The sequence below is a fragment of the Streptomyces sp. NPDC093109 genome (genome assembly GCF_040701725.1).
Lineage (GTDB): Bacteria > Actinomycetota > Actinomycetes > Streptomycetales > Streptomycetaceae > Streptomyces.
This window is the reverse complement of sequence record NZ_JBFBEZ010000018.1, coordinates 112,249-160,709: the sequence shown is the minus strand read 5'-3', so window position 1 is coordinate 160,709 and position 48,461 is coordinate 112,249. Positions and strand designations below refer to the sequence as shown.

At 71.0% G+C, this 48,461-nt stretch carries 37 protein-coding genes, 1 pseudogene and 2 CRISPR repeat arrays; of the genes and pseudogenes, 24 read left to right on the top strand and 14 right to left on the bottom strand.

From position 1 onward, the window contains the following. From AB0389_RS19475 to AB0389_RS19465, 3 genes are all read right to left on the bottom strand, one after another. Positions 1-272: hypothetical protein (locus AB0389_RS19475; protein ID WP_366396655.1), on the bottom strand; the 272-nt coding region annotated here is incomplete at its 3' end. A 180-nt stretch (positions 273-452) separates the two neighbouring features. Further along, positions 453-1,124, bottom strand: a complete 672-nt coding sequence (locus tag AB0389_RS19470; RefSeq protein ID WP_366396654.1) for a response regulator transcription factor — start codon at positions 1,122-1,124, stop codon at positions 453-455. After that, entirely contained in the window at positions 1,121-2,590 is a 1,470-nt protein-coding gene (locus AB0389_RS19465) for a histidine kinase (protein WP_366396653.1), read from the bottom strand. The genes AB0389_RS19470 and AB0389_RS19465 overlap by 4 nt, the downstream gene beginning before the upstream one ends. Positions 2,591-2,750: 160 nt before the next feature. Here AB0389_RS19465 and AB0389_RS19460 point away from each other — a divergent pair, with 160 nt between their 5' ends. Together AB0389_RS19460 and AB0389_RS19455 are read left to right on the top strand one after the other, a co-directional pair. Then, on the top strand, positions 2,751-3,536 hold the full coding sequence (locus AB0389_RS19460) for an ABC transporter ATP-binding protein (protein WP_366396652.1): 786 nt from the start codon (positions 2,751-2,753) through the stop codon (positions 3,534-3,536). Then, the gene (locus AB0389_RS19455; RefSeq protein ID WP_366396651.1) at positions 3,533-5,905 is read left to right on the top strand and encodes an FtsX-like permease family protein; all 2,373 of its coding nucleotides are present in this window, start codon (positions 3,533-3,535) and stop codon (positions 5,903-5,905) included. Before AB0389_RS19460 ends, AB0389_RS19455 begins: the two co-directional genes overlap by 4 nt. Before the next feature lie 121 nt (positions 5,906-6,026). Here AB0389_RS19455 and AB0389_RS19450 read toward each other — a convergent pair whose 3' ends face one another. From AB0389_RS19450 to AB0389_RS19410, 9 genes are all read right to left on the bottom strand, one after another. Continuing rightward, complete coding sequence (locus AB0389_RS19450; RefSeq protein WP_366396650.1) at positions 6,027-7,070, bottom strand: alpha/beta hydrolase; 1,044 nt, start codon at positions 7,068-7,070, stop codon at positions 6,027-6,029. Positions 7,071-7,163: 93 nt separating this feature from the next. After that, positions 7,164-7,514, bottom strand: a complete 351-nt coding sequence (locus AB0389_RS19445) for a hypothetical protein (protein WP_366396649.1) — start codon at positions 7,512-7,514, stop codon at positions 7,164-7,166. Between the two features lie 14 nt (positions 7,515-7,528). Continuing rightward, positions 7,529-8,074: a helix-turn-helix domain-containing protein gene (locus tag AB0389_RS19440; RefSeq protein ID WP_366396648.1), complete on the bottom strand. Its 546-nt coding sequence runs from the start codon at positions 8,072-8,074 to the stop codon at positions 7,529-7,531. A gap of 399 nt (positions 8,075-8,473) precedes the next feature. Then, positions 8,474-8,641 carry a hypothetical protein gene (locus AB0389_RS19435; protein ID WP_366396647.1) on the bottom strand — a complete coding sequence of 56 codons (168 nt, stop codon included), beginning with the start codon at positions 8,639-8,641 and terminating at the stop codon, positions 8,474-8,476. A gap of 56 nt (positions 8,642-8,697) precedes the next feature. Next, positions 8,698-9,744: an NAD-dependent epimerase/dehydratase family protein gene (locus tag AB0389_RS19430; RefSeq protein WP_366396646.1), complete on the bottom strand. Its 1,047-nt coding sequence runs from the start codon at positions 9,742-9,744 to the stop codon at positions 8,698-8,700. Positions 9,745-9,914: 170 nt separating this feature from the next. Further along, a complete protein-coding gene (locus AB0389_RS19425; RefSeq protein ID WP_366396645.1) occupies positions 9,915-13,679 on the bottom strand; it encodes an Ig-like domain-containing protein in 3,765 nt (1,254 codons plus the stop codon). 406 nt (positions 13,680-14,085) lie between these two features. Further along, positions 14,086-14,424 (bottom strand): hypothetical protein, encoded by a 339-nt coding sequence (locus AB0389_RS19420; RefSeq protein ID WP_366396644.1) that lies wholly within the window; start codon positions 14,422-14,424, stop codon positions 14,086-14,088. A gap of 406 nt (positions 14,425-14,830) precedes the next feature. Beyond that, positions 14,831-15,568 (bottom strand): dienelactone hydrolase family protein, encoded by a 738-nt coding sequence (locus tag AB0389_RS19415; RefSeq protein WP_366396643.1) that lies wholly within the window; start codon positions 15,566-15,568, stop codon positions 14,831-14,833. Between the two features lie 217 nt (positions 15,569-15,785). Further along, complete coding sequence (locus AB0389_RS19410) at positions 15,786-16,196, bottom strand: Rid family hydrolase (RefSeq protein WP_366396642.1); 411 nt, start codon at positions 16,194-16,196, stop codon at positions 15,786-15,788. A gap of 56 nt (positions 16,197-16,252) precedes the next feature. Between AB0389_RS19410 and AB0389_RS19405 the strand changes: the two genes are divergently transcribed. From AB0389_RS19405 to cas2e, 11 genes and pseudogenes are all read left to right on the top strand, one after another. After that, entirely contained in the window at positions 16,253-16,501 is a 249-nt protein-coding gene (locus AB0389_RS19405; RefSeq protein WP_366396641.1) for a hypothetical protein, read from the top strand. A 14-nt stretch (positions 16,502-16,515) separates the two neighbouring features. Continuing rightward, positions 16,516-16,929, top strand: coding sequence for a hypothetical protein (locus AB0389_RS19400; protein WP_366396640.1), 414 nt, complete (start codon positions 16,516-16,518; stop codon positions 16,927-16,929). A gap of 85 nt (positions 16,930-17,014) precedes the next feature. Beyond that, entirely contained in the window at positions 17,015-17,209 is a 195-nt protein-coding gene (locus AB0389_RS19395; RefSeq protein ID WP_366396639.1) for a hypothetical protein, read from the top strand. Positions 17,210-17,839: 630 nt separating this feature from the next. Then, positions 17,840-23,052: direct repeats of the CRISPR family, unit length 28 nt; unit sequence GGAACACCCCCGCGGGCGCGGGGCCGAC. A gap of 187 nt (positions 23,053-23,239) precedes the next feature. Next, entirely contained in the window at positions 23,240-26,245 is a 3,006-nt protein-coding gene (gene cas3, locus AB0389_RS19390) for a CRISPR-associated helicase Cas3' (RefSeq protein WP_366396638.1), read from the top strand. 174 nt (positions 26,246-26,419) lie between these two features. Beyond that, the gene (casA, locus tag AB0389_RS19385; RefSeq protein WP_366396637.1) at positions 26,420-28,189 is read left to right on the top strand and encodes a type I-E CRISPR-associated protein Cse1/CasA; all 1,770 of its coding nucleotides are present in this window, start codon (positions 26,420-26,422) and stop codon (positions 28,187-28,189) included. Positions 28,190-28,256: 67 nt separating this feature from the next. After that, the gene (gene casB, locus AB0389_RS19380; protein ID WP_366396636.1) at positions 28,257-28,877 is read left to right on the top strand and encodes a type I-E CRISPR-associated protein Cse2/CasB; all 621 of its coding nucleotides are present in this window, start codon (positions 28,257-28,259) and stop codon (positions 28,875-28,877) included. Positions 28,878-29,028: 151 nt separating this feature from the next. Beyond that, on the top strand, positions 29,029-30,183 hold the full coding sequence (cas7e, locus tag AB0389_RS19375; protein ID WP_366396635.1) for a type I-E CRISPR-associated protein Cas7/Cse4/CasC: 1,155 nt from the start codon (positions 29,029-29,031) through the stop codon (positions 30,181-30,183). Beyond that, positions 30,180-31,064, top strand: a complete 885-nt coding sequence (gene cas5e, locus AB0389_RS19370; RefSeq protein WP_366396634.1) for a type I-E CRISPR-associated protein Cas5/CasD — start codon at positions 30,180-30,182, stop codon at positions 31,062-31,064. The genes cas7e and cas5e overlap by 4 nt, the downstream gene beginning before the upstream one ends. Before the next feature lie 5 nt (positions 31,065-31,069). Further along, complete coding sequence (cas6e, locus tag AB0389_RS19365; protein WP_366396633.1) at positions 31,070-31,903, top strand: type I-E CRISPR-associated protein Cas6/Cse3/CasE; 834 nt, start codon at positions 31,070-31,072, stop codon at positions 31,901-31,903. 3 nt (positions 31,904-31,906) lie between these two features. After that, positions 31,907-32,821: pseudogene (gene cas1e / locus AB0389_RS19360) on the top strand (type I-E CRISPR-associated endonuclease Cas1e); the annotation flags it as partial. A gap of 272 nt (positions 32,822-33,093) precedes the next feature. Continuing rightward, positions 33,094-33,372: a type I-E CRISPR-associated endoribonuclease Cas2e gene (cas2e, locus tag AB0389_RS19355; RefSeq protein ID WP_366396632.1), complete on the top strand. Its 279-nt coding sequence runs from the start codon at positions 33,094-33,096 to the stop codon at positions 33,370-33,372. 597 nt (positions 33,373-33,969) lie between these two features. Next, a CRISPR array of direct repeats spans positions 33,970-37,227; the repeat unit is 28 nt; unit sequence GGAACACCCCCGCGGGCGCGGGGCCGAC. A gap of 325 nt (positions 37,228-37,552) precedes the next feature. Here cas2e and AB0389_RS19350 read toward each other — a convergent pair. Both AB0389_RS19350 and AB0389_RS19345 read right to left on the bottom strand, forming a co-directional pair. Next, positions 37,553-38,188: a hypothetical protein gene (locus tag AB0389_RS19350; protein ID WP_366396631.1), complete on the bottom strand. Its 636-nt coding sequence runs from the start codon at positions 38,186-38,188 to the stop codon at positions 37,553-37,555. Continuing rightward, positions 38,178-38,663 carry a hypothetical protein gene (locus AB0389_RS19345; RefSeq protein WP_366396630.1) on the bottom strand — a complete coding sequence of 162 codons (486 nt, stop codon included), beginning with the start codon at positions 38,661-38,663 and terminating at the stop codon, positions 38,178-38,180. The genes AB0389_RS19350 and AB0389_RS19345 overlap by 11 nt, the downstream gene beginning before the upstream one ends. Positions 38,664-39,176: 513 nt before the next feature. Between AB0389_RS19345 and AB0389_RS19340 the strand changes: the two genes are divergently transcribed. The 11 genes from AB0389_RS19340 (at position 39,177) to AB0389_RS19290 (ending at position 48,247) form a co-directional block, all read left to right on the top strand. Further along, positions 39,177-39,908, top strand: a complete 732-nt coding sequence (locus AB0389_RS19340) for a DUF2786 domain-containing protein (RefSeq protein ID WP_366396666.1) — start codon at positions 39,177-39,179, stop codon at positions 39,906-39,908. A gap of 74 nt (positions 39,909-39,982) precedes the next feature. Beyond that, positions 39,983-40,435, top strand: a complete 453-nt coding sequence (locus tag AB0389_RS19335; protein ID WP_366396629.1) for a DUF6197 family protein — start codon at positions 39,983-39,985, stop codon at positions 40,433-40,435. 83 nt (positions 40,436-40,518) lie between these two features. Continuing rightward, the gene (locus AB0389_RS19330) at positions 40,519-42,291 is read left to right on the top strand and encodes a ParB N-terminal domain-containing protein (protein WP_366396628.1); all 1,773 of its coding nucleotides are present in this window, start codon (positions 40,519-40,521) and stop codon (positions 42,289-42,291) included. A 73-nt stretch (positions 42,292-42,364) separates the two neighbouring features. Beyond that, on the top strand, positions 42,365-42,778 hold the full coding sequence (locus AB0389_RS19325; protein ID WP_366396627.1) for a hypothetical protein: 414 nt from the start codon (positions 42,365-42,367) through the stop codon (positions 42,776-42,778). Positions 42,779-42,914: 136 nt separating this feature from the next. Next, positions 42,915-44,138 (top strand): hypothetical protein, encoded by a 1,224-nt coding sequence (locus AB0389_RS19320; RefSeq protein ID WP_366396626.1) that lies wholly within the window; start codon positions 42,915-42,917, stop codon positions 44,136-44,138. 74 nt (positions 44,139-44,212) lie between these two features. After that, positions 44,213-44,410 carry a hypothetical protein gene (locus AB0389_RS19315; RefSeq protein WP_366396625.1) on the top strand — a complete coding sequence of 66 codons (198 nt, stop codon included), beginning with the start codon at positions 44,213-44,215 and terminating at the stop codon, positions 44,408-44,410. Positions 44,411-44,557: 147 nt separating this feature from the next. Further along, positions 44,558-45,442, top strand: a complete 885-nt coding sequence (locus AB0389_RS19310) for a hypothetical protein (RefSeq protein WP_366396624.1) — start codon at positions 44,558-44,560, stop codon at positions 45,440-45,442. 120 nt (positions 45,443-45,562) lie between these two features. After that, the gene (locus AB0389_RS19305; protein ID WP_366396623.1) at positions 45,563-45,943 is read left to right on the top strand and encodes a DUF6409 family protein; all 381 of its coding nucleotides are present in this window, start codon (positions 45,563-45,565) and stop codon (positions 45,941-45,943) included. Between the two features lie 246 nt (positions 45,944-46,189). Continuing rightward, the gene (locus AB0389_RS19300; RefSeq protein ID WP_366396622.1) at positions 46,190-47,200 is read left to right on the top strand and encodes a DUF3560 domain-containing protein; all 1,011 of its coding nucleotides are present in this window, start codon (positions 46,190-46,192) and stop codon (positions 47,198-47,200) included. A gap of 93 nt (positions 47,201-47,293) precedes the next feature. Then, positions 47,294-47,611: a TipAS antibiotic-recognition domain-containing protein gene (locus tag AB0389_RS19295; RefSeq protein ID WP_366396665.1), complete on the top strand. Its 318-nt coding sequence runs from the start codon at positions 47,294-47,296 to the stop codon at positions 47,609-47,611. Positions 47,612-47,719: 108 nt separating this feature from the next. After that, positions 47,720-48,247 (top strand): GNAT family protein, encoded by a 528-nt coding sequence (locus AB0389_RS19290; protein WP_366396621.1) that lies wholly within the window; start codon positions 47,720-47,722, stop codon positions 48,245-48,247. The last annotated feature ends 214 nt before the right edge of the window (positions 48,248-48,461 follow it).

Sequence of the window (48,461 nt, the reverse complement as noted above, 5' to 3'; positions counted from 1 at the left end):
TTGACCTTCATCCGGACGCCCTCGCGGCCCTTGCCGGGCTGCACACGCGTCACCCGCCCCTGGGCATCCACATGCACCCGGTCACCCGTGATGAGGGTGACCACCGACGCGGCGGACTGCGCCTGCCGCGCCTTCGCCGCGAACGCCCGGGCGGCTTCCGCACTGTCGGCGCCGACGGCCGAAGCCGCACCCGCGGTGGCACCTGACGTCAGCCCGGCCGTGAGCAGAGCGGCCACCATGACAGCGCCGGCCCTCTTCTTGTACGTACGCAAAACTCCCCCAACGTTGAGGCGTTCGATCAAACGAGTGATCGAAAACAGTGCATACCGAGTATGTCCGAGCGGCTGCATACTGAGTATGAACAGAAGGACGTGGATCACCGTCGATGGGTTGCCCTCGCACAGCGACCGATTTTTCCGTGACCGGCCGGTGACGCGAGCGGGTCGAGCGGGTCAGGTACGGTCGCCGGCGCTGACCAGCCCTGTCTCGTACGCGACGATGACCGCCTGGACCCGGTCGCGGAGGCCGAGTTTGGCGAGGATGCGGGCGACATGGGTCTTGACGGTCGCCTCGGCCAGGTGGAGGCGCGCGGCGAGTTCGGCGTTGCTCAGTCCTCGGGCCAGCAGGCCGAGCACCTCCAGTTCGCGCGGGGTGAGCGAGGCGAGGTCGCGGTGGTGGGCGGCGGTGTCGCCGCCGCGCTGCGCGAAGCGCCGGACGAGGCGGCGGGTGATGGCGGGCGCCAGGAGGGCGTCGCCGGTACGGACCGTGCGGACGGCCGCGGCCAGATACTCCGGGGTGACGTCCTTGAGGAGGAAGCCGCTGGCCCCGGCGGAGAGCGCCGCGTAGACGTACTGGTCCAGGTCGAAGGTGGTCAGGATGAGGACGCGGGGCTCGCCCGGGGCGCCGGTGAGGATGCGGCGGGTGGCCTCCAGACCGTCCGTCCCGGGCATGCGGATGTCCATCAGGACCACATCGGGCCGGGTGCGGCGGGCCGCTTCGACGGCTTCGTCCCCGTTGGTCGCCTCGGCGACGACGTCGATGCCGTCGGCGCCGAGGATCATCCGGAATCCGGTACGGACCAGGGTCTGGTCGTCGGCGAGCAGCACCCGCAGCGGCTCGGTCACGGTGCCTCCAGGGGGATCAGCGCTTCCACCCGGTAGCCGCCGGTGAGGCGCCGTCCGGTGGTCAGGGTTCCGTCGAGGACGGCGAGGCGTTCGCGCAGCCCGATCAGGCCCCGGCCGCTTCCCGCGCCGGCGCCCGCGCCCGGGCGGCCACCGGTGTCGGTGACATCCACCCGCAGCTGGTCGGGGCCGTACGCGACGGTCACGGTGGCGGTGGCGCCGGACGCGTGCTTCACGGTGTTGGTCAGGGCTTCCTGGACCACGCGGTAGGCGGCGAGTTCGAGGCCGGGCGGCAGCGGCCGGGGCGGTCCTGTCACGGTCAGGGAGACCGGCAGCCCGGCCTCCCTGACCCGCCCGACGAGCGTCTCCAGCTGGTCCAGGCCGGGTTGCGGGGCCAGCGCCGCCGGCACACCGGCCGGGTCCACCGCCGTACCGGCAGGGTCCGTGCCTCTGCCCGCGCCGCCGCCCGTGCCTCCGTCCGCGCCTCTGTCCGTGCCTCCGCCCGTCGCCTCGCTCTCGTCCGCCATGGTGAGCAGCCCCATGACGTGCCGCAGTTCGGTCATGGCCGCCCGGCCGCTCGCCTCGACGGTGAGCAGCGCCTCGCCGGCCTGTGCGGGGGAGGTCTTCATGACCTTGCGGGCGGCGCCCGCCTGGATGATCATCACGCTGACGTTGTGCGTGACGACATCGTGCAGTTCGCGGGCGATCCTGGCCCGCTCGCTCGCGACGGCCCGCCGCAGCGCCTCGGACTGTTCGCGCTCCAGGGCGGAGAGCCGGGTGCGGCCCTCGTCGGTGCGGAGCTTCCAGGTGCGCAGCCCGACGGCGGCCACGGCCATCGGGACCAGGATCAGCAGGGCGATGTACTCGTTGGGGACGATCGGCGTCACCGAGTTCCCCGCCGTACCGACCAGCAGGACCGCCACCGGCAGCGCCCCCAGGGCCGCCACCCGGTACGGGCTGTACACGGCCGCGCTGTAGACGGCGATGACGAACGCGTAGAAGGTCAGCCGCATGACGCTGTGCGGTGTCGCCAGGGTCGCGGCCGTCACGACGCACAGCACGGCGAGCGGGTAGCGGCGGCGCAGCGCGAGGGCGGCCGAGGCGATGAACGCGAGGGCCACCATGAAGGCCATGCCGCCGGGTCCCGCCGGGCGCGGCACGACGTGCTCCACACCGGGCGCGATCTCCCGGATGACGACGTTATTGGCGTTGTCGATGCCGTAGTAGACGGTGGCGACGCCGAGTGCCAGCGCCACCAGCGCGTCGAACCGCCGGGCGCGCGGGGTGGGCCGCGGCGGCGGACCGCTCGGCAGCCGGACATCGCGGACCGCACGGCGTGCGGCTTCCGGCAACGGCAACGGCAGCGGCAGCCGCGTCCGCGTCCGTAGCCGCTCCAGCGTCGTACGTACGTCCCTCACCGGTTCATTGTCGCCGCCGCGCCGATCCGTGGAGTCCGCCCCGGTGGCCATTCCCGCCGCACCGGATACATCACCCGCCTACATCGCAGGGATGACGATTCCGGGGATCATCCCGGCGCGGTACGGCAAGGGGTCCCGGCGGGCGACGCGGGCGGGCGGGTGCCGCTTCTAGCGTTCGGGCAGCCAACCGCCTTACCCGAGGAGCCACTTCATGACCACGCCGGTGATCGAACTGAGCGAGGTGAGCCGCCGGTACGACGACGGCCCGCCCGCACTGCACGAGGTGTCGCTGACCGTGCGGCCCGGCGAGGCCGTCGCGATCCTCGGCCCCTCCGGCAGCGGCAAGTCCACCCTGCTCAACCTGATCGCGGGCCTGGACAGGCCCGATACGGGGACCGTCACCGTGGACGGGGTACGGGTGGACCGGCTGGGCGAGGCCGGCTCCGCGCTCTACCGGCGGTCGAGGATCGGCATGGTCTTCCAGTTCTTCAACATGCTCGACGATCTGACCGTCTCCGACAACGTCGCCCTGCCCGCGCGCCTCGCGGGTATGGCACGCGGCGCGGCGGACCGCAGGGCGGCGGAGCTCCTGGAACTGCTCGGCATCGACCGGCACGCCCGTGCCCACCCGGGGCGGCTCTCCGGCGGCGAGCGCCAACGCGTCGCGGTGGCAAGGGCGTTGATGAACCGGCCGGCGCTGCTCCTGGCCGACGAGCCGACCGGCGCCCTCGACACGGCCGCAGGACAGGACGTCAGCGGGCTGCTCACCGACCTCAACGCCGAGGGCCAGACCATCGTGGTGGTCACCCACGATCTGGCGCTGGCCCGGTCCTGCACGAACCGTACGGTCAGGATCGCCGACGGCCGGATCGCGGAGGACGTCGTACGGTCGCGGGCCGTTGAGCAGGAGCCGGTGGCCCCGAAGCCGGTGGCTCCGAAGCCCATGGCCCCGGAGGCCGTCGCCCCGCAGGCCGCCGCCCCGGACGTCGTCCGATGAGCGCGCTCGGCAAGGTGGTGCGCTCGGGGGTCGGGCGGCGCCGGGTGCAGACGCTGGTGATCGGGCTCGCCACGATGATGGCGGTGGCCGCCTCCGTCCTCGGCGGCACGCTGCTGGTGGTCTCCGGCGCGCCCTTCGACGACGCCTTCGCCCAGCAGCGCGGCGCGCATCTGTCCGTACGGTTCGACGCGGGCCGGGTGAGCGCCGGGGAGCTGGCGAAGTCCAAGGACGCCGACGGGGTGAGCGGTGCGGCGGGGCCGTTCCGTACGGCGACGGTCACCCCGCGCGCGGACGGCGCCGGCCCCGGGTGGCCGATCACCGTGGTCGGCCGGGGCGGTCCCGGCCGGGACGTGGACGAGGTGGCGCTGCTCGACGGGCGGTGGCCCGCGCGCCCCGGCGAGGTCGTGCTGTCCGCCGACTCCGCGCTCTTCCCGACCATGGGCATGCGGATGTCCTTTCCCGGTCTCTCCGGCGCTCCGGCGCTGACGGTGGTCGGGGTGGCCCGCTCGGTCACGCGGACCGCCGATGCCTGGGTGGTGCCGTCGCAGATGCCGGCGCTCACCGCGCCAGGCAGCGACGGCTACCAGATGCTCTACCGCTTCACCGACGCGGGCACCGCCGCCCGGATCGCCGAGGGCCGCGCGGCCGTGACGGACTCCCTGCCGTCGGGAGCGGCCGTCGGCGAACAGTCCTGGCTCACCGTCAAGAGGAGCGCCGAGCGCGACACCGCCCTCTACGTCCCGTTCCTCGTCGCGTTCGGCGCACTCGGCCTGGTGATGTCGGTGCTGATCGTCGGCAACGTCGTCGCGTCGGCCGTCGGTACGGGAACGCGCCGTATCGGCATCCTCAAGGCCCTCGGTTTCACTCCGGCGCAGGTCGTACGGGCGTACGTCGGCCAGGCGTTGATCCCGGCTGCGGTCGGCACGGCCGCCGGTGTCCTCGCCGGACATCTGCTCGCCGTCCCCGTACTGGCCGAGACGGAGGAGGTGTACGGCGCCTCGTCCCTGGCGGTCGCCCCCTGGGTCGACGCGGCGGTGATAGCCGGGGTGCTCGGGCTGGTGGCGGCGACCGCGTGGGCGAGCGCCTGGCGGGCCGGCCGGCTGCGTACGGTCGACGCGCTCGCCGTCGGGCGGACCGCCGCGACGGGGCGCGGCAGGTGGGCGGCCCGGCTGGCCGGCCGGCTGCCGCTGCCGAGGCCGGTCGCGCTGGGCCTGGCCCGGCCCTTCGCGCGGCCAGCCCGCGCGCTGGCCATGGGCACGGCGGTCCTGTTCGGCGCCGCCGCCGTCACGTTCACCGTGGGGATGGGCGCGTCGCTGGGCCAGGTGATGAAGGCCAGGGCGCACGACGCCGCCGATGTCACGGTGCCCGCGCCCCTGCCGGACTTCGGACCGGGGGGACCTGGGGGACCGCAGAGCCCCGGCGATCGCCCCGATCCCGCAGCGGTCGCCGCGGCCATCAAGTCCGCCACCGGAACCGGGAAGTACTACAGCGCCGCGACCGTACGGGCGACCGTGTCCGGCCTGACCGGCACCGTCGACGTGATCGCCTTCACCGGCGACGCCTCCTGGGGCGGCTACACGATGGTCGCGGGACGCTGGATCGACAAGCCCGGCGAGGCCGTCGTCCCGACGCCCTTCCTGGCCGCCACCGGCACCCGTATCGGCGACACCGTCACCCTGAACGGTCTGAACGGCCTGAACGGCCCGGCCGCGCCGGTCACGGTCCGGATCGTCGGAGAGGTCCTCGACCCCCGCAACGACGGCATGCAGGTCTTCACCGACGCCGCGGCCCTCACGGCCGCACACCCCGACCTGACGGAGACGAGCCATCACATCGCGGTCGCGCCGGGCACCGACGTGACCGGCTACGTCAACGCGCTGAACAAGGACCTGGCGCCGCTGGGGGCGACCGCCCGGGTCGGCGGGCTCCGGACCGGCGGTGACATGGTCGTCACCCTCAACGCGCTCTCCGGCATGCTCACCCTGATGCTCGTCGCCGTCGCCGCGCTCGGTGTGCTCAACGGCGTACTGCTCGACACCCGCGAACGCGTCCGGGAGATCGGTGTCCACAAGGCGCTCGGCATGACGCCCCGGGGGACCCTCGCCATGGTCCTCACCTCGGTCGCCGTGACCGGACTGGTCGCCGGAGCCCTGGGACTGCCGCTCGGCGTACTGCTGCACGGGCTGGTCATCCCCGCGATGGGCGACAGCGTGGGGCTCCGCCTCCCCGACTCCGTCGTCGCCGTCTACCACGCGGCCCAGCTGCTCCCGCTCGCACTCGGCGGCCCGCTCATCGCGGCCCTGGGCGCGCTGCTCCCGGCGGGGTGGGCCGCCAAGTCCCGTACGGCCACGGCCCTGCGCACCGAATAGGCCGCGCGCACTGAATCGGCCGCGCGTACCGAATAGGCCCTGCGCACCGAATCGGCCACGCGTACCGAATGCCGAATGAGGTCGGGGCGGGTCCGAGCGCCCGGTGGGGTCCTGACCGGACCTATGCCGGGGCGCCGCCTCGGAGAACGAGTCGCCGCAAGGCGTCGAGCGCGGCCGGGGCGAGGGTGTCCGGGTGGTCGGCGTCGTGCAGCAGGTGGTCCACCCCGGGCAGTGGCACCCGGCCGGGACCGGCGACGTGTGCGCGGCGCAGGGCGGCGGTCAGGGCGTCCGTGGTGGCACAGGAGACCTGGGCGTCGTTCGTACCGCACGTCAGCAGCACCTCGGTCCCCGGCCGGAGTGCCGCGACGGCATCCGGCGGGTAGATGGCGTCGTCGCTCTCGACGAACCGGGCGTTCGGCCCTTGGAAGGCTTCGAAGAGCCGGGCGACCCCGGACGGCAGGTCGGTGGTGTCGACCGGTCGGTGTGCGCGCAGGGCGGTGACGGCGGCATCGATCGCCGCGTCGATGGTGCGCTGCTGCTCCGGGGTGAGATGGCCCTGTCGGGCCGCCTCGGCGGTCTGGTCCTTCAGTTGCAGCGCGACCAGGTCCAGCATGCGGATCGCCTGCGGTTGCAGCAGCGCCAGACCGGCCGGGCGCGGGTGGACGGTGCCGCCGAGCAGCAGCCCGGTCATCGCGCCCTCGCTGTGCCCGACGACCATCAGCGCGCGCGGATCGGTCTCCGGCTGATCGCGCAACGACGCGTAGGCGGCCGTGGCCTGGCGGACGTACGCCGGGTAGTCGAGTTCTTCGGGCCGGTCGCGGTAGGCGCCGAGCCCGGTGCGGCCGGTGCCGTACTTGTCGAACCGCAGTGTGGCGACCCGGTCGGTGCCGAGCGCGTCGGACATGTGCGCCAGGGTGTTCGGGGTGAGCGCGGGCGGCTGGTTGCCGTCGCGGTCGGTGGGTCCGCTGCCTGGCAGCAGCAGCGCGGCGCGCAGCCGCTGTCCGGGGCGGTGCGCGGGGATGTGCAGGGTGCCGTACGTCGTCGTTCCTTCGACGGTGAAGACGACCTCGCGGTCGGCGGCGGGCACGAGGGCGGGCGCCGCCTCGGCCGGGGTGGCGGTCAGGACGGTCAACGCCGTCAGGACCGCGGCGAAGTGGAGAAACACAGGTCTGCCTCTTTCGGCTCGGAGTGTTCTTGGCTTGGGGCGTTCTCGGCTTGGGGCGTTCTCGGCTCGGAGTGTTCTCGGATCGGGGTGCGATCAGCTCAGGGCGCTCTCGATCAGCGCGACGGTCGCGCGCGGGTCGTCGACCTGGAGGACCAGGCGGGCGTAGCGTTCGTCGGCGAGTTCGACGACGACGGTCTTCGACGGATCCTTGACGTTCCAGAAGACTCTCTCGCCGTCGAGATGGAACGTGCCCGCCGTGATCACACCGGGCAGGTGGGTGCCGGGCGCGCGGATCCCCTTGGGATCGGCGGCGATGCCGGGGTCGGCGGTCGCGCCACGGACGTTGACCAGCGGAATGGTCAGACTGCTCTTCTGGGCCCAGAGTCTGTCGAGCCCCTCCATCACGACGACGAGGTCGTCGCCGTCGATGCGGACCAGTGCCATGTCGGTCTTCCTTGTCAGCCGGAATGATCGAGGAGTCGGGCCAGGGCGCTGCCGACGCCACCGGGACTGCCGGGACCGTCGGTACTGCCGGGGCCATCGGTACTGCCGGGATTGCCGCGCAGGAGGATGCCCAGCGCGGCGGCCGTGAGGGCGGCGGCCAGATCGGCGGGAATGCCGAGCGCATCGGCGATCGCCCGGTCGACGGCGGCCAGCGCGTCCGCCACCTCGGCGGCGACCTCCTCGTCGACCGGTGCCCGTTCGACCACCGCGAGCAGCAGCAGACCGAGGTCGGCCGACGTGACGAGCCGCAGCGCGGTCGCGGCGTCCGGCGCGGCGGCGAGCGCGTCGGCCAAGGGGCGTACGTCGTCGGCGAGATGGCGGCGCAGGGCGATCAGGTAGAGGCCGCGCTTGCTGCCGAACGTCTTGTACAGGCTGTTGCGGTGCACACCGAGATGGGTGACGAGATCGTCAACGGACACCCCGTCGTACGCACGCCCGCCGAAGAGACCAACGGCGGCGCGCACCGCCTCGTCCTCGTCGAACGCCCTTGGTCTGCCCATGACTTGACAGTAGACAGTTGAGGAACGATCGGTCAAGAACGATCGTTCCTCAACTGTCGGCGGCTACAGCTACAGCTACAGCTACGACGTACGGCTGCGGCTGCGCCGGCTCCGCAGATCCTTGAGCACATGTTCGACCTTCCGGTGCGTGATCTCCAGATGACCGCACGGAAGGCATCGGCCCACGCGAGTGCTGCGGCCTCGCAGGCCGTCCCCGACATATCCATCGACCAGCTCGAAGAGGACGTGGTCGCGCTCGCGCAGAGCCTCGGCCGCACACCGCCGCTGGACATCTACGTACGGGCGAAGGAGCTGCTCGCCCTGGCACAGGAGATGCTGGACCGTACGCAGGTGCCGCGCCAGAGCCAGCGGATGTATCTGGCTGCGGGGCAGTGTGCGTCACTGCCGGCGGCGGCGTGCTTCGACCTCGGCGCGGTCAGGCCGTCCGTACAGCTCGTGCGTACGGCGGCGCTGTACGGGCAGGTCATCGAGCACGGCCCGTTGCAGGCGTTCGCGTACGGGGGCGGCGCTGGGGGAACGGATCGAGGAGTTCTGCCGGGGCGCCATGCCGCACCAGTTGGGCGGCGGCGCGCAGCTGTCGATAGGGGAGTAGGCGCGGGGCCTCAGCTGCCGAGGGCGGCGAGGATCTCGGCTTCCCGTGCGGCGGGGATGCCGTGCTTGGCCCACCGGGGATGGTCCACCGGCTGCCCGCCGCCGCTCAGCCTCTGCCAGGTGTCCTTGACCGTCTCGGCCAGCGGGCGGCAGGTCAGCCCGGCGGCGTACGCGCCCCTGGAGTCGATCTGCCAGGCTCCCGGATGGGTGCGCCAGAGCGGCAGCTCGGTCCACTGGCGCACGCGGTGCCGGACCAGCACCTCGTCCGGCGCCCACACCAGCTCTCCGTCGGACCGGGTCACTTCGAGGCAGGACGCGAGGAAGCCACCCATGGTCTCCCGCCCGATCGGCGCGGTCACATTGAAGACCCCACCAGCACCACTACTGGCCGTGGAGGCCGGGGCCCGGTCGAGCGCGAAACCGGCCACATCCCGTACGTCCACGGGCTGGATCGTCTTGTCGGCCCGCCCCGGCGCCAGCAGCCGCCCACCGCGCGCGGCCCGCCCCAGCCACCACGGCAAGCGCCCCACGTACTCTCCCGGTCCGAGGATGACCCCCGGTCGCAGCACCGTCGTCCGCGCGTCCCCGAAGGTGGTGAGCACGGCCCGCTCGGCGCCGGCCTTCTGCCGCCCGTAATGCAGATCGGGCCCTTCCGCGCCCTCCGGCATCCGCCCGTACGAACCGTCCGCGTCCGGCGGCCCGTCCAGCACCTCGGACACCTCGGTCAACGGCTTGTCCGGCCACCCCCGATACGCCGACACGGTCGATACGTAGACGTACCCCCCGGCCGACGCCTCCAGCGCCCGCGCCCCGGCCAGCACATCCCGGGGGGCCAGTTCGGAGGCGGAGGTATCGACGACGGCGTCCCAGGGGCCTTTCCCCGCCAGCCGCAGAAGATCAGCCGCAACGGTACGGTCACCATGCACCGCCCGCGCCCCGGCCACCGCTTCCCCGGAGAGTCCCCGGCTGAACGTCGTGACCTCCCACCCGCGCCCGAGAGCCTCCTCGACAACCGCCTTACCGAGGAACCAGGTTCCCCCCAGCACAAGAATCTTCATGCGGCGATCCTGCCCGCCGGGGTGGCCTCGGTGCCACCGGCAAGGCCGGGAGGACACGCGAGGACGCGGGCAGATACGGAAAAGCACGGAAAAGCACGGGAAAACGCGGGGAGGGGCGGGCGGAGCCTCGCGGCCCCGTCCACCCCTCCCCGTCGTCAAGTGGCCCGGTGTCAGGTGAGTTTCACCTTCTTCGGCGCCGACGTGCTGGTGAGGAAGTTGGTGTCACCTCCGTAAACGGCGGTGACGGTCGCCGTGCCCTTCTGGTTGGGGAGGGTGAAGGTGAAGGTGATCGCGCCCTTCTTCGACGCGGTCAGGGTGACCTCCTTGGAGGTCGACTTGCCGCCGACCTTCGCCGTCACCTTGATCTTGCCGGTCGGGTACGCGGCCCCGCTGTGGCCGCCGACCGTGACCTTGACGGTCTGGGACTTCCCCTTGGCCTGTGTGGTCTTGGTGAGGGTGAGCGTGGTCTTCGTCTTCGCCTTGGCGACCGTGAGGTTCTGCGTGGCGGTCCCGCTCGGGTCCACGAAGTCGGTGCCCGTGAACCGTACGGACACGGTGTGCTTGCCGACCTTGAGCGAGGCGGGCAGGGTGAACGAACCCGTCCCCTTGCTCCCGACCTTCGCCGTGAGCGAGCCGGTCCCGTAGTCGACGGCGACCGTACCGTTCGTGGCGCCGGCCACCGCGAAGGCGCCCGAGACCGCGTGGCCGTAGGCGGTCGACTTGGTCGCCAGGACCATGGCGATGGTGCTCTTCCCCTTCACCAGCACCAGTTGCACCGGGGCCGAGGCCGAGGTGTCGGCGGACGGCGTGCCGCCGAAGCCGGCGGTGAAGCTGTACGTCCCCGCCTTGAAGCCGGCCGGGAGCGTTAGCGACGCGGTGCCGTCGGCGACCGGGGCCGTACCGAGCACGGTGGTGCCGTTCCGGAAGGTGACGGTTCCGCCGTCGGTCCCCGGTCCTGTGACCGCCGCCTTGAGGGTGACCGCCTCGTTGATCCGCGGCGCCGCCGGGGTGAGCGTGAGCGAGGTCGTGGTGGTGGCCAGGACATCGATCTCGGCGGTGCCGGTGAAGCCGGAGCCGGCCCCGGCCGCGCGCAGCGTCGTCGTCCCGTACGGCTGGTCCGCGGGGACGGTGGCCTGGAAGGTGACGGAGCCGTCGGCCGCGGCGAGAGCGCTGCCGAGGGCCGTTTCGCCGATGCCGAACGCCACGCTCTCACGGGCGCGGTAGCCGGAGCCGCCGACCGTGAGGGCCGCGCCGGGCTCCGGGTCTGTGTCGCTCACCGTCAGCGTGCCCGGCCGGGTGAGCGCCGTGTACTCGTCGCAGGGGTCGCCCTGGACACCGACCGGCGGTGCGGGCGTCGCCGTACCGGTCAGGCCGTCGTCCTCGCGCACCGTGATGGTGCCGAAGGCCTGACTGCCCAGGACCGCGTCGGTGGAGTTGGAGACCCCCAGCTTGTACGCGGTGGTGGGGGCGGCGCCCGGGAGGGTGTCGCCCGTCGTGGGTACGTCGACCACGCGGCAGGTCGTACCCGGGTCGAACGTGACCTTCTGCATGGCGAGCCCGACCTTGCCGGTCGCCGAACCGATCACCGAGAGGTACGCGGAGACGGGCGACGTGCTCGCCTGCGACAGGTGGACGGCCACCTGGGCCGCGCTGGGACCGTTGCCCTCCTCGACCAGGGTGGAGGCGACGTTGACGGTCGGCCGTGACTGCGCACCGGGCTTGCCCAGCGCCTTGTTGCCGAAGCCGAGATCGGAGAGGTAGACACCGCCGGTATTGACACCGTCGGCGCCGACGGCCGCGGTGAAGGCGACCCTCGTGACACGGGTGAGGTCGAGCCCGGCGGCGGCGAGTGTCGCGGTGGGGACGTTCACTTGCTGGAGCACTATCTTGCCGAGGATCGTCGATCCGCTGGCGGGCATCCTCGTGACGCCCCACGCGTTGAGTTCGGAGACCCGGCTGCTCCAGGTGCGGCCGGCCGAGTCACTGACGCTCAGCGTCATGTCGGTACCGGTGGTGACGCTCTCGTCGGGCGACATGGCGACGGTCATCGTGTCGTAGCCCGAGACGTTCTGCTGGGCGGCCGGAAGCGTCACGGCGAGCGCGCCGGTCGTCGCCGTCCAGGTCAGATGGGTCATGACATTCAGCGGTACGTTCGGGGCGAACGCCGCCGGGGTCCAGTACGGCAGCTGCTGGTTGGTGAGGACGCTGCCCGGGTTGGTGCAGAGCGGATACGGCTCAGGCACCGTCCGCCCGGACTTGTTGGCGCAGACCGTGGCGGTGGCGGCGGTCGTCGTGCCGATGAGCGGGCTGGTCTTCTTGAACGTGGCGATGTCGCGGCGCGCCGAGGACGGCTGCTGGACGACCGTACGGACGTCGGTGAAGCCGGACACGGAGGGCGGCAGCAGTTGCGACCCGTCGAACATGCCCTGGAACTCGGTGCGTCCGCGCAGGGTCGCCTCGAAGAAGCCGGATATGTACGCGGCGCCGACCTGGTACTGCTGCGGGGCGGTGAGCCGGATGTTCTTGCCGGAGGCCAGCGCGGTGGCGTTGGTCCCGCACACGGCGTCGGAGGCGCTCGACCAGTCGTCGGAGCCGCCCGGAACCGGCGGGGTCCACTGGGAGTTGAAGTAGTTGTGGTCGGCGCCCATCACCCAGAGGGCCGAGCGGTGCACGTCGTCGGAGAACGTGTCCCGCGAGTCGGCGTAGAAGTGCTGCCCCTGGAGGTCCGACACGTCACCGTCGCAGTACGGGAGCATCGTGGTGGTGATCACGTCGGGCAGCGTCGTACGGGTGAAGTCGACCGGGGCCAGCGGCAGTACGGACTTGATGCCCCACGGCTGCGGCAGGGCCGCGTTGAGCGTCGTCGCGGCCACCACGCCCTCGCCGCCGCGCGAGTGGCCCATGAGCCCGATCGAGCCGAAGTCCATGGAACCGACGAGCTGGGCCGGGGTGAGGGTGCCGCCGGGGCGGGTGTCCCTGCCGGCCGCCAGCGCCTGCTCCAGGGTGACGTCCCGGTCGGTCGCCGCGTCGCGCAGTACGACGGGCTCGCCGCTGTCGGCCTTCTTCAGCAGGCTCAGCGTGTCGAGGACGAGCTGACCGCGGGCGCGCGCGCCGTAGTCGGGGGCGAGCTGGTTGTCGTTGGCGTTGATCGCGTTCGCGGAGATCGACACGACGGTCACCCCGTCGGCCGCGAGCGCCTCGGCGGCGCCGTCGTAACCGGCGTAACTGAGGATCGGTGCCGTGCCCGCCGGACAGGGCCAGCCGCTCTGGGCCCGCAGGGTCGTGGTGTTGTAGCAGGAGCTGTGGCGGCCGTGCTGGAAGATCACCACCGGGTGCGGCTTGCCGTCGGTCGGGACGTAGACACGTCCCTGGACCTCACCGCGGATACCGCCGATCCCCGCGAGCGCGATGGACTGGGCGCCGAAGTTGTAGTCCGCGACGGTGTACGAGCCGGTGCCGACGGCCGTCGGGTCGTCAGCGGTCGTCCCCGCGCCACCGATGTCCCCGGCGACCGCGTTCGCGGCGAGCCGCGGGTTGGCCTCGGCCTTGGCCTCTGAGGCGGCCTCGGTCAGCTTCCGCGCCTTGGACTGGGCCGCCGCCGACAGCAGGGTGGTCGGCCCGGTGGCCGTGCTGTTGCCGCCGGTGGACCACTGCCAGGTGACCTTCTTGGCCGTGGCCACCGAGTCGTCGGTCGTACTGACCGTCAGCGTCCGGCCATCGGCGGACTCCACGGCGGGACCGAGATCGATTCCGTCGGCGACCAGTTCGGGAAGGTCGCTCTTGACGGGGAGCGCGTCGTCCAGGTCCAGCGCGACGACGTACCCGCCGGCCGCCCTGGTCACGGTCCACCCGTCTCCCGAACGGACCACGGCGGACGGCGAGTCCGCCGCCGTGGCGAGGGGAGCCGTCACAACAGACAGCGCGCTGAGCGCCACCAGCGCCGCGGCTCCTGCGGCAAGCGGACGCAGCCGCGTCCGCTGGGGTCTTGATATGTGCACCTGTGCCTGACCTCTCACTTTCGAGTGCGCGAGCGTGACGCCCGTGCGCGGCGCATCCGAAGACGCGTCCGCTTCAACTGATCGACAGCCGCACGAACATTCACATCTCGATCACATCTTCGGGGGGTCGAAACACAGATGTTCGCTACTTTTGATCTAGACATCATGTAAATCACCCTGAATGGCGACTTCACCGATAAATCGCCCGACGCCTGTGACCTGCGCTTACGCGAAACGCGTTACATGGGGCATAGATGACGGCCCGTCACGAATTTGAGCCGAACCGGCGCGCCGACGCACCGGCAGAGCACGCCACGCTCGCCGTCCCGGCGGGGTGGTGCCCTCAGCCGAATCCGATGGCCAGGAAGAACGGAGCAAGGCTCAGCGTCACCGAGATCAGCCAGTACGGGTACGGCGGCGCCTCGGCGATCAGCGTGCGTCGTATCCACAGATTGACCAGTGTCCAGAACCCTGCGAAGCAGGCCACCACCGGCGCGATGATGACGAGCCACAGCAGCATCCCGTCGTCCTCGTTCGGGTCCTGCCGCGTCCATCCCAGCTCTGCCATTGGGCCGTTGGACAGGAAGTACCAGGTCAGGAAGATCGGTACGAGGGCCGGGATCCCGAGCAGCAGATTCACCACCACGGGAACGAAGGACTTCCACAGCGGCGCTTTCTTCACAGTCGCTCCGGGTTCGGTCGGCACGGTCGAGCTTGCTGTAGTTCTCCAGCACGGTGTACAGGCCGGTCAGTTCCGATCGACCTCGGAAAGGAGTGGACCGATCGTCTTGACCGAATCGAAGCCCTCGCCGTCAGCAAGAGGATCTCGGCTGAGGACCACAGTCACCTCGCGGCGTTCTCCGATGACTACGGGGAGCGTCTGGATGCAGCACGGCGCCGCCTGAGGGAGACCATGGGCAGCTTCGCTGAAGAGCAAGACGGCTGAGCCAACCGTCCTATCCGTCAGAACGATTCCGTGAAAGCCATGCCCGTAGAGAATGCCGAGGGCCGGCGTTTTCCATCGATGTGACAGCCCACCAGGCCGGCGGCTCGCCGTCTGACAGATGCACTTCGACGGGACAGCTGGGTCATGCCCCCAGATCCTCCGTGACGGGCAGGCACTCGGCGAGCAGGTCGACGACGTCGCGCCAGGCTCGCTGCGCGTGTCGTGGGTGGTAGCCGACGCCGGGGACCGTGGGGTGGTCGACCGGCGGGTGGTGGAAGGCGTGCAAGGCCCCTCCGTAGACCGTGAGGCGCCAGTCGACGCCCGCGGCCTGCATCTCGGCGGTGAACGCGTTCCGTTGCGCGGGCGGCATGATTGGGTCCTCCGACCCGACCCCGGCCCACACCGGGCAGCGGATGCGCGCCGCCTCGCCCGGCCGGCCGGTGGTAGTCGCGTTGACTGTCCCGATCGCGCGCAGGCTGACGCCGTCGCGCCCGAGTTCCAGCGCGATGGCGCCCCCGGTGCCGTAGCCGACGGCGGCGATCCGGTCGGGGTCGGTCCGCGGTTCGGCGCGCAATACGTCGAGCGCCGCGTGGCCGATGCCCCGCATCCGGTCGGGGTCGGCGAGCAGCGGCAGGCAACGGGCCAGCATCTCCTCGGGGTCGCCCAAATAGCGTCCGCCGTGGAGGTCGAAGGCCAGCGCTACGTATCCCAGCTCGGCGAGAGCGTCGGCCCGGCGGCGCTCGACGTCGCTGAGCCCCATGCCCTCCGGTCCGAGCAGCACCGCGGGCCGGCGGTCGACACCGGCCGGGAGCGCGAGGTGCCCGATCATCGTCAGACCGTCGGCCGGGTACTCGACCGTACGCGTCGTCATCGTCGTCATGAGGCTGGACTGTAGTGATCGTCGAGCCCGGTCCGGCCGGTGTTCCGCCGCTGGCAGAAAGGCGCGAGTGTCCCTCTGACCCGTCACAAACGAGGAGCCCGCCAAGGCCGGCCGACCCCTACGTTCCTCGACGTCCAGCCGTCCAGCCGTCCAGCCGTCCAGCCGTCCTGGCGGACTGCTGGACGTCCCGGCGTTTGCGGTGTCCCTGGAAGGGGCCTCAGGAATCGAGCACGGCGGCGACGGCCTCGATCTCGACCAGTTGGTCCTTGTAGCCGAGCACGGTGACGCCCATCAAGGTGCTGGGGACGTCATGGTCAGCGAATGAGTCCCGGACTACCTGCCAGGCGGCCACCAGGTCCTCCTGCCCGGCCGTAGCGACGAGAACCCGTGTGCTGATGACGTCCTGGAGTGACGCGCCTGAGGCGGTAAGAGCGGCCTCCATGTTCTCGATGGCTTTCGCTGCCTGGCCCGCGTAGTCCCCGATCGCCGCTGTGGAGCCGTCTTCGTTCAGCGGACACGCCCCAGCGAGGAAGATCAGGCGTGACTCGGCGGGCGCCGTGGCCGCGTAGGCGTACTCGGCGACGTCGGACAGGGAAGCGGATCGGATCAAAGTGATGGCACGAGCCACGGTCGTGGGGTCCTTTCCCATCGGATGTCGAGCGCGGACATCCTGCCAACGGCCGGTTGGCGCCGCTCAAGGTGGACCTGGATACGGACAAGCTCATCAGCCAGGGCGCGCACTTCTTGGGACTGACCAAGAAGGATCTTGTCGCTGAGGCGGTACGTGCCTATCTGGAGCAGCGTCGTGAGGATCTGCGGGTCGGCATGGTCGAAGCGCTTCAGGTGCTGGACGGTTCGCTGAAGTCGGATGTGATGCTGCTGACTGGGCTGACCGCGGAGGAGATCGATGCGGTCGGCGGGATCGACGAGTAACGGGAGTCCCCCTGATGCGTCCTGCTCGGCCCACGCTGCGCTGTCTGCGTGACGACTTGGATCTGCCGGTGCCCGCGGTCACGGTGCCGCTGGCGGAGATCGGTCATCCGCTGTTGGCCAAGGCGGCGGAGCAGTTCTCGGGGGAGGATTCCAAGCACGAGCGGATCCGTTCCGTCGATGACCAGGTTCTGTTCAAGGTGAAGGTGCAACGGTGGCGCGGCGCGGTCTGGATCGATGCGGATCTTCCGTGGCTGGTTGCCGCGGGCGGCGCGAGGACGGCTCGGGTGGCGATTTCTATGCCGCGCTGGAATCGGACGGGAAGGCGGCTCGGCCCGTCACAACGCCAGCCATGCCGACGGGCTGAAGACGTCCACGTACACCGGCCATCTGCTGCCGGCGAGGGAAGACCACGTCAGGTATCAGGCTGAGGCCGGAGTGCGGTTCGTCCGGCACCTTCGGGCCGCGATCCTGGATCTGTCCAGGTCCACTCCGAGGGACGGCCGTGAGCACGCGGTGGACTTCGATACCTTCACCCTCGGCCTGCAAGTCCGCGCGGACGACGGGCACGAGACCTATGTCGCGGTACGTATCACCGGTTCGGTCCCCGCGAACCTGGCCACCGTGATCCTGGGCAACGTTCCCGGATGTGAGGCGGGCGGCTGGTATCCCGAGTACGCCCTGCCGGGAGCGCGACCTGCTCCCGGCTGAGCAGGCCTGGTCGAATCTGATGGACCCGCTCGCGGCGGCCAGGCTGTTCGGCGAAGACGTCTGACGGGACCGCGGGTTGGCCCGATCGTATTCCTCGGTGCTGTGTGAGGCCGGAGCGCAAGAACCGGCCGAGGGATCTGTGGGGCGGATCCCTCCGTGGGCAGACACAACGCGCCTGCCGTCCGGGCCAGTTGCGTGGATGCCGGCTCCTGTGCCGCACGGCCGTGTGGACACGTCCACACGCAAAACACCCCCCTGATCGCGTTTCCGCAGTTCAGGAGGGTGTGAGAGCGGTAGCGGAGGGATTTGAACCCGCTTGCGTGACCCGTCTCACCTGCGGTTTTTCCCGAGAGTGGGACATACCACCCCGTTTCCATCCCGCTGGACCCTGCTCGATCGGCCTCTGACGGGTCCGGTGTGGACGTGTCCACACCGCAAGCAGGGCCTCCGGCGGTCCGTTTCGCCTGCCTTCTCTCGGTGGTCGATCCGGGGTGTGCGGTGGCTGTTGGTTCCGTGCCCATCCTGCCGGAGGCTGCTCAGAACGGTCGTGCAAGGGCCTGAATCCATCTTGGCGAATGGTCGCAGAGTGTAATCGGTATGTGGTGTGGCACGGACGGCGGTGAGGCACCGGGAACATCTCCGTAGGCGCGGGGCCGACAGTGGTCGGCGTCGACCATGACCACGGTCACCGGAACACCCCCGCGGGCGCGGGGCCGACTGAGAGGCGGCCCAGATCGGCACCGTCTCACAAGGAACACCCCCGCGGGCGCGGGGCCGACAACGTGCCGAACCCGATCCCGATCCCACCCGCCGGAACACCCCCGCGGGCGCGGGGCCGACTGACCGGCGGGCAGATCCGTGGGGCGGATAAGGGGAACACCCCCGCGGGCGCGGGGCCGACTTGATCAGGACCGCACGGTTCGCGTCCAACGTCGGAACACCCCCGCGGGCGCGGGGCCGACCGCCGAGGGCGATGTCGAGGGTGGCGCCGGAGAGGAACACCCCCGCGGGCGCGGGGCCGACGGTGAGCGGGGGCAGGGAGCGCACCCGTGGTACGGAACACCCCCGCGGGCGCGGGGCCGACCTACGCGCCCGCGCCGACCAGGTCGCCGGAGTCGGAACACCCCCGCGGGCGCGGGGCCGACCCGTACGGCTCCTCGTCGAAGCCGACGCGACCGGGAACACCCCCGCGGGCGCGGGGCCGACACGCGCCCCGCGCTCGGGAAGTCGAGCCCGATCGGAACACCCCCGCGGGCGCGGGGCCGACGCCCGGCGTCCCTCGACGGTGCCGTTGACCGTCGGAACACCCCCGCGGGCGCGGGGCCGACGGCACCAGCGCGGGCAGCAGCGCGACCACCAGAGGAACACCCCCGCGGGCGCGGGGCCGACATGTGGATGCAGGACAGGGCGACAACGGTCGGCGGAACACCCCCGCGGGCGCGGGGCCGACGTGCGCGACGGTCTCGGCGGTGCCGCGTGAGCAGGAACACCCCCGCGGGCGCGGGGCCGACCCCATCGGAGATGGGGGTGGGTGACAGCCTCGCGGAACACCCCCGCGGGCGCGGGGCCGACATCCGGCGGCGCGGGTCGCTGCGGGCGATCATCGGAACACCCCCGCGGGCGCGGGGCCGACGCACGCCGGGCATGCGACAGCGAGGGCGGGGAGGGAACACCCCCGCGGGCGCGGGGCCGACGCGCTGTGACGCGAGAGACTGACCCCATGGCCAGGAACACCCCCGCGGGCGCGGGGCCGACGTGCCATCCTGCCCACCCCGCTGCCCGACCGGCGGAACACCCCCGCGGGCGCGGGGCCGACGTCCGAGCCTCCCGCTGACGCACCGCGCATCGTGGAACACCCCCGCGGGCGCGGGGCCGACCAGCGGCTGAGCTGGCTCCGGACGCTGTCCTCCGGAACACCCCCGCGGGCGCGGGGCCGACAGTTTTCGGGACTCGGGAGTAAATGATATGGGAGGAACACCCCCGCGGGCGCGGGGCCGACTCGCCGGTTGTCAGTGCGCCGGTGACGTCGCCTGGAACACCCCCGCGGGCGCGGGGCCGACGGTCGCTGCGCGGCAACCGCCGCTGCTGCTCCCGGAACACCCCCGCGGGCGCGGGGCCGACGCTACCGTCGTATGTGTCAACACCAGACGGGAGGGAACACCCCCGCGGGCGCGGGGCCGACCTCGGGCGGCAAGACCACGCCCGGCACGACCAGGGAACACCCCCGCGGGCGCGGGGCCGACACGTCGGCGAGGTCCCCGAGCGTCGCGCGCACCGGAACACCCCCGCGGGCGCGGGGCCGACCAGCTCGGCGACCTGGTGGGCGTTGAGCCGACGGGAACACCCCCGCGGGCGCGGGGCCGACCGGCCCAGCTGCGCCATCACCCGGCTCGGGCTCGGAACACCCCCGCGGGCGCGGGGCCGACGCGATCAGGTGCAGCCGGTCCGGGCCCGTCACAGGAACACCCCCGCGGGCGCGGGGCCGACAGAGCCCGCCGACCAAAAGGCCGGCGGGCTCGGGGAACACCCCCGCGGGCGCGGGGCCGACGGGGCGCACGCGGGGGACAGGACATCGACCACGGGAACACCCCCGCGGGCGCGGGGCCGACCACCCCGAGCACCGGGCCGAGTGGGCCGACGGCGGAACACCCCCGCGGGCGCGGGGCCGACACGAATACCAGCCCGCAACTCCGTTTCGACAACGGAACACCCCCGCGGGCGCGGGGCCGACAGGCGGCGACGCGCGCGGTCGACGGCGCCCTGCGGAACACCCCCGCGGGCGCGGGGCCGACGATCAGCGCCGGAAGGGGTGGAACCGATGGCCGGGAACACCCCCGCGGGCGCGGGGCCGACACTCCCGGGCCCGCCGGCAATGGCTCGCTAAGGGGAACACCCCCGCGGGCGCGGGGCCGACCACGCATGCGGGTGGAGCGAATCGCGGAAGCACGGAACACCCCCGCGGGCGCGGGGCCGACTCGCCAGATGAACTTTGACCAGCGACCGGAGGGGGAACACCCCCGCGGGCGCGGGGCCGACGCTCGCTGGGGGGCAGTAACCGACGACAGCCAGGGAACACCCCCGCGGGCGCGGGGCCGACCCACCGGCCGACGAGTCGGAGTGCTGGCGGGAGGGAACACCCCCGCGGGCGCGGGGCCGACTTCGACGTCGACTTCAACGACTACCGCGGCACCGGAACACCCCCGCGGGCGCGGGGCCGACAGGCCGGAGAGCGGCCTCGGCGGTGGCCCTGAGGGAACACCCCCGCGGGCGCGGGGCCGACTGGGTGGGCGAGCGCGGCCCCGAGCTGGTCCGGGGAACACCCCCGCGGGCGCGGGGCCGACCGCTGGGCTGTTCTGCGACGACGGTCCCGAGGCGGAACACCCCCGCGGGCGCGGGGCCGACTCGGACGTCGCGGTGATCTGGATCAGCGGTGTGGGAACACCCCCGCGGGCGCGGGGCCGACCGTCCGTACCAGCGGTGGGCGGGCCCGTCTGTGGGAACACCCCCGCGGGCGCGGGGCCGACCGTCCGTACCAGCGGTGGGCGGGCCCGTCTGTGGGAACACCCCCGCGGGCGCGGGGCCGACGCGAGGTAGTTGAGGGTGAGGGCGGGGAGCTGGGGAACACCCCCGCGGGCGCGGGGCCGACGGCCAGGCCGTGTCCGCCGTGCCGTAGCAGTATGGAACACCCCCGCGGGCGCGGGGCCGACAAGCTCCGCGCCCAGATGGATACCCGTCCGCCGGGAACACCCCCGCGGGCGCGGGGCCGACCCCCGCGTCGCCGCCGACATCGCGGACGCGGTCGGAACACCCCCGCGGGCGCGGGGCCGACCGCGCTCCCTCAGAACATGCCCCGGATCCTGGCGGAACACCCCCGCGGGCGCGGGGCCGACGGCTGTCGGCATTGGAGAGAGAGCATGAAGGCAGGAACACCCCCGCGGGCGCGGGGCCGACCGCGCGGGAAGCCGCCGCGCCCCTGCTCCGAGAGGAACACCCCCGCGGGCGCGGGGCCGACTCGATGTCGTCGGGCGAGTGCGCGCCGAACAGCGGAACACCCCCGCGGGCGCGGGGCCGACTGACGGCATCCCTCACAAGGGCACGAGCAGCAGGGAACACCCCCGCGGGCGCGGGGCCGACCTGCCGATCCACCGGCTCAGCGCGTGACGGCTCGGAACACCCCCGCGGGCGCGGGGCCGACCTCCGCGAGAGCGTGGCGGGCGCGCGCGGCGGCGGAACACCCCCGCGGGCGCGGGGCCGACGCCATCAAGAACGGGTTGTCGGGGTGGGTCCAGGGAACACCCCCGCGGGCGCGGGGCCGACTGACTCGGGTCTGAGCTGCCTGAAGGGAGACGCGGAACACCCCCGCGGGCGCGGGGCCGACCGCTTTAAATTCAGTCGCGCGAATCACAGCAGAGGAACACCCCCGCGGGCGCGGGGCCGACTCGCACATCCCGTCGTCGCCGGTGCAGCAGGGGGGAACACCCCCGCGGGCGCGGGGCCGACCGGACGGCAACCGCGCGCCCGGTGTTGTTCACCGGAACACCCCCGCGGGCGCGGGGCCGACTCCCAGAAGATCTTGTCGATCTGGGCGATGCGCGGAACACCCCCGCGGGCGCGGGGCCGACCCGCGCCACGGTGCGACTGTCCAGCCGAGCGCCGGAACACCCCCGCGGGCGCGGGGCCGACTCCGACGAAATGGGCGACGCTATCGCCGATACAGGAACACCCCCGCGGGCGCGGGGCCGACAAGGAAGCGATCGAAGAGGAGCTGCGGCGCCAAGGAACACCCCCGCGGGCGCGGGGCCGACCCCCGGCTGCGGCGATGGTCGGGATGGCCTCGGGGAACACCCCCGCGGGCGCGGGGCCGACCGTGGCGTCCTCGGTGTGCTGGTCGGTCATGACGGAACACCCCCGCGGGCGCGGGGCCGACCGTTAGACGGATGATGGCCCCGTCGTCGGCGCGGGAACACCCCCGCGGGCGCGGGGCCGACTACCACCCCACCGCATCCGGCGGGACGTCATCCGGAACACCCCCGCGGGCGCGGGGCCGACTTGATGATGTTCCCGGCGTGGTTGGTGCGGCGCGGAACACCCCCGCGGGCGCGGGGCCGACTCGCGGTTCGCGTCAGCGACAGACCGGAGGTTCGGAACACCCCCGCGGGCGCGGGGCCGACGCGTCAGCGGGCGGCACGACGAAGAGCGTGTGGGGAACACCCCCGCGGGCGCGGGGCCGACCACAGGATGAAGTTTGGCGGGGGGGCCGTCGGCAGGAACACCCCCGCGGGCGCGGGGCCGACGCGGAAATCCTGGTGATATCGCGACGCTATCAGGGAACACCCCCGCGGGCGCGGGGCCGACTGCACCTTTGCCTATGCCGGTCTGACCTGGGGTGGAACACCCCCGCGGGCGCGGGGCCGACTCATACCGAGAGGTGCAGCCGGTACCGCAAGGCGGAACACCCCCGCGGGCGCGGGGCCGACTTCGACACGCCACCGAAAAGGGCTCCGAGCACCGGAACACCCCCGCGGGCGCGGGGCCGACATCCGGTCAGCAGAGCGGTAGTACCACCCGCGCGGAACACCCCCGCGGGCGCGGGGCCGACCGGGCTTCCCGCGCACCGGAACCCCAGCAGCCGGGAACACCCCCGCGGGCGCGGGGCCGACCGCGTGAGCGCGGAGGGCTTCAGCGGGGCGGTAGGAACACCCCCGCGGGCGCGGGGCCGACTGTGGCGTAACTCTGTACTGTCATGGATGCCGAGGAACACCCCCGCGGGCGCGGGGCCGACCCACCGTCTGCCACTCCGCCGCCGCGCCCACCCGGAACACCCCCGCGGGCGCGGGGCCGACACTTGCTGACCTGGTCCTTTATCTGGAGAAGGCTTCGTTTTCATTCAGTGGGATCGACCTGAAGCGTTCAACGAGGAGCAGTCGACAAGCGTCAGAAATGAACAATTGCGCTCGATTCCCCACTCGTTGTCAGTGCCGCCACTTACGCTGCCCAATCACCTTACTGAACTGAGTGGACGGGGGCGGGGTGTCCCGCAGCGGCGTTGAATCCGGTAGCGGTTGCGATGATCTTCTCGGCGTGCTGTGGGGGAAGTCCGAAGAGAAGGCCGGCGGGACGATGAACCTGCTGTTGTCGCATCTCCTGGACACAGCTGCGGTTGCGGAACGTATGTGGGACGACTTCCTGGCGCCGTCCACCAAGCGAATGCTGGATGAGAGCGCAGGAGGCGCGGGCAAGGGGCGGCGTCTGCTCTCCTGGTTGTGCGGGGTGCATGACTGTGGGAAGGCGACGCCGGCTTTCCAGCGGATGTGGGTGAAGGGCGCTGAGGCGGTGCGTGCTGCCGGGCTCGGTTGGTCCGAGGCGGCTATCGCTAACTGTAAGTGGCGGCATGACCGAGCTGGTGGGTATCTGCTGCAGAAACTGCTGCCGAGCGGTGGCTGGTGCGAGGAACAGGTCTCCTGGGTCTGGCCGTTGGTGGCGGGGCACCACGGTGCGTTCCCCAGCCGTGCCATCACCCAGCCGGCGCGTAAGGCGCGGGGGCAGTTGGCCGGTAGCGGGCGTTGGCCCGAAGTCCAGCTGGCGTTGGTAGAGCGTTTCACCGAGGAGTTGGGTTTTGGCGACCTGGCTGAGGTGGAGCCGTGCCGGGTTCCGTCGCGGGCGGCGCAGTTACATCTGAGCGGGCTCATTGTGATGGCGGACTGGATCGCCAGCGACGAGAGGCACTTCAAGGGCGTCGATGTCCTGGCGAAGGTGACCCTGGACAACGCACGGGTGCGCGCCGGACTGGCGTGGGAGGCGCTTGGCCTGCGTGGTGGGTGGGGTCGTCTGGCCGAGCCGGGGCCGGAGGCGTTCGGTGATCGGTTCGGGCAGAGTCCTCGTCCGTCGCAGCGGATGGTGATGGAGGCGGCGCGGAGGATGGAGGCCCCCGGGCTGCTGGTGGTCGAGGCGCCGATGGGTGAAGGGAAGACGAAGGCCGCGCTGTTGGCGGCGGAGATCCTGGCGGCGAAGTTCGGGGCAGATGGTGTGTTCGTGGGGATGCCGACACAGTCCACCAGCGACCCGATGTTCAGCCAGGTAAGAACGTGGGTCGCCATGGTCGACGAGGGCTTGGACTCTCAGGTTGCCCTGCTTCATGGCAAGCGGATGTTCAACAAGGAATGGCGGCAACTGCTCGATCCAGGTGCCGACTCGGCTTCCGAGGCCAGGTTCGGAGGGATCGACGCGTACGGCGAGTGTGAGGGCGACGACCTCTACGGCGACGACCTCTACGGGGACGGCGATCCGTACTGCGGGAGCGGCGCCAACGCGCGAGCGGGTCTGCCGGATCAGCCGTCGTCGCGTGGACCAGCGGAGTGGTTCCTGGGCGCGAAGCGGGGGCTGCTGTGTCCGTTCGTGGTGGGGACCATCGACCAGTTGCTGTTCGCCGCGACCCGGACCAGGCATGTGATGCTCCGTATGGCGGGGCTGGCCGGCAAAGTCGTGGTGCTCGACGAGATCCACGCCGCGGATGTCTACATGTCCCAGTTCCTCAAGGAGGGCTTGCGTTGGCTGGGGCAGGCGGGTGTTCCGGTGGTTCTGCTGTCCGCGACGCTTCCGCCGCGGCAGCGCCGTGAGCTGATCGACGCCTATCTCGCCGGTGCCGTGTCCCGAGAGGAGTTCACGGCCGAGGGCCTGCCCGATCCGCTGGGGTATCCGTCGGTCAGCGCAGCGTGGCTGGCGCCCGACGGCTCCGGTCCGCGGTTCGCTGTCGAGGACTGTGCCGGCTGGCGCAACGATCTTTCCGTCGCGGTTGGGTTCATGCCGGAGACGATTCCCGGCCGGCAGACGCCGTACGAAAAGAGGGAAGCGATCAAGGCCGAGACGAACGCGTCGGTTGCCGCGTACCTCGGCCGCGAGCTTGCCGACGGCGGGTGCGCGCTGGTGATCCGGAACACCGTGGACCGCGCGCAGTCCCTGTATACCGAACTCCGCAAGAGTTTCGGTGACGAGGTGCTTCTGCTGCACGGACGCATCGCCGTCGGACCGCGAGCTGACCGTACGGAAAAGTGCCTGAGCCTGCTCGGCGCGGCGAAGAAGGGCCTGCCGCCCAGCAGACCGGCGCGGTTGATCGTGGTCGCTACTCAAATCGCGGAGCAGTCCTTCGACGTCGACGCGGATCTCCTCATCACCGACCTTGCCCCGATCGACCTGGTGCTTCAGCGGGTCGGCCGTCTGCACCGGCACGAGGCGACTCGGCGTTGCGGGCGGCTGGCCAGACCTCGTGTGGTGATCACTGGATTCGCCGGCGCGGACGGTGCGTGCGAGGTCACGGGCTTTGAAGACGGTACGACGGCACTGGAGCGGCCCGCACCGCGGTTTCTCGGCGGGTCCGAGTTCATCTACGGGCGGCACCTACTTCTCAGGGCGGCGGCGCTGCTGTTCACGGCTGGGGACGGCTGGCGTATTCCGGCGCAGGTTCCGGAACTGGTCGCGGCCGGCTACGGGGAGGGCGAGGACGGGATGCCGCAGGCGTGGCGCGAGGACGCGGCGTCAGCTCGGTTGCGGTGGGAGGACGAGCAGCGGCGGCGGGCTGATAACGCGGCCGACTGTCTCCTGACCCGACGGGGTGACAGAGAGGGCACGACCCTGTCCGGACTGCACTACTCCTCGGTTCCGGGTGCGGGCCGTGACACGGACCTGGACGCGGTGGTCCGTGACGGCGAGGCCAGTACGGAGGTCATCGTCGTGGTTCACGACGGTGAGACGTACCGGACCCTGGCGGGGCGTTCCCTGACGGTGAACGGGGACGTTCCGGACGAACTGCTGGAGGAGGTCCTCGGTGGGACGGTGAGACTTCCGCCGCGCTATACGGCGGCTGCGGCTCAGGAGCTCGTTCCACTGCCAGGATGGCTCGGTCACCCGCGGCTCGGATACAGCCCGGCACTCGTCCTCGACTCCGGATACGGGACGGTTCTCGCCGATCGAGCAGTGCGTTACGAGCAGGACCTGGGGCTGGTGGAGGAGAGGGCTCCCGCCGGGCGGCCCGGGAGATAGCGGGAGACGGAACGGGTTCTCAGCGTTCCGCGTTCCGCGGAGCGAGCGGGGAGAGAACGGGGGGAGAGGACCGCCCGGAATACTGGTCGGTAGGAATCATTGGCGAACCTTTGGCCAATGATTCGGGCTTATCGCTTTTCCTCTCAAGTTGCTTGCTGATGTGTAGGGTTGCTTATGCGTCCTAAGACGGGAAAGGTGCTTGGGGGAACCGAGTTGTTCAATTTGCTGGATGAACCATGGCTGCCCGCGAGGGTCCTGGACGGTTCCGCGGAGCCAAGCTCTCAGAATCTCGGTGTGCTTGAGGAGATCGGGCTGCGTCGTCTTCTTCTGAAGGCGGATCGATTACAGGACCTCGTGGTCGATCTACCGACTCAGAAGCCCGCAATTTTCCGCCAGTTGTTGCTGCCCATCGTGGTGCACGCTCTCGGCCGGCCGACGGATGCCGCCCAGTGGGCGGAAATGTTCCAGGCCGGTGCCTTCACCCCGGAGCAGAGTCAGAAGCTCACCGACTATCTGGACGATCACCGTCATCTCTTTGACCTGTTCGACGCCGCTGACCCTTTCGGGCAGGTCGCCGGACTCCACACGGCCAAGGGGGAGACGAAGGGATCGGCCCTCCTCGTCGCGACGGCCGCGACCGGGAACAACGTGCCGCTGTTCTCCTCCCGCACGGAGGGAGATCCGCTGGAGCTGACCCCCGCGCAGGCCGCCCGCTGGCTCGTGCACACACACTGCTGGGACACGGCTGCCATCAAGACCGGCGTCGTCGGAGACCCACAGGCGAAAGCAGGGAAGACGACGGGCAACCCGACTGGTCCACTGGGCCAGTTGGGCGTCGTCATGCCGGTGGGTAGCACGGTGTACGAGACCCTTCTGCTGAACATCCCTTTCGGGCAAGCGCCTCTGTCGGACGACCTGCCGCAGTGGCTCCGGCGCGCAAAGGAAGGCAGGGTCGAAGACACCCTGTCGTGTGCCACCCCCGCATGGCAGACACGGCCGGCTCGCGGACTGCTGGATCTGTGGACCTGGCAGTCACGGCGTATCCGACTGATCCCCGAGGAGACCCCGGCCGGGACACGGGTCACCCGAGTCGTCGTGGCAGCCGGCGACCGGCTCACCTCGACGCCCGCCGACGAGCCCCACACCACCTGGATCAGAGACCGCCCCGCATCTCGCGCCAAGAAGACCGGCAAGGCCGGCAAGACCGCGGCGCCGACGGCCGAGCGGCCCCGCAGGCATCAACCGGGGCGGGCAGCCTGGCGTGGACTTGAAGCCCTGCTGGCGGTCGAGAGCGCCACCATGGACTACGAGGCGACCGCCACCCGCGCTGGTTTCCGCTCCAGTGTCCTGCTCAGCTCCCTCAGCGACACGGTCGACCGGATGCCGGAGACGTACCCGCTCCAGGTGGAGCTGACCGGCATCGCCTACGGCAACCAGTCCGCCGTCATCGAAGACGTCTTCTTCGACCGGATCCCGCTGCCGCTGGCCGCACTGGACCCGGACGGCATCATCTACGGCTCGCTCCTGGCTGCTGTGGAGCAGGCAGAGAAGTTGGCCGCGGCCGTCAACAACCTCTCCGGGGATCTTCGGCGGGCCGCAGGCAGCGAACCGATCCCCTGGGACAAGGGACAGCGCCCCGGCGACACCCTGTTGCACGCCCTCGACCCGATTGTGCGGCGCCTGCTGGCCGGGCTGCGCAAGGCAGGAGAGGACTTCGACCAGTCCGAGCGCGGGCTTGAGGCATGGGAGGAGAAAGCCGGACGCGCAACGTGGAAGGTGGCCGAGCAGGTTTTCTCCACCGCCGCGCCCACTCTGTTCACCGGCCGCTCGGTCACCAGGGACGGCAAGGAGTACGTGTACCGGCTCAGTACCGCGGAGCAGAACTTCCGGGACCGTCTCGACGCGGTCCTCACACGCCGCTCGGCACCGCGCAAGGGCCGGTGAACCATGACGCCGCGCGTTCCCGGCACCACTTCACACCTGCTGGCCTTCTGACCGAAGGGGGACCGCTGTGTCCGCCACCCCACAGACCGACACTACCCGTGTCACCACCCCCAACATCCGCCGCTACTGGGCGCAACGCGTGGACAGCGACGGCGCTTGGCACAAGCAGCCGGTGGTCAAGACGCCCATGCGCCCGCCCGGCGAGGACCTGGCGGCACTGCGCTCCGGCCTGGGGCGACCAGCCGGCACCGTACCGGCACTCTGGCGTTTCTACACCAGCCCCGTCGACGGGAAGGTAACGCCAGAACTGGAAGCCGAACACGCGGCCCTGTCGCTCTACGGCCTGCACCAGCAGAGTCAGAGCCGCCCCATGCACAAGCCCGGTATTCACGTGGGGACCGCACTGCGAACGCTGCACCGCAGTGAACGCTTCGGTGAGGAGGCCGTCGACCGCCGAGTCGCCGCGGCGGTTCACACCTCGTCCGTCACCGCTCTGGTCTACCGGTTGCGTGGACTGATCACACAACTCCGTTCCGTGGAACAGCCGCTCGACTACGACCGCCTGCTCCAGGACATCAAGCGCTGGCACTACGCCGAGTCCCGGCAGAGCGTCCGCCGGGACTGGGGCCTCGCCTATCACGCGTGGAGCGCCCGCAGCGACAAGGAATCCCCGGCGAAAGCACGCTGATCGCGCCGCGGCCTTCGGCGAGCGGACACGCTGACACCCGGCTCCGGCGACCGACTTCGGCGCCTATATCGCCTCACCCACAGCGGTCCGCCAGGGCCGCCCGTTTCCCGTACCTACTGACACCGACGCTGACCGAACCGCTGGAGGACCCATGGCGCTGCCCGCGTCCCGCACCTACATCGACGTTCACATCCTGCAGACCGTGCCCCCGGCCAACCTCAACCGGGACGACCAGGGCAACCCCAAGGAGGCGTACTTCGGCGGGGTGCGCCGCTCACGCGTCTCCTCCCAGGCGTGGAAGCGCGCCACCCGGACCCACTTCACCGAGCGCCTTCCCCAGCAGGACCTCGCCACCCGTACCCGGCGGATTGGCGGCGCGCTCGCCAAACGGATCGTCTCCGTAACCGACCTGGAAACCGAGGACGCGACCCGTCTGGCGGGCGCCCTCCTGGAGCCCTTGAAGATCAGCGCCGGCAAGAAGGAGGGCGACACCGCCTATCTGTTCTTCTACGGCCGCCGCCAGCTCGATTCCGTCGCGGGCCTGGTCAAGGACAGGGCCGCCGAACTCATTGCCCTGGACGACGAGGAACTGGCCTCTGAGATCAAGCAGTTGCCTGTCCAGAAGCAGTTCAGCACTGGACACCCCGTGGATGTCGCCCTCTTCGGGCGCATGGTCGCCGACATGCCGGCGCTCAATGTCGACGCGGCCACCCAGGTCGCCCACGCGCTCTCCACCCACGCGGTCGAGCTGGAATTCGACTACTTCACCGCGGTGGACGACGAACAGAAGAAGGGAGAGGAGACCGGTGCCGGAATGATCGGCACCATCGGTTTCAACTCCGCGACCCTCTACCGCTACGCGTCCGTCGGCCTTCACCAGCTCGTGGAGAACCTCACCGACGAGGAAGCCGCTGTGACCGCGGTCGAGGAGTTCATGACCTCCTTCGCACGCTCCATGCCCTCGGGATACGGAAACTCCTTCGCGAACCGAACCCTGCCCAGCCTCGTCGCCGTCACCGTACGGTCCGACCAGCCCGTCAACCTCGTCTCCGCCTTCGAGGAACCGGTCACCGGATCCTCGGGACTCGCGGCGGCCTCCGCGACCGAGTTGGCCCGCGAGCACGCCAGGGCAGTCAAGGCCTGGGGTGACACCCCCGCCTTCACGGCCCTGTGCCACTCCTTTCCCGCCACGGGCGACACCGCCAAAGTGCTGGAGCACACCTTTGGCGAAGCACTCCCCTTTCCTCAGCTCCTCAGCGGCCTGCGCACCCACCTGACCGACACCCTCAAGCAGGCCGCCCGATGATGCCACCCCCCACCTCCACGCCACCGCCGTCCTTGGTATCGCCGCCCGTCCCACTGGACCAGGACCACGCGGTGCTGCTGCTCCGCCTCGCCGGTCCGCTCCAGTCATGGGGTTCACGCAGCGCCTTCAACCGGCGGGAGACCAACCCGGAACCCACCAAGTCCGGTGTGATCGGCCTGCTTGCCGCGGCCTCCGGACTCGCCCGCGAGGACGGTCTCGACGAACTCCTCCCCCTGCGCCTGGGAATCCGTGTCGACCAGCCCGGAACCCTGCTGCGCGATTACCACACCGTCAGTGACTACCGGGGCCGCCCGTTACCCCAGGCCGGTGTGAACGCGAAGGGCATCCAGAAGCCGACCTCCCCCGCCAAGAACACCCATGTGACCATTCGCTACTACCTCCAGGACGCGGTGTTCCTCGCCGCGGTGGCAGGCCCACGCCCTCTGCTCACCACACTCGACCTGGCGGTCCGCGCACCCGCGTTCCCCCTCGCCCTGGGCCGCCGCTCGTGCCCGCCCACCCAGCCGGTCTCCTGCGGTGTGCGTGACGGAAGCATCGAGGACGTGCTGCGGGAGGAGCCCTGGCAGGCGTCCCGACGGGCCCGCGAACAGTACGCCGCCCAGCGGGGGCGCGAGCGCAATCTGGGCCGCTCCCTCTACCCGGCCCGGGTGGACCGCGCCGTCACCGTAGAAGATCCGGACGGGGACGACATCCTCCACGACGCCCCCGTCTCCTTCCACCCGCACGCCCGCACCTTCACCAGCCGACGCGTACGGCACGACTGGCTGAGCATTCCCACCGGCTTTCCAGGAAACCACGACGACCCCAACGGTTCGGACGACGAAGCCGGACACGACCCTTTCGCCCTGCTGGGCTGGTGATGGCCATGACCTATCTCTCCCGTATCCGCGTCAACCCGCTCCGGGCACAGAGCCGTCTACTGCTCGCCAACCCCCGGGCCATGCACGGTGCCGTCATGGGGGGTGTGCCGGGCGCCGCGGGCAGTGAGCGCGTCCTGTGGCGGCTGGACGCCGACAACCCCCACCGCCCCCATCTGTTCGTCCTCACCAGCTCCAAGCCCGACTGGACACACGTGGTCGAGCAGGCCGGCTGGCCCGACGCCGACGGGGAACACGCGGCCGTCCGCGACTACGCTCCCCTCCTCCGGCAGATCGCCGCCGGACGCGAGTTCGCCTTCCGCCTGACGGCCAGCCCCGTACAGAACACCCAGGCACCCCATACCCCCACCCCCGCCCAGGCCGCCCGCCTGGCCGCCCGTACCGACAGCAAGCGCGAACGCGGCTTCCGCCTCGGGCACCGCACCGTCGCCGCCCAACTCGGCTGGTTCCTCGACCGCACCGACCGCTGGGGCTTCGACATCCCGGCCTCCCGCACCGACACCCCGGCCTCCGGCCTCGATTCCCCGGCTCCCGGCCTTGACATCCCGAATCCGGACACCGCGCTCGATGTGCAGGAGGCACCCCGGGCCCGGGACATCAACCCACTCCGCGAAGTCCGTATTACCGACCGTCAGCGCCACTCCTTCACCAAGGGCGGCAATGGCCCCCGCGTCACCTTCCACAGTGCCACTTTCGAGGGACGTCTCCGCATCACCGATCCCACGGCGTTCACTACCCGCCTCCTGGAGGGGATCGGCCCCTCCAAGGCATACGGCTGCGGCCTCCTCACCCTCGCACCCCTCCCCGCACAGAAGGACTGATCCATGGCCGATCCCTGGTGGAAAGCCGATCCGCACGACCTGCACCGCATCGTGGACCGCGTATCCAGCGTCTACGTCGAGCGAAGCCACCTCGACCGCGACGAGAACGCCGTCGTCATCATCAACAAACGCGAAACCGTACGCGTACCGGCCGCCATGATCGCCGTCATGCTCCTCGGCCCCGGCACCCGCGTCACCCACGGAGCCATCCGCCTCCTCGCCGACTCCGGCACCACCGTCTGTTGGGTCGGCGAACAGGGCGTACGCATGTACGCGGCCGGACTTGGCCCCAGCCGCAGCGCCGGCCTCCTCCACCGCCAGGCATGGCTCATCACCCGGCCCAAGGAACGCCTCAACGTCGCCCGCGCCATGTACGGCATGCGTTTCCCCGGCGAAGACGTCTCCAAATCCACCATGCAGCAGCTCCGAGGCCGCGAAGGCGCCCGCTTCCGCAAGCTGTACCAGGAGCACTCCCGCCGCAGCGGTGTGCCCTGGGACGGCCGCGTCTACAAGGCCGGAGATGCCTTCGCCGCAGGCGACGACCTCAACCGCCTGCTGTCCGCGGCCAACGCGGCCCTTTACGGCATCTGCCATGCGGTCATCGTCGGGCTCGGCGCGAGCCCCGGACTCGGCTTCGTGCACACCGGCTCGGCGATCTCCTTCGTTCTCGACATCGCCGACCTCTACAAGGCTGAGTACACTCTTCCCCTCGCCTTCGACCTCGCTGCCCGAGGACTCACCGATGAACGGGATGCCCGTATCGGCCTCCGCAACCAGATCGCCGAAACCAAGCTCCTCGGCCGCATCGTGCACGACGTCAAGGCACTACTGAATCCACCGGGCACGGATTTCGACACCCCGGAAACCAGCGAACTGTGGGACGAACGACTCGGATCGGTCGCAGCAGGAGTCAACTGGGCCGCCGACGCGCCGCACGACTCGTCGGCGGCCTCCCCCTCGGCCGAACCCACCGATCAAGTGAAACCGGATGGACTCGCCTCGCCGGAACTGACCGAGGCTGGCATGGGCGAGCAGCACATCACCATCATCGGACCGGAGTTCGAGGCTCCATCTTCGTCGGAGCCCTCAAAATCACCGGAGGTTCCTAACACTCCAGGCCTCCCGAAACCGCCGGAATCACCGGAATCACCGGAATCACCGGAATCACCGGAACCTCCGGAGCAGACCTCGTGACCGTCATCGTCCTGATCGCCGCTCCCGACGGGCTCCGCGGCCACCTCACCCGTTGGATGGTCGAAGTCAACGCCGGCGTATTCGTCGGCAACCCGAGCCGCCGCATCCGCGACCGCCTCTGGGAACTCCTCGCCACACGCATCGGCGACGGCCAAGCAGTCCTCATCGAACCGGCCTCCAACGAACAGGGCTGGGCCGTCCGGACAGCCGGCCGGGACCGCTGGCGGCCGGTGGACTTCGATGGCCTGATCCTCTCGGCCCGCAACCGCCGGTGACCGTATCGCTGTCCGGGCTGCGGGCGCACAGGCACGCGGGCGTCTTCGTCTTCATACCCGGCGTAGTCTTTCGCTGAGATTTCGTCGGTGCCCAGCCGGTTCTTGTGACCCTGCATGTGCGGGGATTGCCCTGGCCTCATGACTGGGCGTGCCATGTCACATCGGTTCTGGCCCCGCAGCGGCGGGGGTGACTTCCGTAGCAAGCAGTGAAGGCCGTTCGCACCTCTGAGTGCGGACGGCCTTCGTGTTTCCCTCGTCGATCCTTTCTGGGGCGTGTCCGAGTGAAGTCCTCCGTCGTTGAGCATGACGAACGGGGCGATGTGCCCCTGTCATCAGGTCATTCGGTACACGTGGCCTACATGGAAAGGATGACCATGGACCGCAGCTCTGCTCACTCCTTCTTGCAGAACGTCATCAGGATCATGAGGCGGCTCTTCGGCTTGGTCCGCGTCCACCGCCGGACCGTTACCATCCAGATGCTCCGGGGGGCCTGCTACGGCGTTGGAACCAGCGCTGTCAGCATCCTTGCTGTTTGGGCCCAGAGGCACCTCTAACCGGTCCCCCGCCGCCTGATGCCCCTGTCCCTTGACGAAAGAGACAGGAGCCCGCAGGGCGCGGGGCCGACCAGGAGAACGAACGGCGCCTCGGCTGGACCAAGGGAACACCCCCGCGGGCGCGGGGCCGACACGGATTCGGCGGCGGTGTGGGTCAGGGTGACGGGAACACCCCCGCGGGCGCGGGGCCGACGCCGACCTCGACCTGGCCCTCCCCGACACCGACGGAACACCCCCGCGGGCGCGGGGCCGACTTGATCGTTCCGGCGGTGTGGCCCACCCCCGAAGGAACACCCCCGCGGGCGCGGGGCCGACATGAATGATGCGCGCTGCTACGCCGCATAGCGGGGAACACCCCCGCGGGGCCGACCGCTGCTCGGTCTGGAGGACGCCGCCGATCATGGGAACACCCCCGCGGGCGCGGGGCCGACACCCATCGGGAAGGCTGGGCACGCGGGCGCCGAGGAACACCCCCGCGGGCGCGGGGCCGACGTTCAGCCGCTCCTTCGCGGTGGCGAGCATGTCGGAACACCCCCGCGGGCGCGGGGCCGACCCGGCCCAGAGCTTGCCCGCGACCTCGCCGGCCGGAACACCCCCGCGGGCGCGGGGCCGACAGGGTGCGGACGATCACCAGGGACGATGTCGTCCGGAACACCCCCGCGGGCGCGGGGCCGACACCGCGATCGTGCCCTCGGGTGTGAGGAGCATGGGAACACCCCCGCGGGCGCGGGGCCGACGCGCTGCCCTGCTCCGGCGGCGCCTCCTCCGTCGGAACACCCCCGCGGGCGCGGGGCCGACCCGGCGGCGACGTAGTCGAGCAGCTCCCACGCCGGAACACCCCCGCGGGCGCGGGGCCGACGTGGTGGAAGCACACAGCAAGGTCAAGGGTCGCGGAACACCCCCGCGGGCGCGGGGCCGACCAAGTGGACGAACTGAGCGAGGCCCTGCGCGCAGGAACACCCCCGCGGGCGCGGGGCCGACGAAGCAGGATCATCTCAGTCGGTGTCCTCGGAGGGAACACCCCCGCGGGCGCGGGGCCGACCTCGACCGGTTCACCGCGCGAGGCGTCACCGGGGGAACACCCCCGCGGGCGCGGGGCCGACTGGAGGACGGCGGGGTCCCCGGCCCCGGCGTGGGGAACACCCCCGCGGGCGCGGGGCCGACCCCGCCTCGTACGGTCGACACCAAGACGCTGTAGGAACACCCCCGCGGGCGCGGGGCCGACACTTCGACCCGCTGGTCGAGGAGCTGGCAAGCCGGAACACCCCCGCGGGCGCGGGGCCGACCGGCCTGGATCGCGAGCGTCACTCCGTGATCCCGGAACACCCCCGCGGGCGCGGGGCCGACGGTCCTAACGAACGAACACCCCCAGGTCAGACGGGAACACCCCCGCGGGCGCGGGGCCGACGCGGGACCGCGTCGGCCACCGAGGTGAGTACGGGGAACACGCCCGCGGGCGCGGGGCCGACGGGGTGCAAAGCGGCCCTCGAGAAACGGGGCGCGGAACACCCCCGCGGGCGCGGGGCCGACGTGTGGCCGGCTGGCCGGATGAGGCAGACGAGGGGAACACCCCCGCGGGCGCGGGGCCGACGTGTGGCCGGCTGGCCGGATGAGGCAGACGAGGGGAACACCCCCGCGGGCGCGGGGCCGACGTGGGAACGCCGTGGTGGGTGGCGAGATGGTGTGGAACACCCCCGCGGGCGCGGGGCCGACCCTCGACGCGAACGCCGAAGCTACGCAGGGCTGGGAACACCCCCGCGGGCGCGGGGCCGACCCCAACGGGGACGACATGGACGGGAACCCGCACGGAACACCCCCGCGGGCGCGGGGCCGACGGTACAGCCGCTTCTGTTCCTCGTCTGTCGAGAGGAACACCCCCGCGGGCGCGGGGCCGACGAGCCCACGGACCCAGATGACCAGCTCGGCCATCGGAACACCCCCGCGGGCGCGGGGCCGACGAGCCGCGACTCCAGCTCGATGAGCCGCTCGCGGGAACACCCCCGCGGGCGCGGGGCCGACGCCTCCATGCCGCCCGGGGGCGGCGGTAGTCGGGGAACACCCCCGCGGGCGCGGGGCCGACGCCAAGCCGGGCCAGGCCTGCGGCCGCGTGACCGGAACACCCCCGCGGGCGCGGGGCCGACACGACGATCCAGGTGTGCGGGCGGTCCGGGTCGGGAACACCCCCGCGGGCGCGGGGCCGACCCGTGCTCCGGCCGCCACCACCAGGGCGCCGACGGAACACCCCCGCGGGCGCGGGGCCGACGCGCCGGGTGCGGCGCGTGGGTCGACTACGAGAGGAACACCCCCGCGGGCGCGGGGCCGACTGCGACCCCTCGGTCAGCAGGTGGTCCTCGATCGGAACACCCCCGCGGGCGCGGGGCCGACGCCACGTACTGGCTGATCTCGCGGGACGACTCCGGAACACCCCCGCGGGCGCGGGGCCGACTCCCCGTTCACTGTTCTCACGGGGCCCGTACAAGGAACACCCCCGCGGGCGCGGGGCCGACCTCAAGGCAGAGCACGCCGCACTACGCGAGCAGGGAACACCCCCGCGGGCGCGGGGCCGACGGCGGGCGCGGCGGCGGCGGGCCGTCTGGCGAGGGAACACCCCCGCGGGCGCGGGGCCGACCACGCCGGTGCGCAATACGGCGGGCGTGCCCCGCGGAACACCCCCGCGGGCGCGGGGCCGACCAGTGATCACTCGCTGACAGGGCGTAGCCTCGCGGAACACCCCCGCGGGCGCGGGGCCGACCGCTGATAGCCCTCGCGGGCCTCGCGTGCTGCCGGAACACCCCCGCGGGCGCGGGGCCGACGAGCGACCTTTTGTGTGGACCGTGCGAATTTCCGGAACACCCCCGCGGGCGCGGGGCCGACGTTCTGGGCCTGCCCGGGTAGGGACGGGGGCAGGGAACACCCCCGCGGGCGCGGGGCCGACTCCCCTGCTGCGTTCGTCCGCCCGCGAGATCAGGGAACACCCCCGCGGGCGCGGGGCCGACAGCATCACGAGGACAGCGGGCCGTCCGCCGGGTGGAACACCCCCGCGGGCGCGGGGCCGACCTCGGCATCGGCGTTCTTCCTGGCGGTGGCGGCGGAACACCCCCGCGGGCGCGGGGCCGACATGTCCTCCAAGGTGACGTGGATCAGGGCCGGAGGAACACCCCCGCGGGCGCGGGGCCGACTCGTGCCGGGGATCGGCGTGCGGGCCGCCGGGCGGAACACCCCCGCGGGCGCGGGGCCGACGGCGCCCACCGTCACATGGCACGCGTGGCCGCCGGAACACCCCCGCGGGCGCGGGGCCGACACTTGCTGACCTGGTTTTTTATCTGCAGGAGGCCCTGATTTTATTCAGTGGGATCGGCTTGAGAAGTCGATCAAGGCTCCGTTGGCGGACGGTCGGTAGGAGCAATTGGCTCGATCCCTCAGGTTTTAGTGCCAGTGTTTCAAGACCACATCATCACCTTACTGAACCGAGCAGAGTTGGGCTTTGGTCGCCCGGTGGGACGCGGGCTTCTGCGCGGTCGGTGCGGTTGTGTGTAAGCGGGCTTGTCGTGGTGGCGGACTGGAGCGGCGTGCGATCGTAATCGCCTTTGATCGGTGGCTCGGTCTCTTTGCGCAGAGAGAACTATTCACCAGAGGCTCAGCGGCTTGCCCGCCGCCGACGCATTCTCGATGCGTCGGCTGATGTCCGCTTCGTTCTCGCCGGCTGAGTGCCCGGCGCGGATGGCGGCGCCGATCGCGCGGGAGCGGCCGGCGGGGCCTCGGAGGTCGGCGAGGGGACTGCCCGGGTTTCTGCGGCGGGCCAGCCACTCGGCCCGGTTCTCCGCCGCTGTGCCGAGGCGGAGGTGGGTGGGTTGCTGGCAGGAGTGGTTGTCGCAGGTGTGGCAGACCGTTGGGCTGTCGGTGCCCCAGCCGAGGCGGGGGATGACGCCGTGGGCGAGCTGGTAGCCGTACAGGTGGCCCGGTACCGTGCCGCGTCGGGTTCTGCCCGGGCGTGAGGCGGCTCTGAAGGTGGCGTGGCCGGTGCTGGAGATTCCGCCGAGGAAGAACCAGCAGTCCTTGGCTGACGAGGTGCGGTAGACCTTGGCCCAGTAGCGGGCCTGTACGGACTCGTCGGCCAGCCAGGCCGCCCACTCAAACGCCGTTATCCGCACCGGTGTTGGCTTACCGATGAGGGCAAGCTGCTCATCAACGGGGGCGGGTCCGGGCCTGTTCACCGCCGCGAGCGGGAAGAGTCCGGGGCCGAGGTCGGGCTCAGGCGACATCAGCCCGGTTGTCGTCCCGCGTGGAAACCGGGGCCGGGGTTTCCCTGGCCGGGGGAGACGGGGCTGTTGCCTCTGTCCGAGGCTTACGCGGTCGGCTGGAGCGCGGGCGTTCGGCGTGGGCCCGTAGCACTTCGATGATCTTCTTCGCGCGAGCCGCGGTAACAGGCTTCGCCTCGCGTTCGAGTTCCTCCGCCGGCACGTCCAGCAGTTCCGAGACCAGCTCCGCGTCGTTGTCGAACAGCCGCAGAGCTACGGCAGCGGCCTCCCGTGCGGCGATGTCGGCGTCGTCCTTCGCCCGTGCTGCCTTTGTCGCGGTCTCGCGGGTGGTCAACACGTTTGCCGCGGCCATCTCCCGCGTCTTCGCCTGGAGCGCTTCGACGGCGCGGACCCGTCGCCGCAGCTCTGCCGCGCTCACCGATGCTGCCGGAGTCGTGCTCACACCTTGCCCCCAGTTCTGTTCGGAATCACTGCTCATCGCGCGCACCGTAGGCATGGGGCCGCGGACATTTCGAACCGGGCGGAGGGTGCCGGCCGTAAAGACTTCTTGCCTCTGGCGGGTCCTCTCTCGGAGGGGGTGGGGGCTGGTTGGTTGGGTGCGGGCGCGTTGTGGTGCGGGTGGTGGGGGCGGGGTTCCCTCCTCGGCCGGACACCCCAAGGGGCGTACCAGGAACCCGGACACGGCGTCCAGGCCGAGCCGCTACGCGGTCGCTTCGCGAGCCAGGACACCGCGCCCGGAACCCTGGTACGGCGGAGCTGTCCGACCGAGGAGGGAACCCCGCCCGGGCCCGTTGTGGCCGGGCCCGGCCGGGCGGGTGCGGGTCGGTGGCGCGGGAAAACACCAGGTCAGGGCCCGTAGGTGAGTTGACTCGACTCCTTGAACATGGTTTAATTAGTCATATCGGAAGGGGAGGGCAACACCCCGACCGGCAGCGGCGGGCCGACCGGCCGCCGACCACCTCTCTCGCCAGGAGAACGAAACGTGAGCACCATGAAGGCCCCCGCGAAGCTCGAAACCATCCGCGCCCTGCTCGCCAAGGCGGAGGACACCCGCACCCCCGAGGCGGAAGCCGAGCTGGCCCGCAAGCGGGCGTTCGAGATGATGGCCAAGTACGGCGTCGAGCAGGCGATGTTGAGCGACGGGGACCCGTCGAGCGACGCTCCGGGCGACCGGCAGATCGTTCTGGACAATCCGTGGGCCATGGAGCGCGTGCGCCTGATCAACCGGATAGCTCTCGCGCTCGGTTGCCAGCTCATCCACCTCGGGCGCGACGGGGACGGACCGGCCCGCCGCGTGCACATCTTCGGGTACGAATCCGATCTTCAGCGGGTCGAGCTTCTCTACACCTCCCTGCTCCTCCAGATGAACGGTGGCCTTGCCGCCCAGGGCGTGCCCGTGCGCAGCGGCGTGCGCGCGTGGCGCCGGTCCTGGCTTCTCGGCTTCATCAATCGCGTTGGCGACCGGATCGAGGAGGCGGAGCGGGGCGCGCGCGAGCAGGCCCGTACCGAGACCGCCGTCACTGGCCGGAGTGCCGCGCTGGTGTTGGCGGACCGGAAGGCCGTGGTCGAGCGCACGTATCGGCAGGCATACCCGCGAGCCCGGAGCGGAGGCCGGACGACGATGACCGGCAACGGTTACGGGGCCGGTTGGGCCGCCGGGAGCCGCGCGGACATCGGAGGCCGCCGGATCGGGCGCGCCGCGTTCGGAGCCATCTCGTCCTGAACATCCTTCGGTTGGGGGCGGCGGGTCCGCCGCCCCCAACCGCCCCCGCCCCCTCACTCACCAGGAGTACGACCATGCCGTTCCGAACGTCCGCCACCACGCCCGCCCGCATTCTCACGGCCGCCGCCGACCACATCGAACGCGTCGGCCTGTATCAGGGGGACGAGCTCTGGCAGCCCGGCGAGGCCAGTGACGCCGCCCCCTGCACCGTCCTCTACGCGTGGGAGCGGAGCGTGCGAGCCGCCAGGCCGAGCGAGTCCGCAGGTGAGGAAGCGTGGGAGGTCTTCCACGGCACCTTCATGGATTCGCTCGTCGTGCTCAGCGATCACATGAACGAGCGGCCCGTTCAGGGCCGTCGGTGGCGTGAGCTGGGGCTCATGGAGGACTCGTATCGCTGCCTCATGGTGTGGTGCTGGGGGAACGAGCCCGGCCGTACGGCGGGCGAGGCCGTCGCGGTGCTCCGAGCTGCCGCGCACGTCTACCGGAGTGGCGGCGATCGCTGCGGGGGAGGTTGTCCCGGAGATTAAAACATGGTTTAATTAAGCGTGTCGGGCGGGGGAGGGCAACACCCCCGCCCGGCGGAACCTCTCACCAGAAGGAGCACTTACCCATGACCACCGCTACGATCCAGGCCGGCGTTCAGGCCCCCGCCGCCCGGTGGCAGACCGTCCCCGTCGCCGAACTCGCCGCCTACCCCGGCAACATGCGAGACATCGAAATTCCCACTGATCTCCTGGCCGACGTGACGAGCGGTGGAGTGCGGGAGCCGCTCTACGTCGTCCGTACGCACGGCGACGTACCGCAGGTCATCGACGGGTTTACGCGACTGGCCGCCGCCATCGCGGCAGGGCTGGAGACCGTACCCGTTACGCCCCGCCCGGTCATCCGGATCGACGCGCTCACCCCGCACCCGAAGAACGCCCGCGAAGATCTCGACATCGACGCGCCGTTCGTGGGGTCCCTCCGCATCGAGGGGTGCCGGATCCCCGTCAAGATCCAGCGAGTTGACGGCGGAGTCCTCCAGGTCAACGACGGAAACCGTCGCTACCACGCAGCGACGGACGCGGGTCTTACCCACCTGCCGTACGAGTGGGACGACGCCGACCGCGACGCGGCCGGACAGTTCCTCGACATGATCACGACCGCCCAGCACCGCAAGAGCCTGACGCCGTCGGAGATGAACCAGGCGATGTTCAGCGCCGCCGAGGCAGGCGCCCAGGTGGGCCGCATTGCCAAGGCCGCAGGCGTGCGGCAGAAGGACGTCAAGGCGCTGGTGAAGGTCCGGTCCGACGAGAAGTTGAGCGCCGCCGTCACGGTCGCGAGTGGCTACGCGTGGACGTTCGAGCACATGGCCGCTCTCGGTGAGTTTGCGGATGACGCCGAAGCGCTCGCCGCGATCACCGAGGCCGCAGCCGAGGACGACGCGGACGCCGTGGACGTTGACTGGGTCATTGCCGTGGAGCGGACCAAGCGCGACAAGCGGATCAAGGCCGAGGCGCACCGCGCCGAGCTGGAGACGGCCGGACAGAGGATCAGGGACGCCGAGGAGCTGTCCGAGCGGGCGGTGCCCGTGTGGCGGCTGCGCGGCATCAGTATCGAGGAGCACGCCGAGTGCAAGGGGCTGGTGTGGGTGTTCGACGAGCGGCGGGGCGACCGGTACGAGCCGTACTGCTCCGCCCCCGGTCTGTACGGGCACGCGGTGCCCGAGGGTGCCAGCGTCAGCGGCAGTGCGAAGACCAGCGCCGATAAGGAAGCCGAGCGCGCCGCCCGCGCCGCCGTGAAGAAGGGGAACATTGACTGGGATGCGGCGGAGGCCCTGCGCCGGAAGTGGATCACCGACCTGATCAAGCAGCGCAATGTCTCGAAGAGCACCGCCAACGCGCTGGTCGGTTACGTCAACGAGGCGCTTCTCAGCGGCACATGGGGTATCTGCGACGACCTGAACAAGGAGCCGACCACCGAGATCCTGGCCGCCTTCCTGGGGCTGAACACCCAGCAGGCCAAGGACCGGTCGAGCTTTTCCGGATACGTCGCGAAGGACCCGCGCCGGGCCCCGCAGCTCCAGTTCGCGGCCATCGCCGCCGTCCGCGAGAAGTGCGCGAGCCGGTCGGCGTGGCGGACCGACGACCAGCACGCTCCGTGGGCGCGGAAGCCCACCGCCCGTTGGTTCAAGGTGCTGGCGTCCCTGGGGTACCCGCTCACGCCCATTGAGCAGTCCGTCGTGGATGGGGAGCCGTACGACCCGACGAAGAAGAAGGCCCGCGCGGCGATCACGTCCGGGAGCGAGCCGGGGGCCGAGCAGGAGCCCGGCACCGACGAGGAGGCGTGCGCCCCGGAGGCCGAGGTCGACGAACCGGCCAGCGACGACGAAGCCGCCGCCTGACCCCTCAGCCGCCCGATGCCGGGGGCGGAACCTCTCTGCCCCCGGCCGCCTCAGGAGCCTCACAGTGCCCCGTATGTCTCTGTTCGAGAACCACGCCGACGACCACGGTTGCGGATGCGTCCCCGCCCCGGCGGAGCCGGATCCCGCCACCACCGCCGACATCATGCAGGCCCGCGCCATCGCCGCAGGGCTCGCGGAGTTCGGCATCGGGCCCGCCCACTGGTCAGCCGCGTACGACCGCGAAGCCGCCGCCGTCGTACTGCGCGTGGACACCGCGCGCGGACTGTACGCGCTCGCCGTCCCCGCGCCCGGCCAGCCGTTCCCCGTACGTCACCGGGGCGCGCGCATCGGCGCCCTTGACTGCCGCCGTACGTACGGCACCGCCGACAGTTACGTTGCCGCCCTGTTCGCCGCGTACCTCCGGGACCGCGCCGCACTGGAGATTCCGGGCCGCGATGGTTGCCCCAGAACTGAAAACATGGTTTAATTAATCCTGTTGGAGGGGGAGGGCAACACCACCTCCAACACCCACGGGCCCCAGCCGGCCCGACCCCGGCCGTACGCGGAGGGCAACCCGCGCGGCCGGGCGCTCGATACCTCTCTCACCAGTAGGAGCACCCGCAATGAACAGCGCAGCCATGCGTTTTTCGGTCCCCGCCACGGCGGAATCCCGCATCCGGCAGCTCGTCGAGGCGACCAACACCCGCGCCGCCGTCCACCGGCTCACCGCCTACTCGCTGGAGTTCTCCGCGCCGTTCCTGGCTGACTACCGCGACCCGTTCGACGGCCGCCTGATCGGGCAGCGTCCGACCGTCACCGTCACGATCTTCGGGGAGATCCCCTGCCACCGGGGGTGGACCGTCGTGGCCCGACTCGACCACGACGAGGAGGGGGAGGCGATCCTCAGCCTGTTCCCCGGACTGCCGGACCAGGACGCCGAGGCTGTGCGCGGATATCGCGCGATCGAGAACTTCTGCCACGGCTGCAAGGTCGCCCGTCACCGTACGGCCACCTACCTCGCTCGCCACGAGAACGGCGAGTTCCGGCAGTTGGGCACGACATGCGTGGAGCCGTACACCGGACTGCCGATCAAGGGGCTTGAGGCTCTGTGGAGGTTCGGGACCCTGAAGGACTCCGATGGGGACGGCGACGACGAGGGCGGGGTCCCGGGCGATCTTCGGTTGCCGGTGGACGAGGTACTCCGGGTGACCGCCGCGATCGTCGCCCAGGAGGGCCGTTTCTACGGCCGGTCCGAGGAGTGGAAGAACACCTTGCCGACCGCCTCTCTGGTCGAGTCGTACTTCTTCGACCGCAAGGCCCCCGAGGAGTGGCGCGCGACCGTCGACGCCGACACCGAGGCGCCACGGACCGCCGCCGCCGTACGGGAATGGGCGGTCCAGGGGTACGGCAGTCTGTCCGACTACCGCCACAAGGTAGGGCAGTTGGCGAAGCCCGGGACGGTCGACCCGCGCCACCTGCCGACCCTGGTGTCCGCCATCGCGGGTTGGCACCGCGACCAGGAGTGGGCCTCCAACGAGCAGGCCGCCCGGAATTCCACGCCCCAGGGCACGGCAGGCGAGCGCCTCACCGTCGCCGCCACCGTCACGACTGTGATCGAGCTGGAGGAGCGGACGTACGGCTATCACGCCCAGCGCCGCCGACTGGTCAAGTTCCAGGACGCGCAGGGCAACGTGTACGTCTGGTTCAGCAGCGCCGCCGCCGTCCCCGGCAAGGGCGACGAGGTCGAGTTGACCGGGACGGTCAAGGAACACAGCACCTACGGCGAGACCGCGCAGACCGTACTGACCCGGTGCCGAGTCGCTGAGCGCCAGCCCGCCGCAGCGTGACGCCCAGCGCGCCCCGCACGTCCCGCGCGCGCCGTCAGTCCGTTCGAATGCCTCACGAAGAAAGCCCAGCAGCCATGAACCTTTTCAAGACGATCGCCCGAACTCTGGCCGACTGGATCGCAGGCCCCACGCACGCGTCCTATACGTGCCGATGCGGCCTTACGGCCGAGATAACCGGGCCGCCGGAGTACGTGGAAAAGCGGCTCGTTCAGATCATCAACCACCGCTGCCCGGCCGAACGTCCCACGGCGAAGGGCCACCCGCAGGACTGAATGCGCCAGAGGTGAGAACGCACTTCATCGGTGGCGCGCCCGCGCGGCGCGCCACCGGAACCAACTGCCGGAAGGGGGAGGGTCCCCGACCTGCACCGTGGGGCCAGCCGGCCCCGGATCCCGATCTCTCATCAGGAGGACCACGACATGCCCCGCAAGCCGAAGATGACCGAAGAAGAGCGACGCGCCTACAGCGCCAGGATGCGCGGCGAACTCGAAGCGGTCATGGACCGCGCGTACGGCGCGATGGTCGGCAGTGAGGAGTTCTGGACCACGGTCATGCGCACGGCCGCGATCCTGGCCGACCGCAGCCCCGTCAACTCCATCGCCATCGCCGCCCAGTGCCCCCACGCCACCCGCGTACTCAGCACCGGAGACTGGCGGAAGGCCGGGCGCTTCCCGGTCAAGGGGTCCACATCCATCCGTATATGGACGCCGATCAAGCGGCGCGTCGAAGGCGCCCACGGTGCCACGGCCGGAGCCGCCGACGGCGGGCAGCGGGAGGCCGTCAACGACACCGCCGCCGAGGGTGAGGGTGAGGGGCGGAAGGTATCCGGCTTCAAGGCCGGGCCCGTGTTCGACATCAGTCAGACCGACGGCGACGCGTACGAGCCGCCCACCGCCGCCCCGCTCGCCGCCGAGGTCATCCGGGATGTTCTGGTGAGCCAGTACCGCGACCGGTACGACGAGGACCCCGAGCGGGCCGGAGGGTTCGACTTCACCCAGGAGGCCCCCGACAACGCCGTCCGCATCCTGCTCTACGGCCACGCGCGGCGACGCATCAACGAGGCCGCCGCCCCTCTCCCCGGGCAGCACGCCGCCGAAGTCGCGTCAGCCGCCCACGTTGCCGCGCTCATTCTCGGAGTCGCCCCCGGACCGGCCATCATGCCCCCGCTCGCGGGCATCATCACCGAGGACAAGAAGCCCCCGGTTCACGAGTCCGCCGTCCGGGCCATCGAGACCGGCCGCGCCATCGCCCACGCCGTCACCACGGCCGCCGAGCGCCGTCGTGAACCTGCCCCAGTTGGTTGATCCCAGCCACAAAACATGGTTTAATTAATGATGTCGGGAAGGGGAGGGCAACACCCCTTCCCGACATCCCCGCCGGGGCCGACCGGATCCGGCGGAACCTCTCACCACGAAGGACGTCACATGACCACCGTCACGGACTACCCCACCGGATCGCTCGTCATCGCAGGCCCCTGGCGCGAGGCCCGGCAGCTCCGCAGCAGCCCCGGCGTCGTTGTCGGCCCGTGGGGAGACAACCTTCTCGTCTGGTTCTGGACGCTGGGAGCCCCCGCAGCCGGTCGTACGGTGCAGGCGATGTTCGCCCGCGAGCTGACGCCGCTGGACGACACCTTGACCACGATGCACCCCGACGCGTTCGGGGACATCGAGCGCGGGTTCCCCGATGGATGGTCCGTGATCGGGGCGGACGGCGAGGCACTGCGCGCGGAGATCGGCCGGGCAGCCTGGGAGCGCGCCGCCGAGCAGGCCATCAGCCTTACCCGTCGCGTACTGGCCCACAGCTGAGCGACGGCCCACCGGTCCGGGGGAGGGCAGCACCCCCGGACCGGCAGGCCCCCAGCATGCCGAGCGGGCACCCGTCGCCGCGAAGGACGCGCCCCGCGGGGGCGCGGCAGCCCCTGCCGTCGCGCAGGGCGCGACGGCCCGCGAGCCGATCGTCCCTCACGGCCCGCGCCCGTGGTGCGGACCGCTTCCAACGCAAGGTCCGCCCCTCGGCCGGACCACAAACTCTCACCGGGAAAGACCAGTTCAGTGACTATCGAGATCACCCACACCCGCCGTGAAGGCACCCTGATCGAGGGCACCAGCCGGGGTGACGGATCGGCCGAGATCCTGCGGCTCCGCGAGTACGGCAGGACCCAGCGCCAGCCCTTCCGCTGGAGCAGGAACCTTGACTGCTGGTACCTCCCGCACAGCCGCGACCACGCCACCCACACCCCCTCGCTCGAACTCCTCGCACAGCGCCTCCGAGCCGCGGGCTTCGAGACCACACTGACCATCGACAACGCCGACCGCCGTACGTTCACCGAGGCCGAGCAGAACCGGGAAGAGAAGGCCGAAAGCCGGGCGGAGAGGTTCAGCGGATACGCCGACAACGCCGCCCGGAACTCCGAGGCTGCTTGGAAGTCGAGCCACGAGATATCCGAGCGGTTCGCCGGTGGTCAGCCGATCCTCCTTGGTCACCACTCCGAGGGCCGCGCCCGCCGCGATCACGCGCGGATGGACAACGCGATGCGCAAGAGCATCAGCGAGCACGACCGCGCCCAGCACTGGGCCGGCCGGGAGCAGGCCGCCGCCAACTACGAGCGGTTCCGCAAGGACCCCGGCCGAACCCTCCGCCGCCTCCGCAAGCTGCGGGCCGACTTCCGAGCGGTCGAGAAATGGCAGCGCGGCGAGTCCGCCAAGGGGTACTCCCGCAACCCCGACGACCCGGAACTGACAATCTGGCACCAGGAGTTGACCGAAGAGATCGAGCACTGGCAGCAGATCATCAAGGACGCCGAGACCCAGGGCTTCAAAGTCTGGTCGAAGGCCGACTTCCAGCGCGGTGACTTCGTACTCCACCGAGGCACCTGGTACGAGGTCCTGCGCGTCAACCCGAAGTCGGTGACCATCCCGCACATCCACAACGGCATTGGTCAGGCCGTCGTCCGGGCGGAGGACAACCGGCTCGACTGGACGTGGACGGTCCCGTACGACGGCGTCACCGGGCGGATGAGCGCCGAGGGGATGGGCGAGAAGCCGCCGGCCGCCACCGAGTAGCGCCTCTTGCTCGCGCTCGGCAACGAGAACCGCCTTCAGCTGACCGGAGGTGGAGCCGAGGTCTATCGCCAGTCCGCGGAGCGCCGGACGGCCATGCGAAAGCAGGCCCACGACGGAACCACCGATGACGAGTACCTGATCACCCTCAAGGTGCTGCAACAGATGATCCGGCTCGCCGAGCTACTGGTCGCCGGTACCCACGCCGACGCCGACTACGTCGAGGCAGAAGTCCACGCCCCGTACCGGGCCGTATCCCCATTCCGCACGGTCACTGCCGACGAGTACCGCGCAATTGGACGCTCCTGCACAGAAAACGAACAGTGGCGCGCCGTGTACGAGACGATTGCCCCGGGCCTGTCCACGTACCAGCGGGACGCCATCGAGGCCTACGCCACGACACGGCTGAGCTGAGCCGAGCCGGACAGGGTCGCCGCTACGGGAACGGAACCCCCGTGGCGGCGCGGGGACCCTCGCCTACGCTGGCCGTCTCATCCGATGCGTCGCGACGAGGACCAGCCCATGCGCAGCAGCACCAGGATCCGTCTGATCGAGCCCACCGACGCCGCCCCGATCGCCGCGCACCGGGCACGGGACGTCGAGGCATTCCGGCCGTGGGAACCGGCTCAGCCGGCCGACTTCTTCACCCCGGAGGGCCAGGCGGAACGGATCGACAGCCTGCTGGCCGGATACCGGGCCGGCACGCTCTGGCCGGGCGTGGTGCTCGCCGACGACCAGGTGATCGGACAGGTCACCGTCGGAGGAATCCTGCCGCAACCCCACCTGCGCCGCGGCTCCGTCGGATACTGGATCGCCACCGTCGCCCAGAACCAAGGGCACGCCGGCCGAGCCGTCGGGCTCGTACTGCGGGTGATGACGGACGAACTCGGGCTGCACCGCGCCGAGGCGTCCACCAACCTGGAGAATCTGCCGTCGCAGCGGGTCCTGCGCCGCAACGGGTTCAGCCCGTACGGCGTCGCGCACTCCTCGATCTTTCTCGACGGGAGCTGGCGGGACGGGCTCCTGTGGGAACGGATACTCGGCGACTAGAGACGGTTACTGCCCTTCCGCACGAGGTGGCGGTGACCTTGCCTGAATCAACCGTGCGGCCGAGGCGGCGGGGACCGCCACCCTCGGCAAAGGTGGTTTAATTCTATCGTCGTCACCGGAGCGGGCAACCTCCGAACGGCACGGCAGTACGTACGGACCCGCAGACAAGACGACGGCCAGCGCACAAGGGCAACAAGGCGCTGGCCGTCAGTGT

Coding starts and splice junctions, on each gene's coding strand:
- AB0389_RS19465 (WP_366396653.1), bottom strand. CDS start 2,590: ATGGCCACCGGGGCGGACTCCACGGATCGGCGCGGCGGCGACAATGAA.
- AB0389_RS19460 (WP_366396652.1), top strand. CDS start 2,751: ATGACCACGCCGGTGATCGAACTGAGCGAGGTGAGCCGCCGGTACGAC.
- AB0389_RS19455 (WP_366396651.1), top strand. CDS start 3,533: ATGAGCGCGCTCGGCAAGGTGGTGCGCTCGGGGGTCGGGCGGCGCCGG.
- AB0389_RS19445 (WP_366396649.1), bottom strand. CDS start 7,514: ATGGCACTGGTCCGCATCGACGGCGACGACCTCGTCGTCGTGATGGAG.
- AB0389_RS19440 (WP_366396648.1), bottom strand. CDS start 8,074: ATGGGCAGACCAAGGGCGTTCGACGAGGACGAGGCGGTGCGCGCCGCC.
- AB0389_RS19435 (WP_366396647.1), bottom strand. CDS start 8,641: ATGGCGCCCCGGCAGAACTCCTCGATCCGTTCCCCCAGCGCCGCCCCC.
- AB0389_RS19430 (WP_366396646.1), bottom strand. CDS start 9,744: ATGAAGATTCTTGTGCTGGGGGGAACCTGGTTCCTCGGTAAGGCGGTT.
- AB0389_RS19415 (WP_366396643.1), bottom strand. CDS start 15,568: ATGACGACGATGACGACGCGTACGGTCGAGTACCCGGCCGACGGTCTG.
- AB0389_RS19400 (WP_366396640.1), top strand. CDS start 16,516: ATGCGTCCTGCTCGGCCCACGCTGCGCTGTCTGCGTGACGACTTGGAT.
- casA (WP_366396637.1), top strand. CDS start 26,420: ATGCGTCCTAAGACGGGAAAGGTGCTTGGGGGAACCGAGTTGTTCAAT.
- cas7e (WP_366396635.1), top strand. CDS start 29,029: ATGGCGCTGCCCGCGTCCCGCACCTACATCGACGTTCACATCCTGCAG.
- cas5e (WP_366396634.1), top strand. CDS start 30,180: ATGATGCCACCCCCCACCTCCACGCCACCGCCGTCCTTGGTATCGCCG.
- cas6e (WP_366396633.1), top strand. CDS start 31,070: ATGACCTATCTCTCCCGTATCCGCGTCAACCCGCTCCGGGCACAGAGC.
- AB0389_RS19350 (WP_366396631.1), bottom strand. CDS start 38,188: ATGTCGCCTGAGCCCGACCTCGGCCCCGGACTCTTCCCGCTCGCGGCG.
- AB0389_RS19345 (WP_366396630.1), bottom strand. CDS start 38,663: ATGAGCAGTGATTCCGAACAGAACTGGGGGCAAGGTGTGAGCACGACT.
- AB0389_RS19340 (WP_366396666.1), top strand. CDS start 39,177: ATGAAGGCCCCCGCGAAGCTCGAAACCATCCGCGCCCTGCTCGCCAAG.
- AB0389_RS19335 (WP_366396629.1), top strand. CDS start 39,983: ATGCCGTTCCGAACGTCCGCCACCACGCCCGCCCGCATTCTCACGGCC.
- AB0389_RS19330 (WP_366396628.1), top strand. CDS start 40,519: ATGACCACCGCTACGATCCAGGCCGGCGTTCAGGCCCCCGCCGCCCGG.
- AB0389_RS19325 (WP_366396627.1), top strand. CDS start 42,365: ATGTCTCTGTTCGAGAACCACGCCGACGACCACGGTTGCGGATGCGTC.
- AB0389_RS19320 (WP_366396626.1), top strand. CDS start 42,915: ATGAACAGCGCAGCCATGCGTTTTTCGGTCCCCGCCACGGCGGAATCC.
- AB0389_RS19315 (WP_366396625.1), top strand. CDS start 44,213: ATGAACCTTTTCAAGACGATCGCCCGAACTCTGGCCGACTGGATCGCA.
- AB0389_RS19310 (WP_366396624.1), top strand. CDS start 44,558: ATGCCCCGCAAGCCGAAGATGACCGAAGAAGAGCGACGCGCCTACAGC.
- AB0389_RS19305 (WP_366396623.1), top strand. CDS start 45,563: ATGACCACCGTCACGGACTACCCCACCGGATCGCTCGTCATCGCAGGC.
- AB0389_RS19295 (WP_366396665.1), top strand. CDS start 47,294: ATGCGAAAGCAGGCCCACGACGGAACCACCGATGACGAGTACCTGATC.
- AB0389_RS19290 (WP_366396621.1), top strand. CDS start 47,720: ATGCGCAGCAGCACCAGGATCCGTCTGATCGAGCCCACCGACGCCGCC.